The organism is Burkholderia sp. 10_S31 (assembly GCF_056930375.1).
On sequence record NZ_JBXOWK010000003.1, the window covers coordinates 2,938,889 to 2,995,790 of the forward strand.

Here is a 56,902-nt window from a genome sequence, read left to right on the forward strand (position 1 = left end):
TGCAGGCCTGACGCTCGCCGTGCATCGCGCGGCTGCGCATCGCGAAAAAATCGACCGCCGCATTGGCGATTTTTCGTCAACGTTTGTCATGCATGCCGCGCGGCACGTCCGTACATTTGGCAGCCATCCAGAACCAGAACGGACGGGAGACGATGGCTGAAGCGATCCTCATCGGCGCAAACCTCGACGGCGTGCTCGAACACGACGGCCTGCCGCTGCCCACGCCCGCCGAGCGGTTCCGGATGATCGCCGGCGCCGGCGTGTTCGACTATGTCGAGAAGAACCCGGTGCGCGGCGAGGATCTCGCGCCGTATTTCGCGCTCGTCGACCGGCATGCGCTGCCGATTCGCGTGATCGGCGGCATCTGGTGCGCGGGCCGTGACGAAACGCACGTCGCCGAGATCGTCGACGCCGGCGCAAAGTTCGGCAGCACGGTGCTCAACTGCCAGCTGTACGCGCACCACGCGGACGGCCATCCGCTGTCGGACCGCGAAGTCGCCGACTTCTACCTGCGTGCATACGAACGCGGCGAGCCCGTCGGCTGCCTGCCGAGCCTCGAAGTGCACGTCGACATGTGGAGCGAAGATGTCCTGCGAATCGCGCGCGTCGCGCAATGCGTCGAGCAGGCCGGCGTGCCGTTCCGGATCACGCTCGACCATTCGCACCTGCTGTTCAAGATCGGCAATCGCGCCGAACTCGACGCGTCGAACCTGCGCGGGCCGGCCGACGGCGCGCACCGCCTGCTCGACCCGGCGTCACGGTCGGCCGTCTACGCCGACTGGATCGCACGCGGCTGGGTCCGGCACGCGCATGCGCGCAGCGTGATTCCGAACAATCCGGAGAACCGCTGGATGCGCCGCGCTGACGGCCGGCCCGGCCGCGGAATCCAGTACCCGTTCGTCGAACCGGCGCCGGGCGCCTATCACGGCGAATGGCGCGCAGCGCCGCTCGACACGTGGAAGACGGCGCTGCGGCACCTGCTGCAGTGGCAGGTGCACGCGCGGCCGACACGGCTCGAGCAGATCAGCTGCGAGTTCATCCCGTTTCCGGACTACGGCGGCGGCGCCCGCTATTCGATCTTCGAGAACAACGTCGCGTGCGCGCAATGGCTGCGCGACACCTGGCGCGCGCTCGCCGCGGACCCGCCCGACACGCCGGCCGGCAGCAGCGCGCGCAGCTTCACCTGATTCGCCCGCCCCGCTCGAGACCTGAGGACAGAACGATGACGCAACGAGCCTTTCACTTTTCGCTGAACCGGATGAGCGCGCCGCGCCTGCCGCTCGACCGCTATGTCGCGCTGTGCCGCAGGCTCGGCGTCGACGCGATCGAGATCCGCAACGATCTCGACGGCGTCGAGATCACCGACGGCACGCCGGCTTCGGCCGTGCGCGCGACGGCCGAAGCCGGCGGCGTGACGATCCTGACGATCAACGCGCTGCAGCGCTTCGAGCAATGGAATGCCGAGCGCGCGGACGAAGCGACCCTGCTCGCCGACTACGCCGCGCAATGCGGTGCGCGCGCACTGGTGCTGTGCCCGACCAACAGCCGCGGCGACACGCGCGACGCCGACGCGCGCCACGCCGATCTCGTGAAGGCGCTGAAGGCACTCAAGCCGATCCTCGACGCGCGCAGCCTCCTCGGCTTCATCGAGCCGCTCGGCTTCGAGGAATGCGCGCTGCGCCGCAAGTCGGACGCGGTGAAGGGCATCTACGCCGCGGCCGGCGAACAGGTATTCCGGCTCGTGCACGACACGTTCCATCACCACCTGTCGGGCGAAAACATCTTCTTCCCGAACCTGACGGGCCTCGTGCACATCTCGGGTGTCGAGGAAAGCGACCTGCCGGTCGACCGGATGCGCGACGGCCATCGCGTACTGATCGGCGGCGCCGACCGGCTCGGCAACGTCCGGCAGCTGCGCGAGCTGCTCGCGCGCGGCTATCACGGGGCATTCTCGTTCGAGCCGTTCGCGAACGAGATCGCCGAAGCGGATGACATCGAAGACCGGCTGCGCGCCAGCATCGATTACCTGCGCGGCGAGCTCGCGGCTCGCTGAGCGCCGCGGCGGCGCGTACAGCCTGTCGACGCGCATGCTGCTCCATGCGACTGTCGCGCACGTGCGCAACGCGAGCGGCTCGAATTTCCCGGTCGCGAGCAACAGTCCCGGCACGGACAACGACAACCTCGCGAATCCGCTGCCGGGCCGTTCGCGGACCACCGTGAACATTGGCATCAACCCTTCGTTCCGACGGACAACACGGGGCGCGGCCGATGCGTGCCGCGCGCCGTCGACACACAACGGAGTCACCAGGAGAACACCATGATCGAATTCGCGTTGTTCGGTGCGGGAAGAATCGGGAAGATCCACGCGGCGAATCTGGCGCGCCACCCGGGCGCGAAACTCAAGTACGTGATCGACCGTCATGCGCCGTCGGCCGACGCGCTCGCGCACGCGCACGGCGCGCAGGCCACCGAGATCGAACGCGCGGCGGCGGCCGGCGCCGGACCGCCGCCGCCATGCCGCGATCACCGGCCGGATCCGGTACGCCGGCTCGGCCCGGTCGCGCAAGCGGACTCGCCCAAACGTCACGCGGCGCAGCTGCGAAAGCACGTATCATGGCGGGATGATCGGCGTCGCCGACACCCCGCCTCTCCACCACCATGCTCGATCACCTTATCTGCGACTGCGACGGCGTACTCGTCGACAGCGAAGTCATTGCCGACCGCGTGCTGTTCGAAACCCTGTCCGCCACCTTCCCTCATCTCGATTTCGAAGACGCCGCGAAGTCCGCGTTCGGCCAGCAGACGTCGCGCTTTCTCGCCGGGCTCGAAGCGCATTTCGGCATCCGGATGCCCGACAACTTCATCGAGACCATCGAGCACAACATCGAGACCGGTCTCGCGCAATCGCTCGCGCCGATCACCGGCGTGCGCGACGCGCTGTTGAAGGTCGGCCTGCCGGCCGCGGTGGTATCGAACAGCCGGCTCGTGCGCGTGCGCAGCTCGCTGAAGCGCGCATCGCTCACCGAAATCTTCGGCGATCGCGTGTTCAGCTCCGAGCAGGTCGCGCGGCCGAAACCCTACCCCGACGTGTACCTGCATGCAGCGCACACGCTCGGCGTCACGCCGGCGCGCTGCATCGTCGTCGAGGACAGCGTGTCGGGCCTGAACGCCGCGCGCGCGGCGGGCATGAAGACGATCGCGTTCGTCGGCGCGAGCCACATCCCCGACAACTACGCGGACGCGCTGCGCGCGATGGGCATCACGCGGATCATGCGCAGGATGGATGAACTGCCGGCGCTCGTCGCGGCCGGCCTGCGCGGCGAATTCGGCGACGTGCAGTCCTGACCGACGGCCGCGCCGGATCGGCATGACCGGCGTGCGGCTCGCTGCGCACGCCGTATCGCGGGCGCAGCGGCGCGCCCGCCACACCGGCCGTCAGGCCGGTTCGCAGCAGCGCTCGCGCGCGGCCGCCAGCGCCTCGCGGAATTCGACGAGCTCCGCGATCGTCAGCATCGGCAGCCCGTGCTGCTGCGCGAAACGCTCGACATCGTCGCCGCGCGTCATCGTGCCGTCCGGATTCATCAGCTCGCAGAGCACACCCGCCGGCTTCAGGCCCGCGAGAATCGAGAGATCGACCGTCCCTTCGGTATGGCCACGACGCGCCAGCACGCCGCCCGGTTGCGCACGCAGCGGAAACACGTGGCCGGGGCGCACGATGTCGTACGGCTTCGCATCGTCGGCGATCGCCGCGCGGATCGTCGTCACGCGGTCGGCCGCGGACACGCCGGTATGCACGCCTTCGCGTGCCTCGATCGACACGGTGAACGCGGTGCCGTTGCGGCTCTCGTTGGTCTGCACCATCGGTGGCAGCTCGAGCGCGCGAACCTTGTCGTCGGTCAGGCACAGGCACACGATGCCGCTGCACTCGCGGATCAGCAGCGCCATCGTCTCCGGCGTGATGCGCTCGGCGGCAACGATCAGGTCGGCCTCGTTTTCCCGGTCGTGATCGTCCTGCAACACGACCGCGCGGCCCGCACGCAACGCGTCGAGCGCAGCGGCGATGCGCGGCGGCACCGGTTCGGAATCGAGCAACGGGAGATCGGCAAAGGCGTCGGCGGGGGCCGACGAAACGGACATGAAGGACATGTGAAACGCTCCTCGCAATGATGATTTGGGCGAAAAACGTTTCAGGGCATTGCAAACAGACAGAACGACAACCCGCTTCGCACGCACGGCGAAGCGGCCCTGACGGACATGACTATCTGCACATCTTCTCTCATCCGGACTATGACCGTCGGCTCTGGCATTCGACCAGATCTGCTGACCCCGCGCGGATGCGCGGGCGCTCGCGGGCTCGCCGGCTTACGCCAGCCTACCGCCGGTGGGGAATTTCGCCCCGCCCTGAAGACGCACTGATTGCCGGCCGGAATCCGTCCCGGCAGCGGCGGGCCAAGCATACCTCAGCTGCGCGCGCCGCGCAGCAAACCTCACCTAAAACCTTACTGACGACCCCGTCTAACGGCATCGTCCGAACGGCCGACACCCGGCCTGCGCGCCCGTCCCGAACGGAACCGGCGCCGGCCCGGCGAGCCAGCCCGCACGCGGTCAGCCGGCCGCGTGCGCGGCGTCGGGCACGAGCCAGCGCGGCGGCACTTCGGGGCTCACCGTCACACGAAACGCGCGTGCCTCGCTATCGCCCGGGTTGCGCAGGCTGTACGGCTGGTCGGCGTCGAACACGATCGCGTCGCCGGTCGCGAGTAACTGACGGCGATCGTGCACGCTGACTTCGAGCGTGCCCTCGCTGACCACCAGGTTGACCGTCGTGCCGGGTGCGCGGCGCGTGCCGGGCTCCGTGTGCAGCGGCGCGATCCGCAGCTCGTGGAACTCGGCCGCGGCCGGCTCGCCCTCCGGATACAGCGCACGCGCCGAGAAGCGGCCGTTCGAGCTGACGACGCGCGCCGCGCGCTCGGCCGCCAGGTGCTCGAAGCCGTTCACCGCGTGGCGGCGCAGGAACGCGGCGACCGACACCTTCAGCGCCGCGGCGATCTTGCAGAGCACCTTGATCGACGGCACGCTGCGCGCGGACTCGATCTGCGCGAGCATCGCGCGCGATACGCCGGACAGCCGCGCGAGCGCATCGAGCGACAGTTGCCGCTCGGCGCGCAAGCGCGCAAGGTTCACGCCGACGAGCTGCTCGAGGACGTCGAGCGACGCGAACGTCCGCGCGTCGGCGGCATCGCCGGACTCGAAGGAGGAAGACACGTCGCGCACCAGCGCCAGGGGTGAAGACATAGCATGGCCTCCAGGCCGCCGTGCGGCCCTGCGAATGGGGTAAGCCGGAATCGGGTTGCGCCACGGACGGCGCGTATCGAGACGCTATCACCCAGCCCTGAGCCCGCAAACGAAGTTATCTTCACACCGTTATCAGCATCGCGGAGGAATGCGTTCCTCGCGAACCGTGCCCTGTCGCCCCTGCGCCGGCGCACGGCCGCTCGATGCTTCGCTCACTGCGCAGCCGGTGCCGCGCCGCGCGCCGGCGCGCGCGCATCGAGCCGCATCGCGAGCCACGTGACGACGAGCGCCGCGAACGTCACCGCGACGGCGACCCACGGCAGCACGTCGAGCGCGAAGCCGTGTCCCAGCGCGAGGCCGCCGAGCCACGCGCCGCCCGCATTGCCGACGTTGAACGCGCCGATGTTCAGCGTCGACGCGAGATGCGGCGCGCTCGCGGCCTTCTCGACGACGCGCGCCTGCAGCGGCGGCACCGTCGCGAACGCGGCGATTCCCCACACGAATACGGTGACGGCGGCCGCGACCGGCTGGTGGCTCGTCTTCGCGAACACGGCCATCACGGCCATCAGCGCGACCAGGATCGCGATCAGCGACGGCATCAACGCGCGGTCGGCGAGCTTGCCGCCGAGCGTGTTGCCGACCGTCAGCCCGGCACCGAACAGCACGAGGATCAACGCGACCGCACGCGGCGAATAGCCGGTGACGGTTTCGAGGATCGGCGCGATGTACGTGAACACGACGAACACGCCGCCGAAGCCGAGCACCGTCATCAACAGCGCGAGCCAGACCTGCGGCTCCTTCAGCACGCGCACTTCGTGGCCGAGGCCGACGGGCCCGCTGTCGTGGCGGTTCGGCACCAGCAGCGCGACGCCGCCGAGCGACAGCACGCCGAGCGCGGCGACGATCCAGAACGACGCGCGCCAGCCGAGCAGCTGGCCGACGAACGTGCCGAACGGCACGCCGAGCACGTTCGACAGCGTGAGGCCCGTGAACATCAGTGCGATCGCGCTCGCGCGCTTGTCGGCTGGCACGAGCGACGCGGCGACCACCGCGCCGATGCCGAAGAACGAGCCGTGCGCGAACGACGTGACGACGCGCGCGACCATCAGCATCGCGTAGCCGGACGCGCTCGCGCACAGCACGTTGCCGACGATGAAGATCGCCATCAGCAACAGCAGCGCGGCCTTGCGCGGCATGCGGCTCGTCAGCACGGCGAGCAGCGGCGCGCCGGCCGCGACGCCGAGCGCATAGCCCGTGACCAGCAGGCCGGCCGACGGCAGCGACACGGCGAGGTCGTGCGCGACTTCGGGCAAGAGCCCCATGATGATGAATTCGGTGGTGCCGATGGCGAAGGCGCTGATTGCAAGCGCCAGTAGTGGAATGGGCATGACGTTCTCCGGAAGGCGGCGGGAGCGGCGCCGTCTCGGTGCCGCACCGCACAAGAAGCGGGATGTGCGCGCATTGTCCCGAATACGCCTATCTTTGATAATTGGCGTGGCATTTGAACCATTTTCAAAAGATTCTGGAAAATCCGATGGATCGACTGGGCGACATCCGGCTGTTCGTCGAGGCGGCCGAACTGGGCAGCCTGACCGCGGCCGGGCGCAAGCTGAACCTCACGCCGGCCGCCGCAAGCGCGCGCCTCGCGAAGCTCGAGGCCGCGGTCGCCACCCGGCTGTTCGACCGTTCGACCCGGCAGTTGCGGCTCACCGACGAGGGCCGCCTGTACCTGAGCGGCTGCCGCCAGGCGTTGCAGGCGCTCGACGATGCAAACGCGCTGCTGCAGGCAGGCCGCAACGTCGTCGGCGGCCGGGTGCGGCTGTCGGCGACGTCCGATTTCGGCCGCCGCCGGCTGCTCGACTGGCTCGACGAATTCACCGCGCGCTACCCGGACGTGACGTTTTCGCTGACGGCATCCGACTCGACGGTGAACCTGTGGCAGGACGAGATCGACCTCGCGATCCGTTTCGCCGCGCCGCCCGACGGCGCGCTCGTCGCCCGCCGCCTCGCCGCGGACCGGCGCGTGCCGTGCGCGGCACCGGCGTTCGTCGCACGCCACGGCGTGCCGCGCGATCCGCATGACCTGGCCCGCTTTCCGTGCAACGTGATCACGGTGACGTCGGGGCCGATGAACACATGGCACTTCACGCGCGGCGACGACACGCAGACCTGCACGGTGCCGCTCGCCACCGCATTCGAGACCAACGACGGCGGCCTCGCCCGCGAGTGGGCGCTGCGCGGCAACGGCATCGTGCTGAACTCGATCTGGGATGTCGCCGACGACATCCGCGCCGGGCGGCTCAAGGTCCTGCTGCCCGACTGGCGGCACCAGGGTGCGCCTCTGCACGCGATTTATCCCGGCAAGCGCTACATGGCGCCGCGCGTGCGCGTGCTGCTCGACTTCCTCGCCGAACGCTTCGCGCGCGAGGAAGCGGCGCTCGACGATCTGCTGAACGCGTGCCGCTGACGGCCGCCGCGCCGTCATATCGGGGTCGGAGCGCACCGGGCGGACGTCGTGCGACTGCAACCTGCCGCCCGCCCGGGACGGCGCGTAAAGCTATAATGGAAGGCTTTCCCGACGGCTTTTCACGAGTTCACGCGTTCACGACAGGCGCGCCCGGCGCGCGCTGCGCGCCCCGGTCCGCCACGCAGCACCGGCACGAACCGCTGCACCGGCAGCAGCCGTCCCGATTCACTCTTGACGACGCCCCCAGGTCAACCACTGCGAACGGCGAATCTCCATGACGAAAAAAGTTTACGTAAAGACCTTCGGCTGCCAGATGAACGAGTACGACTCGGACAAGATGGTGGACGTGCTCAACGCGGCCGAAGGCCTCGAAAAGACCGATACCCCGGAAGACGCGGACATCATCCTGTTCAACACGTGCTCGGTGCGTGAGAAGGCGCAGGAAAAGGTGTTCTCCGACCTCGGCCGCGTGCGCGAGCTGAAGGAAGCGAAGCCGGGCCTCCTGATCGGCGTCGGCGGCTGCGTCGCCAGCCAGGAAGGCGCGTCGATCGTGTCGCGCGCACCGTACGTCGACCTCGTGTTCGGCCCGCAGACGCTGCACCGCCTGCCGCAGATGATCGACGCGCGCCGCGAGAGCGGCCGTGCGCAGGTCGACATCACGTTCCCCGAGATCGAGAAGTTCGACCACCTGCCGCCCGCGCGCGTCGAGGGGCCGAGCGCGTTCGTGTCGATCATGGAAGGCTGCTCGAAGTACTGCAGCTACTGCGTCGTGCCGTACACGCGCGGCGACGAAGTGTCGCGCCCGCTCGACGACGTGCTGACCGAAGTGGCCGGCCTCGCCGACCAGGGCGTGCGCGAAGTCACGCTGCTCGGCCAGAACGTGAACGCGTATCGTGGCGCGCTGACCGCCGGCTCGACGGAAATCGCCGATTTCGCGACGCTGATCGAATACGTCGCCGATATCCCCGGCATCGAGCGGATCCGCTACACGACGTCGCACCCGAAGGAATTCACGCAGCGCCTGATCGACGCCTACGCAAAGGTGCCGAAGCTCGTGAGCCACCTGCACCTGCCCGTCCAGCACGGCTCCGACCGCATCCTGATGGCGATGAAGCGCGGCTACACGGTGCTCGAATACAAGTCGGTGATCCGCAAGCTGCGCGCGATCCGCCCGGACCTGTCGCTGTCGACCGACATGATCGTCGGCTTCCCCGGCGAGACCGAGGAAGATTTCGACAAGATGATGGCGCTCGTGCACGAGATGAGCTACGACACCAGCTTCTCGTTCATCTACAGCCCGCGTCCCGGCACGCCGGCCGCGAACCTGCACGACGACACGCCGCGCGAAGTGAAGCTCAAACGCCTGCAACATCTGCAGGCGACCATCGAGGAAAACGTCGCACGCATCAGCCGGTCGATGGTCGGGAAGGTCGAACGGATCCTCGTCGAGGGCCCGTCGCGCAAGGATCCGAACGAACTGTCGGGCCGCACCGAGAACAACCGGGTCGTGAATTTCCCGGCGCCGCTCGCGTCGCACCCGCGCCTGATCGGCCAGATGATCGACGTGAAGATCAACCATGCGTACCCGCATTCGCTGCGCGGCGAGCTCCTGCTCGTGAGCGACGACGCGAGCGCGGCCACCCACTGACCGACTGACGTTCCACAGGAGCCCGACGCTACTTTGAAGACCGTCCAAGCACTGGAATTCACCGCGCCGCGCGACGACAACGCGCGCCTCGCCAACCTCTGCGGCCCGCTCGACGAGAACCTGCGGCAGATCGAGCAGGCACTCGACGTCACGCTCGCGCGGCGCGGCCACCGGATCACGATCCGCGGGCGCGGCGCGAAGCTCGCGCTCGCGGCGCTCGAGAACTTCTACAACCGCGCGCGCGATCCGCTGTCGGTCGACGATATCCAGCTCGCGCTGGTCGAAGTGCGCCACACCAACGGCAACGGCCGCCAGGACACGCTCGACGTACGCTTTCGCGGCGACCCGGACCATCCGTTCGACGAACCCGCGGTGCAGCTCGACGACGCAGCGCCCGACGAGGAGCCGGCGCCGAAGCTCTACACGCGGCGCGCCGACCTGCGCGGCCGCACGCCCGCGCAGCGCGAATACCTGAAGCAGATCCTGCAGCACGATGTGACGTTCGGCATCGGGCCGGCCGGCACCGGCAAGACCTACCTCGCGGTCGCGTGCGCGGTCGACGCGCTCGAACGCGACCAGGTCAAGCGGATCGTGCTGACGCGCCCGGCCGTCGAGGCCGGCGAGCGGCTCGGCTTCCTGCCGGGCGATCTCGCGCAGAAGGTCGACCCGTACCTGCGGCCGCTGTACGACGCGCTGTACGACCTGCTCGGCTTCGACAAGACCGCGAAGATGTTCGAGCGCCAGATGATCGAGATCGCGCCGCTCGCGTACATGCGCGGCCGCACGCTGAACCACGCGTTCATCATCCTCGACGAGGCGCAGAACACGACGCCCGAGCAGATGAAGATGTTCCTCACGCGGATCGGCTTCGGCTCGAAGGCCGTCGTCACCGGCGACACGAGCCAGGTCGACCTGCCGCGCGCGCAGAAGAGCGGCCTGATCGAGGCGCAGCAGGTGCTCGGCGGCGTGCGCGGCATCGCGCTCACGCGCTTCACGAGCGCGGACGTCGTGCGGCATCCGCTCGTCGCGCGCATCGTCGAGGCGTACGACGACTTCCACGCGCAGCACAAGGACGCGTGAAGCACGGGCGGCGCCCGCGCGCCGCACCGGCCATCGGCCCGGCCCGCCCGACGGCGCGCCGGGCATTTTTTTGGTCCGCACGCGGCCGGTTCGAATTCGGGAGCGATCGGCCGTTTGGTGTATCCTCAACGCGTTCCAATCGCCGCACCCGTCATGAAATCTTCCCGTTCTCGCAAGTCCGGGCGCGACCAGTCCGCCGCGCCCGATTCCCCCCGTCTTTCGCTGTTCGATGCGAAGGGCAAGGCCCGGACCGTCGACGCGCAAGGGCTTCGAATCGACTTCCCCGATGGCCGCAGCCTGATGTTCGACCTGTCGGGCAGCTCGGGCGAGGCGGCCGTCGCGATCGTCGCGCAGCACAACGATCCGGCCATGCGCGCGAAACTCGCGCTGCAGCCCGAGCATTACGACAGCGTGACGCTGCACGTGGGTGCCGAACCCGCACCGCGCGACGAGGAAATCGCGGAAATGGCGGATGAGCTGCGCGAGCTGGAGCTCGACCTGTCCGTGCAGTATGGCGACGAAATCACCGGCGACGTCCGCAAGGCGCTCCCGAAGCGCAAGCTGATCGCCGAATGGATCGAGCCTGCGCTGTTCGCGAGCGCGCAGCTCACCGTGCGCTTCGTCGGCGAGGATGAAGGCCGCACGCTGAACGCCGGCTATCGCCACAAGGACTACCCGACCAACGTGCTGACTTTCGCGTACGACCCGGCGCCCGACGGCACCGTGATCGGCGATCTCGTGCTGTGCTGTCCGGTCGTCGAGAAGGAAGCGCACGAACAAGGCAAGCCGCTCGCGGCTCACTATGCGCACCTGCTGGTGCACGGCGCGCTGCACGCGCAGGGCTACGATCACGAGACGAGCGACGAAGACGCCGCCGAAATGGAAGCGCTCGAAGTCGACATCCTCGCAAAGCTCGGCTTCCCGAACCCCTACCGGTAAGAGGCGTCCGTACCATGCGCCACGCCGCGACGCTGCCGCCCGCGTATCCGCCGTCGATCGGCGAAGGACGGCTGCTGACGGACGACGAGCTCGCGGCGTCGCTCGCGCACACGATGCGCGACTGGGACGGCCAGCAGGATCTCTGGCTGTTCGGCTATGGCTCGCTGATCTGGAACCCCGGGCTGCCGACCGCCGCCGCCGTGCGCGGCAAGGTACACGGCTACCATCGCGGGCTTTACCTGTGGTCGCGCGTGAACCGCGGCACACCCGAACGTCCGGGCCTCGTGCTCGCGCTCGATCGCGGCGGCTCATGCTCGGGCATCGCATTCCGGCTCGCGGGCCCGACCGCGCAGCCGCATCTCGAGACGCTGTGGAAACGCGAGATGCCGATGGGCTCGTACCGGCCCGCGTGGCTGCCGTGCTCGCTCGAGACCGGCGAACGCGTGAGCGCGCTGGCATTCGTGATGCGCCGCGACGTGCCGACCTACACCGGCAAGCTGACCGACCCCGTCGTGCGGGAAGTGTTCAGCTGCGCGGCCGGCCGCTACGGCACGACGCTCGACTACGTGAGCCGCACCGTGGACGCGCTGCGCGCGAGCGGCATCCCCGATCGCGCGCTCGAAGGGCTGCTCGCGCGGTGCCGGTGACGCCCGACAGGCCGGCGCCCGCCCGGCCCGCCCAGCCCGCGACGAAATGCCGCCTCCGCCGACCGGCCTGCCGGTCGCCATTGCGCTCCGCTTTTTTGCCACTGCTGCCCCGGCGCTCCTTTCTGAGATAGGATGGATACGAAGGACGGCGCGGCCGTTCCCGAGCGGGCTCGCGCGCGCCGCCTGCCCCGGCCGGACGGCCGGTGTGACACAGCCGCGCCATGCCCTTGGTGTATCCTTGCCTTCTCCGTGACCGCGCGCTCCGGCATGACCCGGGCGCACCACCATGAACGATTCGTATCCCAGTCGTAAGTCAACCGACAAACCGCAAGAAAAGCGCTCGCTGCTCGAGCGCCTGACCGACTTCATCTCGCCCGAGCCGGAATCCCGGGCCGAGCTGCTGGAAATCCTCCAGGACGCCCACGAACGCAACCTGATCGACGCCGATTCTCTATCGATGATCGAAGGCGTATTCCAGGTGTCCGACCTGTGCGCCCGCGACATCATGGTGCCGCGCGCGCAGATGGACGCGATCAACATCGCCGACAAGCCTGAAGACTTCATCCCGTTCGTCCTCGAGAAGGCGCACTCGCGCTACCCGGTGTACGAGGAGAATCGCGACAACGTGATCGGCGTGCTGCTCGCGAAAGACCTGCTGCGCTTCTATGCCGAAGAGGAATTCGACGTGCGCGGGATGCTGCGCCCCGCCGTGTTCATTCCCGAATCGAAGCGCCTGAACGTGCTGCTGCACGACTTCCGCGTGAACCGCAATCACCTCGCGATCGTCGTCGACGAATACGGCGGCGTCGCGGGCCTGATCACGATCGAGGACGTGCTCGAACAGATCGTCGGCGACATCGAGGACGAATACGACTTCGACGAGGAAGCCGGCAACATCATCGCGGGGCCGGACGGCCGCTACCGCGTGCGCGCGCTCACCGAGATCGAACAGTTCAACGAGACGTTCGGCACCGACTTCCCCGACGACGAGGTCGACACGATCGGCGGGCTGATCACCCATCATTTCGGCCGCGTGCCGCACCGCGGCGAGAAGCTGCAGCTCGGCAACCTGGTGTTCGAGATCCAGCGCGGCGACGCGCGCCAGGTCCACGTGCTGCTGGTGCGCCGCAACCCGCTCGCGAGCCGCCGCGCCGAAACCTCGCACGAGGACTGACCGTCTCGCGCCGGCCGCGTCTCCTTCAACCGCTCGCCCTCTTTCGCTTCACATGGACGATCCGATCCCGTCCCGCCCGGCTGGCGGTCTTCTCGCGCCGGCGCCCGGCCGCGCGCTGCCGCGCTGGCACTATCCCGCCGCACTGCTCGCCGGCGCGGCCAATACGCTCAGCTTCGCACCGACGCCGCACGGCGGCTGGCTGCAGCTCGTCGTATTCGTCTGGTTTTTCGCCCAGCTGACCCGCACGTCGAGCTGGCGCGGCGCCGCGCTCACCGGCGGCGCGTTCGGTTTCGGCAACTTCATCAGCGGCATCTGGTGGCTCTACATCAGCATGCACGTGTACGGCGAGATGGCCGCGCCGCTCGCGGGCGGCGCGCTGGTGCTGTTCTCGCTGTACCTGTCGCTGTACCCGGCGTTCTCGGCCGGACTGTGGTCGTTCTGTGCGGGCCATGCGTGGCATCGGCGCGAACCCGACCCGCGGCCGTTCTCGCCGACCTGGCACGGCGCGTTCGCGTTCGCAAGCGCATGGGCGCTCGGCGAATGGCTGCGCGGCACCGTGTTTACCGGCTTTCCGTGGCTCGCGAGCGGCTATCCGCAGGTGGACGGCCCGTTCGCGGGCTTCGCGCCGGTGGTCGGCGTATACGGGATCGGCTGGGTGCTCGCGCTGTTCGCCGCGCTGGTCGTGCAGGCGCTCGTCGCCGCGCGCCGGTCGCCCGCACCTGAACACGCCGGCGGCAACGCGCGCGTGCGTATCGCCGCGCCGGCCGCCATCGCCGTCGCGCTGGTCGCGGCCGGCGTCGGGCTGTCGCAGGCCACGTGGACCGTCCCCGCGAACGCGCCGCTCACCGTGCGGCTGCTGCAGGGCAACGTGAAGCAGGACATCAAGTTCGAGCAGGAAGGCATCGACGCGGCGATCAAGATGTACCAGCAGATGATCGTCGAGAAGCCGGCCGACCTGATCGTCACGCCGGAGACCGCGATCGCGGTGATGATCCAGGAGCTGCCCGAGCCGTTCGCCGTCGCGATCCGCAAGTTCAGCGACACGACGGGCTCGGCCGTGCTGTTCGGCGCGGTCGGCGCGTCGGTGACGCCGGAAGGCCGTTACGTCGACTACACGAACAGCCTGTATGGCGTGACACCGCACTCGCGTGACATCTATCACTACGACAAGCACCATCTCGTGCCCTTCGGCGAATTCATCCCGTGGGGCTTCCGGTGGTTCGTCGACCTGATGAAGATGCCGCTCGGCGACTTCGCGCGCGGCGCGCCGGTGCAGAAGCCGTTCCTCGTGCACAACCAGCCGGTGATGGCCGACATCTGCTACGAGGACTTGTTCGGCGAGGAAATCTCCGCAACGATCCGCGACAACCCGCAGCCGCCCGGCGTGCTCGTCAACGTGACGAACCTCGCGTGGTTCGGCGACACGATCGCGCTCGACCAGCACCTGCAGATCGCGCGGATGCGCGCGCTCGAAACGGGCCGGCCGATGCTGCGCTCGACCAATACCGGGATGACGGCCGCGATCGACGCGCACGGCCGCGTGCTCGGCCAGTTGAAGCCGTTCACGATCGGCTCGCTCGACGTGCTGATCGAAGGCACGAGCGGCTTCACGCCGTACGTGACGAGCGGCAACAACATCGTGCTCGCGGTGTCGCTCGTGCTCCTCGCGTTCGGCTTCACGTTCGGGCCGGGCCTGCGCCGCCGCAACAGCGCGAAGGCCGGCGACGACCGGAACGCGTGACGTATCGGCCGGCCGCTCAGGCCGGCCGCTTCGCCTGCGCGGCCGGTCCACGCGGATCGCGCCCGAGCGCTTCCATCACCGGCGCCCATGCTCCGAACGCAGGCTGCGGGTACAGAATCGGTGGAATGAGGAGGTCGTTCGAATCGTCCATGCGGTCCGGCGTGGGCAATCGATCACGCGGCAAGCGGCGCGCGGCACCGCAATACGCGCATCTTGACGCCCGCGCACAGCGGCGCGGCAGCCACGCGGCAAGCGCATCGCGACGTCGTGCGAGCGACCGCCCCGCACGCATCGACACCCCGCGCACGGGGCGCCGGAACACCGCCAACGGCCTCTTCGTCCGCGTTCCGGCCGCATCCGGTCGCCGATCCGGTAAAATTGCACGTTTAAGCACACTAACAAGCCGCGCCGCCGCGCGAGCCGACCCTCCGGGCCCCGCCCGGAGCGCCGCCCGCAACGGAGCGCCAGCGCCACGAAGGCTCTTCATGCTTACGTTTCAGCAAATCATCCTGACGCTGCAGTCCTACTGGGACAAGCAGGGTTGCGCTCTGCTCCAGCCCATCGACATGGAAGTCGGCGCGGGCACGTCGCACGTCCACACGTTCCTGCGCGCGGTCGGCCCCGAGCCGTGGCGCGCCGCCTACGTGCAGCCGTCGCGCCGCCCGAAGGACGGCCGCTACGGCGAGAACCCGAACCGCCTGCAGCATTACTACCAGTACCAGGTCGTGCTCAAGCCGGCGCCGGAAAACATCCTCGACCTGTACCTCGGCTCGCTGGAAGCGCTCGGCTTCGACCTGCAGCAGAACGACGTGCGCTTCGTCGAGGACGACTGGGAGAACCCGACGCTCGGCGCGTGGGGCCTCGGCTGGGAAGTGTGGCTGAACGGGATGGAAGTCACGCAGTTCACGTATTTCCAGCAGGTCGGCGGCCTCGACTGCAAGCCCGTGCTCGGCGAGATCACCTACGGCCTCGAGCGCCTCGCGATGTACCTGCAGAAGGTCGAGAACGTGTACGACCTCGTATGGACCGAGTGGGAAGAGCAAGGCCCGAACGGCCCCGAGCTGCGCCGCCTGTCGTACGGCGACGTCTACCACCAGAACGAGGTCGAGCAGTCGACCTACAACTTCGAGCACGCGAACGTCGACCTGCTGTTCACGTTCTTCAACAGCTACGAAGCGGAAGCGAAGAAGATGATCGACGCGCAGCTCGCGCTGCCCGCGTACGAACTCGTGCTGAAGGCCGGCCACACGTTCAACCTGCTCGACGCGCGCGGCGCGATCTCGGTGACCGAGCGTGCGGCATACATCGGCCGCATCCGCGCGCTGTCGCGTCTCGTCGCGCAGGCTTACTACGACTCGCGCGAGAAGCTCGGCTTCCCGATGCTCGGCAATCCGCCGGGCGTGCCGGGCCTCACCACCGACGCCCAGGACGCCGCCCAGCCGGCATGGGCGCCGCCGCTCAAGGTCGAACGCAAGATCGATCAGGACTGACGAGACGAGATTTATTCCAGACATGACGCACAATCATCCCGCCCCCCTGCTCGTCGAACTGCTGACCGAAGAGCTGCCGCCGAAGGCCCTCGCGCGCCTCGGCGACGCATTCGCCGAAGGCCTCGCGCAACGCCTCGCGGCACGCGACCTCGTCGAAGGCGAACTCGTGTTCGAACGCTACGCCACGCCGCGCCGCCTTGCGGTCGTCGTGCAGAACGTGCGCGCCGTCGCGCCTGAAAAGCAGGTCCGCGAAAAGGTCCTGCCCGTATCGGTCGCGCTCGACGCCGAAGGCAAGCCGACCGCCCCGCTCGCGAAGAAGCTCGCGGCGCTCGGCCACCCGAACCTGTCGATCGCCGATCTCGAGCGCGCACAGGACGGCAAGGCCGAAGCGTTCTTCGTCAACTATTCCGCGGCCGGCGCGACGCTCGCCGACGGGCTGCAGGCCGCGCTCGACGAGACGCTCGAGAAGCTGCCGATCCCGAAGGTCATGACCTACCAGCGCCCGGACGGCTCCGACGTGAAGTTCGTGCGCCCGGTGCATCGCCTGACGGTGCTGCACGACGATCGCATCGTGCCCGTCACCGCATTCGGCGTGGATGCCGGCGACACCACGCTCGGCCACCGCTTCCTGTCCGACGGCCTCGTCGCGATCCAGCATGCGCGCGCGTATGCCGACACGCTGCGCGACAAGGGCCGCGTGATCGCGCACTTCGCCGATCGCCGCGAAACGATCCGCACGCAGCTGAACGAACACGCGAACGGCGACACGGTCGTGATGCCCGAATCGCTGCTCGACGAAGTGACGTCGCTGGTCGAATGGCCGGTCGTCTATCCGTGCCGCTTCGAGGACGAATTCCTGCAGGTGCCGCAGGAATGCCTGATCCTCACGATGCAGACGAACCAAAAGTACTTCGCGCTGACCGACGTCGGCGGCAAGCTGCGCTCGCGCTTCCTGATCGTGTCGAACATCGATACGAAGACGCCGGGCGAGATCGTCGAAGGCAACGAGCGCGTCGTGCGCCCGCGCCTCGCCGACGCGAAGTTCTTCTTCGAGCAGGACAAGAAGAAGAAGCTCGCCGAGCGCGTGCCGCTGCTCGCGAACGTCGTGTATCACAACAAGCTCGGCTCGGCGCTCGCGCGCGTCGAGCGCCTCGAGGCGCTGGCCGGCGAGATCGCGCCCGCGATCGGCGCCGATGCCGCGCATGCGAAGCGCGCCGCGCGCCTCGCGAAGGCCGACCTGCTGACCGACATGGTCGGCGAGTTCCCGGAATTGCAGGGCACGATGGGCACGTACTACGCGCGTCACGACGGCGAACCCGACGACGTCGCGCTCGCGTGCGCCGAGCACTACCAGCCGCGCTTCTCCGGCGATGCGCTGCCGACCACGCCGGTATCGACCGCCGTCGCGCTGGCCGACAAGCTCGAGACGATCGTCGGCATCTGGGGCATCGGCCTCGCGCCGACCGGCGAAAAGGATCCGTTCGCGCTGCGCCGTCACGCGCTCGGCGTGCTGCGCCTGCTGCTCGAGAAGCAGCTGCCGCTCGATCTCGTGTCGCTGCTGCGCACGGCCCATGCACGCTTCGAAGGCGTGCCGGGCGTCGCCGAATCGACCGATGCGATCTTCGCGTTCTTCATGGACCGCCTGCGCGGCCTGCTGCGCGAACGCGGCTACTCGGCCGGCGAAGTCGATGCGGTGCTGAGCCTGAACCCGACGCGCGTCGACGATCTCGTCGCGCGCCTCGACGCGGTGCGCGAATTCACGCGCCTCGCGGAAGCCGAAGCGCTCGCGGCCGCGAACAAGCGGATCTCGAACATCCTGAAGAAGTCCGAAGGCGGCGCGAACGGCGCGGTGCAGCCGACGCTGCTCGTCGAGGCCGCCGAAAAGGCGCTGCACGAACAGCTCGCGGCCGTGACGCCGCACGTGCAGTCGCAGCTCGAGGCGCATGCATACACGGGCGCGCTGTCGGCGCTCGCCGCGCTGCGCGCGCCGGTCGACACGTTCTTCAACGACGTGATGGTCAATGCCGAGGATCCCGCGCTGCGCGCGAACCGTCTCGCGCTGCTGTCCGCGCTGCATCAGCAGATGAACTGCGTCGCCGACATCTCGAAGCTCGCCGCATAAGGGCCGAACGATGCCGACCAGCCTCAACCGCAAGCTCGTCGTCCTCGACCGGGACGGCGTGATCAACGTCGATTCGGACACGTTCGTCAAGACGCCCGACGAGTGGATCGCGCTGCCCGGCAGCCTCGAGGCGATCGCACGGCTCAACCACGCGGGCTATCGCGTGGTCGTCGCAACCAACCAGTCCGGCATCGGCCGCGGGCTGTTCGACATGGCCGCGCTCAACGCGATGCACCTGAAGATGCATCGCGCGGCGGCCGCGGTCGGTGCACGCATCGACGCGGTGTTCTTCTGCCCGCACGTGTCGGAAGATCACTGCGACTGCCGCAAGCCGAAGCCCGGCATGATGCAGATGATCGCCGAGCGCTTCGAGATCGATCCCGATCACACGCCGGTCGTCGGCGATTCGCTGCGCGACCTGCAGGCCGGCGTCGCGGTCGGCTTCCGGCCGCACCTCGTGCTGACCGGCAAGGGCAAGAAGACGCTCGCCGCGGGCAATCTGCCGGACGGCACGAAGGTCCACGACGACCTGCGCGCGTTCGCACTCGACTTCCTTTCACACGAACACGAGTGATGCGGCCGCCGCGCGCATCCTCCTTACAGTCAGACCCACGCCGATGCGCTTCGTCCGCTCCCTGCTGCTGCTGATCTACTTCATCCTGTACACGGTGCCGTACGCCACCGCGTGCTTCATCGCGTTCCCGTTCATGCGCCCCGACGCGCGCTACTGGATGGCGGCCGGCTGGTGCAAGTCGACGCTGTGGGTCGTGCGCTGGCTGAACGGCATCCGCTATCGGATCGAAGGGATGGAGAACCTGCCCGACGGCCCGGCCGTGCTGCTGTCGAAGCACCAGTCCGCGTGGGAGACGCTCGCGTTTCCAGCGCTGATGCCCAAGCCGCTCTGCTACGTGTTCAAGCGTGAGCTGCTGTACGTGCCGTTCTTCGGCTGGGCGCTCGGGATGCTGCACATGGTCAACATCAACCGCAAGGAAGGCAAGAACGCCTTCGTGTCGGTGATCCGCCAGGGCAAGAAGCGCCTGTCGGAAGGCGCATGGATGATCATGTTCCCGGAAGGCACGCGCACGCCGGTCGGTAAGCAGGGCAAGTACAAGACGGGCGGCGCGCGCTTCGCGATCGAAACCGGCGCGCCGGTCGTGCCGATCGCGCACAATGCAGGTCGTGTGTGGCCGCGCAATTCGTTCACGAAGTTTCCGGGCGTCGTCACCGTGTCGATCGGCAAGCCGATTCCCGTCGACGGCAAGACGCCCGACGTATTGAACTCGCAGGTCGAAGCATGGATCGAAGCGGAAATGCGCCGCATCGATCCGGATTCGTATCGCCAGGCGGGCAATGCCGGCACGCGCGATGCCGCGCGAGTCTGACGCCCCCTAGGTTACAGCCGTTGCGTACGACAAAAAGAAGCGAACTGATGAAAAAGCGTCCGCGGCCACGGCCTGCCGTCGTGGCCCTCGATCATCGCCAGATGGACCTGCCGCTCTTCGACGGGCCGGCCGCGGCGTCGCCGGCACCGTCGGCGCCCGCCGCGCCGTCCACGCCGTCCGAAGCGGCTGCAGCTCCCGCGGTGCCCACGGCGCCGCTTGATCCGGGCCCCGCGCCCGATCGCTCTCGCGTCCGTACGTTCGCGCTCGACAGCCGCGTGCTCGAATACCGGCTCAAGCGCTCCGCGCGCCGCACGATCGGCTTCACGATCGACGGCAGCGGGCTGTCGATCACCGCGCCGCGCTGGGTCACGCTCGCCGACATCGAAGCGGCGATCGCCGAAAAGCAGCGCTGGATCTTCGCGAAGCTCGCCGAGTGGAAGACCCGCACCGAGCAGCGTGCGCTGCCGCAGATCGACTGGCGTGACGGCGCGCAACTCCCGTATCTCGGCAAGACGGTCACGATCGCGCTCGGCGCGGGCGCCGTCGCATTCGACGCCGACGCGCTGCGGCTGTCGCTGCCGCTGCCTGCGCAGGCGGACATGCAGCAGATCAAGGATCGCGTGCAGGGCTGGCTGCAGGGCGAAGCGAAGCGGATCTTCGGCGAACGCCTCGTGGTCTATGCGGAAAAGCTCGGCGTCACGTATTCGATGTATGCGCTGTCGTCAGCCGCGACGCGCTGGGGCAGTTGCTCGAGCGACGGCAAGATCCGGCTGAACTGGCGGCTGATCCATTTCCCGATGTCGATCATCGACTACGTCGTCGCGCACGAGCTGTCGCACCTGCGCGAGATGAACCACAGCCCGGCCTTCTGGCAGACCGTCGAATCGATCTTCCCGGAATTCCGTGAAGCGCGGCACACGCTCAAGCATCACCCACCCGAGCTGCTGCCGTCGCTGTAACGCGATCGGTCGCACCGAACATGCAAACGGGCGATGCGGATTCCTCCGCATCGCCCGTTTTCGTTGCCCGCGACACACATCGTGCGCCGCGAGCCGCTCATCCCGCGCTCAGTGCGCCTTCTTCTGGATGAACTCGATCTTGTAGCCGTCCGGATCCTCGACGAACGCGATCACGGTCGTGCCGTGCTTCATCGGGCCCGCTTCGCGGGTCACCTTGCCACCTTGCGCCTTGATCCTGTCGCAGGCCGCGTAGGCGTCGTCGACTTCCAGCGCCAGGTGGCCGAAGCCGTTGCCAAGATCGTAGGCCGGCGTGTCCCAGTTATGGGTCAGTTCGATCACGGTGCCCGTGCTTTCGTCCTCGTAGCCGACGAATGCGAGTGTGAACTTGCCTTCCGGATAGTCGTCGCGGCGCAGCACCTTCATGCCGAGCAATTCGGTGTAGAACTTGATCGAGCGGTCGAGATCGCCGACTCGCAGCATCGTATGCAGCAATCGCATGTGTTGTACTCCTGTGGGGACTTTCCAGAACCGGAAATTCTACCGGAGTCACGTGAATCCCGCCGCCGGCGCCCGGCCTGCCGCCGACCGATAAACCGATACCGAGCATCCGCACGACAAGCCCGACGCCCGTACACCGGTAGAAACCAACCTGCTTGCCTGCCCCCGTCGCCCCCGCCGATCGGGTAACATCGTCCCACCTCGCACCAAAAGCGGGCATGCCGTCCGCCGCCGGAACGCGACCACCCTCCCATCCTGTTCAGCCACACTGCCTGCCGTGCGAAACCGCCGACTCAAGCGTGCCGGACGCGCCGTCCGTCCGCCGCTGCCGCTTCCCATGTCCATCCCCCTCTCCCGCCGCATCGGCGAGGTCCGCCGATGACCGCGCTCGCCGGGTCGTCCGTGCGCCGCGCGCTCGACACGCGTGCCGTCGGCGTAATGCTGCTGCTGTGCGCGATCTGGGGCTTCCAGCAGGTCGCAATCAAGAGCACGAACGCCGCGATCCCGCCGATGTTCCAGGCCGGGCTGCGCTCGGTGATCGCCGCGCTCCTGCTGTGGGGCTGGGCGCGCTCGCGCGGCACGCCGCTGTTCCGCGCGGACGGCACGCTCGGTGCGGGTATCGCGGCCGGCGCGCTGTTCGCCGGCGAGTTCATCTGCGTGTTCTTCGGGCTGACGCTGACGAGCGCGTCGCATATGGCGATCTTCCTGTACACGGCACCGTGCTTCACGGCGCTCGGCCTGCACCTGTTCACGCCGGGCGAGCGACTGCAGCGCGTCCAGTGGACCGGCGTCGGCCTCGCGTTCGCCGGCATCGCGCTCGCGTTCGCGGACGGCTTCCTGAAGCCGCGCGCGCCCGGCGCGTCGGTACTGGCGGGGCTCGCCGGCGACGCGCTCGGCATCCTCGGCGGCGCGATGTGGGCCGCGACGACGGTCGTCGTGCGCTCGACGTCGCTCGCGCGGGCCAGCGCGAGCAAGACGCTGTTCTACCAGCTGGCGGTTTCGGCCGTCGTGCTGGTCGTGCTCGCGGCGCTGCTCGGCCAGATGTCGTTCGCGCGGGTCACGCCGCTCGCGCTCGCGAGCCTCGCGTACCAGTCGGTGATCGTCGCGTTCGTCAGCTATCTGTCGTGGTTCTGGCTGCTCACGCGCTACAGCGCGTCGCGACTGTCCGTGTTCACGTTCCTGTCGCCGCTGTTCGGCGTCGCGTTCGGCGTGCTGCTGCTCGGCGAATCGGTCGGCTGGCGCTTCATGTCGGCGGCCGCGCTGGTGCTGACCGGGATCGCGCTCGTCAACGCGCCGCCTCGCCGGCGCGCGTAGCGCCGCGCGGCCGCCGTCCCGCCTCGATGAAATGGACGAAAACGGACGAAAGCGGCCCGGGAAAATAAAAAGGCTGCCCGTCAGGGCAGCCTCGTGAACCTCGAGCCGGCATGCGACGCGCGCGTTGCCCCTACTCCGCGGTCTTGCGCACCTTCGCGAGCGCCTGCGCGACGCCGACATACTCGGCCACGCTCACGTCTTCCGCGCGTCGCGCGAGATCGAAGCCGAGCCCGTCGAAATCGATCGTCTCGCGGTAGTCGCCGAGCGTATTGCGCAGCATCTTGCGGCGCTGCGAGAACGCGGCCGTGACGATTTCGCCGAGCAGCACGGGATCGACGTCCGGCAGTTCGTGCGGCTCGTACGGAATCATCCGGACGATCGCCGAATCGACCTTCGGCGGCGGCTGGAACGATTCCGGTGGCACGTCGAGCATCTTGTCCATCACGTAGCGGTACTGCAGCATCACCGACAGCCGCGAGAACGCCTTCGTGCCCGGCTCCGCGACCATCCGTTCGACGACTTCGTTCTGCAGCATGAAGTGCTGGTCGATCACCGCGTCGGCGAACGTCATCAGGTGAAACAGCAGCGGGCTGGAAATGTTGTACGGCAAATTGCCGACGATCCGCAGCGACGGCTTGTCGCCGGGTGCCGCGAGCGAGCGGAAGTCGAACGCGAGCGCGTCGCCCGCGTGCAATTCCAGCAGCGCGCCGAAACGCTGCTGCAGGCGGCCGATCAGGTCGCGGTCGAGCTCGACCGCATGCAGCGGCGACTCGGGCGTCGCGAGACGCGCGATCAGCGGCTCGGTGAGCGCGCCGAGCCCCGGGCCGATCTCGACCATTCGCTGGCCGCGCGCGGGGCCGATCGTCGCGACGATCGAGTCGATCACGCCGTGATCGACGAGGAAGTTCTGCCCGAAGCGCTTGCGCGCGAAGTGGCCTTGGTGCTGTCTGCTGTTCGACATCGACTGAGAAAAACGAAAAATGCGACGAATAAAGTCAGGCCTGCGCCCGTGTGCGTCAGGACGCGCGGCGATGGCGCGCCATCGTGACGGCCGTGTCGAGCGCGGCGACCATGCTGCCCGGATCCGCGCGGCCCGTGCCGGCCAGATCCAGCGCGGTGCCGTGATCGACCGACGTGCGGATGATCGGCAGCCCGAGCGTGACGTTGATGCCCTCGCCGAACGTCGCATACTTCAGCACGGGCAAGCCCTGATCGTGGAACATCGCGAGCACGCAATCGGCGTCCTCGAGATGGCGCGGCTGGAATAGCGTGTCGGCCGGATACGGGCCGCGCGCGTCGATGCCCTGCGCTTTCGCGCGCGCGAGCGCCGGCGAGATCACGTCGATTTCCTCGCGGCCGAGGTACCCGTTCTCGCCCGCGTGCGGGTTCAGCCCGGTCACGAGGATGCGCGGCGCCGCGAGACCGAAGTCGCGCCGCAGGTCGCGATCGACGATCGCCAGCGTCTCGACGAGCCCGTCGATCGTCAGCGCGGCCGACACGTCCTTCAGCGGCAGGTGCGTGGTCGCGAGCGCGACGCGCAGCGGCCGCTCGCCCGTACCTGCCAGCATCATGACGACGCGCGGCGTGTGCGTGCGTTCCGCCAGGTATTCGGTATGGCCAGTAAACGGCACGCCGGCATCGTTGATCGTGCTCTTCTGCAGCGGTGCGGTGACGATCGCGTCGAACCGGCCCGCCACCGCGCCATCGATCGCGGCATCGAGCAGCCCGAGCACGTAGCGGCCGTTGGCCGCGTCGAGCTTGCCCGCCTGCGCGGGCACGGCAAGCGGATGATGCTCGACCGACACCGACCCGCCACCGGCGAGCACCGCCCGGTCGGCCCCGACGGCCGCCGCACGCGCATCGAGCAGCGCGGCATCGCCGAGCACGGTGAAATGCGCGCCGGGCCAGCGCCGTGCGGCATCTCGCAGCGCCTGTACGGTCAGTTCCGGGCCGACCCCCGCGGGTTCGCCAGTCGTGATCGCGATCTGCAGCGCGGATGCCGTCATGTGAAGCTCGCTCAGTTCGCCGGGCCGACGCCGCCGATCTTGTACTGCACGTACGACGAATCGCGCAGTTCGCGCAGCCAGTCGGCATACGCCTGCTCGGCCTTGCGCTGGCCGATCGCCTGGCGTGCGATATCCATCTGCTGCTGCACCGAGCCTTCCGCGTCGCGGCGGTCGATCACCTGGATCAGGTGATAGCCGTACTCGGTACGCACCGGCTGGCTGATCTGGCCGTCCTGCAGGTTGTTCATCGCGCGCTCGAATTCCGGCACGGTCTCGCCCGGGCTGATCCAGCCCAGATCGCCGCCCTGCGACGCGGAACCGTCCTGCGAGTAAGTGCGCGCGAACTTCGCGAAATCGCCGCCGGCCTCGACCTGCTTGCGGATGTCCAGCAGTTGCTGACGCGCCTGGCCTTCCGACTTGCCTTCGCCGACGCGCAACAGGATGTGGCGCACGTGCGTCTGGACGATCTTCGGTGCCGCGGCGGTCGCGCCCTGGCTCTGGCGGCGGTCGACGAGGCGCACGATCTCGAAGCCGTCCGGCACGCGGATCAGCGTCGGGTTGACCTGGCCCGGGCGCAGCTTCGATGCGGCTTCGACGACGTCGGCCGGCAGCGCGCTCGGCGCCTTGAAGCCGAGGTCGCCGCCCTTCTTCGCGTCGTTCGCTTCCGAATTGTTCTTCGCGAGCTTCTCGAAATCGGCGCCCGACGTAGCCTGCTGCAACAGCGCGTCGGCCTTCTTCTGCGCCGCTTCGATCTCGGCCTGCGGCGCGTTGGTCGGCGCCTTGATGAAGATGTGCTGGAAGCGCAGGTCCTGCTGCTGCGATGCGTTCGGCCCGCGCTGGCTCGCGATGTAGTTCGCGACCTCGGCGTCCGACACGGTGATCTTGCCGTCGACCTCGCGCTCGCGCAGCTTCGACAGCATCAGCTCGGTGCGCGCGTCGCTCGTGAACACGCTCCAGGGCACGCCCTGCGCCTCGAGACGCGCGCGATACTGTTCGAGCGGCATCCCGTTCGCCTGCGCGAGGCGCTGCAGCGTGGACTGCACGGTCGCGTCGTCGACGCGGATCCCGTCGTCCTTGGCCTTCTGCACCTGGATGCGTTCGAGCACCATCTGGTTCAGCACCTGCGCGCGCAGCTGGTCGGCCGGCGGCACGGGCGCGTTCTGCTGCTGCAGCCGGCGCGAGATCAGGCCGACGCGCTGGTCGAGTTCGCGGCCCGTGATCACGTCGTTGTTGACGACCGCGACGACTTCGTCGGTGAGCTGCGCGCCGTGCGAACCGAGCGCCTGCGCCGCGGCCGGCGCGGCGGCGAGCAGCGCGGCGGACGCGGCGAGGCTGGACACGACTGCCGCGAAACGAAGGGTTTTCTTCATTGCCACTGATACTCCATTGAAATCGTGCTGACCGGTGCAGACAAGCCGGCGTTACTCGTAGTTGCTGAAGCGGGACATCGGCGGCGGCGCGGACGGCAGCGGCGTGTAGCCCGGCACCCCGGCGCGGAATGCGGCCACGAGACCGTTGTCGACGCTCGACAGCCCCTTCAGCGTCAGCTGCATCATGAATCGCGTCGACGAGTTCTGCTGCCCCGACGTGTTCACGCCGTTCGCATAGCGCTGGACACCGACCCCGAGCGCCCAGCAATCCGCGTCGTATTGTAAGCCGAGCAGACCATCGACGATCCGGTCGCCGGCCAGGTCGTAGTTGAAGCGGCCGATCGCATACAGGCGGCGCGTGAGCGGCCATTGCGCGGACACCAGGAACTGGTTGATCGGCTGGTTGTCGAGCGTCGTGTTCGCCCGCGTATAGCGGTAGCCGACGTTGATCACGCGGCGCTCGCCCGGGCTGAAACCGAAACCGATGCTCGACTTCACGAGCTGGTTGTTGTTCTGGTTGTACTGGAACGCCGTCTCCGACATGAAGCCGGAGCCGAGCTTCAGCGCGGCGCCGACGATCAGGTCGGAGTGGCGCGCCTGCACGGCGCTCTGGCCCGAGTTCAGCGTGACGCGCTGGTCGGCGAAGTAGTACTGCTGCGCGACCACGAAACGCGCGCGTTCGTCGCCGGTGCGCGGATCGATGAAGCGCGACGTCAGGCCGGCCGTGATCCGGTTCGCGTCCGCGATCCGGTCGTTGCCGACGAACGTGTTCGGCTGGTAGATCTCCGCGAGGCCGAAGTCCGATTCCGCGGTGTCGAACAGCGGCGCGTTCGACTGGTCGCGATACGGCGTGTACACGTAGTACAGGCGCGGCTCGAGGGTCTGGATGAAGTCCTGGCCGAACAGGCGCACCGAGCGGTCGAAGATCAGGCCCGAGTCGAAGCTCACGGTCGGGATCGACTCGGTGAAGCGCTTCGGGCTGTTCGGCGTGCTCGACGACAGGTAGTTCAGGTCGTACGACGCGAAGTGGTACTGGACCTTCGGCACGACGAAGTAGCCAGGGCCGTACACGCCGTACGCGATGTACGGGTTGAAGACGATCCGGTCGCCTTCGGTCGCATCGGCGGTCGTGATGCGGAACCGCGAATAGTCGGCTTCCGCGCCGAAGTCGAAGCCGCCGACGTTGTACTTCGTGTACTTCACGTTCAACTGCGGTTCGCGGCTGTACGGCGCGATCGACGGCGGCAGCGTCTGCCAGTGCTGGTAGCGCGCGAGCACCGACCACGGGCCGTTGTTGTACGTGAGGCCGGCTTCCTGCTGGTACAGCGTCTGCGTCCCGTTGATGAACTGGTTCATCGCCCCAAGGTCTTCGGGATACGTGTTGTCCGAGACCTTGTTGAAGTAGACGTAGCCGCCGAAACCGCCGCCGAAGTTCTGCTGGTGCTGCCAGTAGATCGCGTAGCGGTCGCGGTGCGCGAGCCGGTCGTCCGGCAGGTAATTGGCCGTAAACGTGCCCGAATACGTCGGCGACAGGTAGCGGAACGTCGCTTCGGTCTGCACGCCGCGCCGCGAGATGATCCGCGGCGTGATCGTCAGGTCGCGGTTCGGTGCGATGTTGAAGTAGTACGGCAGCGTCAGCTCGAACCCGTTGTTCGAGTTCATCGAGAACGTCGGCGGCAGCAGGCCGCTGCGCCGCTCGCCCGACAGCGGGAACGTCATCCACGGGCTCGCGAAGATCGGCACGCCCTGGAAGAACAGCACGCCGTTGCGCGCGGTGCCTTCGTCGGCACCCGTATCGAAGTCGAAGCGGCTGCCCTTGATGTACCACGCGGGGTTCGTCGAGCACTGGCACGCGGTGTAGGTGCCGTTGACGAACACCGAGCGCTCGCTGTCGAGCAGGTCGACGCGCTCCGCGCTGCCGGACCCGCCCGTCACGTTGAAGTGATACTTCGGCGCCGTCATGAAGCCCTGATTCGCCTCGACCTTCAGATGCGCTTCGGGGCCCGCGAACGACGTGCCGCCGTTGATCACCTTGACCTGGCCGTACGCATCGGCCATGTCGGTATCCTGATCGTAGTGGAGCGCGTCGGCCTTCACGACCGCGTCGCCACGGCGCAGCTCGGCCGAGCCCTTCGCGGCCAGATCCTGGTCGGCCGTGCCGCTCGTATGGTCGGCGATCACGAAGGTGGCCGGCTTCGCACCGTCCTTCAGCGGATGATCCTCGAGCTGCGGGGCGAGACGCAGGTCCCACGGCGAGTCGAGCGGCTGCGGCTGCGCGGCCGCGCCCGACAGCTGCGCGTACGACACGGCCGGCACCAGGCCGGGCACGGCCAGGAGTGCGAGCGCGAGCCGCCGTTTGCGCGGCGCCCCGTCACCGGGGAAGACATTCGGGAATAGCGGTTTGGGCGGCATCTATCGTTTGGCGAATCGCCCCTTGTCAACCGCACCTGCACGGCACATTCGCGCGCGGCGGGCCGCGCCGTCGCACCGCGACTGCGGCTGTGCGCAAACCGGGGAGGCGATCGGGCGGACGGCGCGACAGGCGGTGGGCCTGCACGGCGGAAGCTGACGCGGGGCGCGTCAAAAAAGTCGTGGGGTATTATATGGCAAGACGTTCCCCCCTCCGCCGAGTTTCATGACGCCCCCATCCGCCGCATCCCAGCCCGACGCCCGCCTCGAAGCGCTTACCGCGTGGCTGCGCCCGCTCGCCGAGCGCTTCGCCCTCGACCTGTCGACCCTCGCGCCCGCGTCGTCGGACGCCAGTTTCCGCCGCTATTTCCGTGTCGCGTCGGCCACGAGCCCCGGCGGCTCGCTGGTCGCGGTCGACGCGCCGCCGCCCGAGAAGTGCCGCGAATTCGTCCAGGTCGCGCAGCTGCTCGCCGCGGCCGGCGACCACGTGCCCGACGTGCTGGCCCATGACTTCGACGCAGGCTTCATGCTCGTGACCGACCTCGGCCGCACGTCGTACATCTCGGTGCTCGATCCGGCCGACCCGGTCGCGGCACGCCCGCTGATGCGCGACGCGCTCGACGCGCTGATCCGCTTCCAGCTGAGCTCGAAGCCGGACGTGCTGCCGCCGTTCGACGAGGCGTTCCTGCGCCGCGAGATGGAGCTGCTGCCCGAATGGTTCGTCGGCCGGCACCTCGGCAAGCCCGTCACCGACGCGATGCGCGGCACGCTCGACCGCACCTTCGCGCTGCTGGTCGCGAGCGCCCATGCGCAGCCGCAAGGTTTCATGCTGCGCGATTTCATGCCGCGCAACCTGATGGTCTGCGAGCCGAACCCGGGCGTGCTCGACTTCCAGGACGCCGTGTACGGGCCGCTGACGTATGACGTCGTGTCGCTGCTGCGCGACGCGTTCATCAGCTGGGATGAGGAGTTCGAGCTCGATTGCTTCGCGTACTACTGGGAAAAGGCGAAGAAGGCCGGCCTGCCGGTCGACCCGGATTTCGGCGAGTTCTACCGTCAGCTCGAATGGATGGGGCTGCAGCGCCACATCAAGATCCTCGGCCTGTTCGCGCGCATCAACTACCGAGACGGCAAGCCGCACTACCTGAACGACCTGCCGCGGTTCCTGATCTATGCGCGCAAGGTCGCGCTGCGCTACCGCCCGCTCGTGCCGTTCGCGAAGCTGCTCGACGAGCTCGAGGGCAAGGCGGCGGCCGACGTCGGCTATACGTTCTGACCGCCCTCACCGTCCCCACCTTCAGCCGAACATGAGCACTACCCTGACCACGGCGATGATCTTCGCCGCCGGGCGCGGCGAACGGATGCGCCCGCTGACCGACACCCGCCCGAAGCCGCTGCTCGAAGCGGGCGGCAAGCCGCTGATCGTCTGGCAGATCGAAGCGCTCGCACGCGCGGGCGTCGAGACGATCGTGATCAACCACGCATGGCTCGGCGAACAGCTCGAGACGACGCTCGGCGACGGCTCGCGCTGGGGCGTGCGGCTCGCGTATTCGGCCGAAGGCGAAGCGCTGGAAACCGCCGGCGGCATCGCGCAGGCGCTGCCGCTGCTCGAACGCGACGGCCAGCCGATGGTGTTCGCGGCGGTCAGCGGAGACGTGTTCTGCGCATTCGACTACCGGACGCTGGCGTCGCGTGCGGCCCCGATGGCCGCGCTCGACGCGCCGGCGATGCATCTGGTGATGGTGCCGAACCCGCCGTTCCACCCGACCGGCGACTTCGCGCTCGGCAGCGACGGCCACCTGTCGCTCGACGGCGCCGCACGGCTCACGTTCGGCAACATCGGCCTGTACGACACGCGGATGTTCCGCGATCTCACGCCCGGCACGCGCCGCGCGTTGACGCCGTACTATCGCGCGGCGATCGAGGCCGGCCTTGCGACCGGCGAATTGTATGAAGGTATCTGGGAGAACGTCGGCACGCCCACGCAGCTCGGCGAGCTCGACGCGCGGCTGCGCGCCGCCGCGGGCTGATCGTTTCGCGGCTGACCGCGCCGGGTCACCCGGCGCGGCAGCCAATGGCCGGAAAGACCGATAACGGTCCGCTCGATCGGCGGCAGGCCGACCCGGGGATCGAATACCGCGGACGCTCCGCCGGGTCACCCGGCCGTGATGGCGGCGTAACGCCGCCCGATCCCGGACAGCCGGCAAACCATCCGCTCCCGCCGCGCGGCAACCACGCTCACGCGGCCTCGGCCGCCTCCCCGCCCGCTGCCGCGCGCTGCTGCTGCAGCGCCCACATCTGCGCGTACAGCCCGTCGGCGCGCACGAGTTCGTCGTGCGTGCCGCGCTCGACGATGCGCCCGTGGTCCATCACGAGGATCTGCTGCGCATGCACGACCGTCGACAGCCGGTGCGCGATCACGAGCGTCGTACGATGCCGCGCGATCTGGTCGAGCTCGTGCTGGATCGCGCGCTCCGAGCGCGAGTCGAGCGCCGACGTCGCCTCGTCGAACAGCAGCACCGGCGGATCCTTCAGCAGCGTGCGCGCGATCGCGACGCGCTGCTTCTCGCCGCCCGACAGCTTCAGCCCGCGCTCGCCGACCGGCGTGTCATAGCCCTTCGGCAAGCTCTCGATGAAGTCGTGGATGTGCGCGGCGCGCGCGGCCGCGATCACTTCGTCGCGGCTCGCGGTCGGCCGGCCGTACGCGATGTTGTAGTAGATCGAGTCGTTGAACAGCACGGTATCCTGCGGCACGATCCCGATCGACGCGCGCAGCGAGTCCTGCGTGACGTCACGAATGTCCTGGCCGTCGATCCGGATCGCGCCGCCCGCCTGCCGGTCGAGATCGTAGAAACGGAACAGCAGCCGCGACAGCGTCGACTTGCCGGACCCGCTGTGACCGACCACCGCAGTCGTCGTGCCCGCGTCGATCGTAAACGTCACGTCGTGCAGGATTGGGCGCGACGCCTCGTACGAGAAGTTCACGTGCTCGAAGCGCACCTGCGCGCCGGCCACCGCGAGCGGCCGCGCGTCGGGCGCGTCCGCGACTTCCTTGGCGGACGACAGCAGCCCGAACATCCGGTCCATGTCGGTGAGGCTCTGCTTCAGTTCGCGATACACGACGCCGAGAAAATTCAGCGGGATGTACAGCTGCAGCATGAACGTGTTGATCAGCACGAGATCGCCGAGCGTCAGCTTGCCTGCCAGCACGCCCTGCGTCGCGCGCCACAGGATGAACACGAGCCCGGTGCCGATGATCGCCTGCTGGCCGAAGTTCAGCACCGACAGCGAGTTCTGCGAGCGGATCGCGGCCTTGCGATAGCGCTTCAGGTTCTCGTCGTAGCGCTGCGCCTCCCACTCCTCGTTGCCGAAGTACTTCACCGTCTCGTAGTTGATCAGCGAATCGATCGCCCGCGAGTTCGCGCGCGAATCGAGCTCGTTCATCGTGCGGCGAAAGTGCGTGCGCCAGTTGGTGACCTTCACGGTGAACACGATGTACGTGACGAGCGCCGCGAACGTCACGTACGCGTAATAGGCCTCGTACTTGACCACGAAGAAGCCGAGCACGAGCCCGACCTCGACGAGCGTCGGCAGGATGCTGTACAGCGAATAGGAAATCAGTTGCTGGATGCCGCGCGTGCCGCGCTCGATGTCGCGCGACATGCCGCCCGTCTGGCGCTCGAGATGGAAGCGCAGCGACAGCCCGTGCAGATGCCGGAACACCTGCAGCGCGAGCTGGCGCACCGCGCTCTCGGTGACCTTCGAGAACAGGATCTCGCGCAGCTCGGTGAAGAGCGACGTCGACAGCCGGACGAGCGCATACGCGACGACCAGCAGGCCGACGCCGCCCGCGAGCACGATGCCGGCCGACTGCTCGGCGCGGCCGAGCGCGGTGAGCTGCTGCACGGCGGACAGGTGATCGACGATGCGCTTCATCACGACCGGCACGCCTAGGTTCGCGACCTTCGCGCCGATCAGGCAGCCGAGCGCGAGCGCGACGCGCCATTTGTAGGTGGCCAGGTACGGCAGCAGCGACCGGATGGTCTGCCAGTCGTTGCGAGGCCCGGTCGGAGCCGGCGGCGGCTCGCCGGAAGCGGAATATCGGCGCATGGGGGGAAGGATCGGCGGCGGTGCCGGACGCGTGCTGCGGCGGCCGACTCACCCGCTTTCTCGTACAATTTGCGAACGTTGTATTGTCGCAGAAGCCGCTTCGCGCCGCTGCCGGCGGCCACGCCGGCCGGCCTGCGCGCGGCGGCGCATTTATTACAGGATGAAAGCCCCCGCCATGACCGATTTGACCCTCGAACTTCCGCAAAAGCAGCCCGCGCTGCGCGTCGTCCCGCAACCGCACGACGCGAACGTCCATGGCGACGTATTCGGCGGATGGATCATGTCGCAGGTCGACATCGCCGGCTCGATTCCCGCGAGCCAGCGCGCGAACGGCCGCGTCGCGACGGTCGCGGTCAATTCGTTCGTGTTCAAGCAGCCGGTGTTCGTCGGCGACCTGCTGAGCTTCTACGCCACCATCACGCGCACCGGCAACACGTCGGTGACGGTCGACGTCGAGGTGTACGCGCAGCGCATGCGCCTGATGGGCGAAATCGTGAAGGTCACCGAAGCGACGCTCACCTACGTCGCGACCGACCCCGACCGCAAGCCGCGCCAGCTGCCGCCGCTCTGACCCGCACGCGCCGCGCTGTGGCGTTGCCCGCGGGTGTCAGTGCATGGCCGTCAGCCCGAACTCCCGCATCGCAGGCAGGAAGTCGTGGTTGAGCTTCGGCTTGCGCGACAGCTTCATCAGTACGTAGCGCTGGAACGGCGCGAGCCGCTGCCACTGCGCGAGCGCGGGCGCCGGCAGCCCGGCCAGCGCGCTTTGCTGCACGAGCGCGTCCGGCACCGTGTCGGTCGCACGCCAGCTCGGCTGCTCGTCCGGCTGGAACCACGACGGTTCGAGGTCGGCATGCGTGCGCAGCATTTCGAACAGCGCGTGATCGAAGTTGGGCTCGATCGCGGTGTCCTCGTCGGCCGGAAAGCGCGCGAGCAGCTTGCGGTCCTCGAGCGGCAGCAGCTGCCACTGCTCCAGTGAAATCCGCAGACCGAAACGGTCGAGATTGAAACGCACGATCATCGGGATGTACGTCAGGTTTTCCGACGAATCGTGTTCGAAATTGAATAGCAGCGGAGCGTCGCTGAGTCCCATGGTCGTTACCTGAGTGGCGGATGCCGGCGCGGCCGGCCTGCCTGAGGTATTTTAGAACCTCTGCGCGCGAGCGGCGCACACGATCGTCGCCGCCCCCGCTTCGAATCAACGGGAGTGCTCGTGAATCCGACTGAAACAGAAGAACCGCGCGGCGCGATCGAGCTGTCCGTGCGCCGCACGCGCGGCGGCGCGGTCGAAACCGCGCACGACTACGTGGGCCAGGAATGGCCGGTCGCGCTGGTCTTCAACGGCATCTCGCACGCGGTGATGATGTGCACGCCGCGCGACCTGGAGGCGTTCGCGGTCGGCTTCGCGATCTCGGAAGGGATCGTCGAGCGCGGCAGCGACATCAAGGACATCGAGGTGGTCCTGCGCGCCGACGCGCCGCTGCCGCATGCGGAGGTGCACCTGGAGGTCGTCCAGCAGGCGTTCGCCGCACTGAAGGACCGCCGCCGCGCGCTCGCGGGCCGCACCGGCTGCGGCGTATGCGGGATCGAAAGCATCGACCTGCTCGATCTCGCGCCCGAACGGGTGCCCGACACCGGCTTTCTCACGCGCCTCGCGCCCGACGCGCTCGCGCGCGCGGCGCACGCGCTGCCGGCGCATCAGGCACTCACGCGGCTCACCGGCGGCCTGCATGCGGCCGCGTGGTGCGACGCAACAGGCGCGATCCGGATGGCGTTCGAGGATGTCGGCCGCCACAACGCGCTCGACAAGCTGATCGGCTCGCTCGTGCTGGCGCGCGCCGACGCGACCGACGGCTTCGTGTTCCTGTCGAGCCGCGCGAGCTACGAGCTCGTGCGCAAGTCGGCGCGGGTCGGCATTCCGATGGTCGCGACGATCTCCGCGCCGTCGTCGCTCGCGATCCAGATCGCGAAGGCGGCCGGTTTGCGCCTCGTCAGCTTCTGCCGCGAAACCGGTCATGTCGATTACGGCACGGCCTGACGCCGCCCGACCGGGCGCGCCGATGCGTTCCCGCCGGCGCGGCCCGCCACGTCAGTCGAACTGACGGAAATCCGGCTTGCGCTTCTCGAAGAACGCCGTCATCGCCTCGCGTGCTTCCGGCGCGCGCAGCATTGCGGAGAAGTGGCCGGCTTCCTCGGTCATCCGCGCGGCAACCGCCACCCCGCCCGTCTCCTTCAGCAGTGCCTTCGTCACGCGCAGCGACGACGCCGGCAGCGCCGCGAGCTTCGCGGCCTGCTTCGCCGTGAATGCGTCGAGCTCGGCGGCCGGCAGCACACGATTGACGATACCGATCCGGTGCGCCTCCAGTGCGTCGAACGCTTCGCCTAGCAGCAGCTTTTCGGCGGCGACCTGATGGCCGGCCAGGCGCGGCAGCAGCACGCTCGATGCGGCTTCCGGGCACAGCCCGAGCTGGGCGAACGGCAGCGAGAACGTCGCGGTGTCGGCCGCGTAGACGAGATCGCAGTGCAGCAGCATCGTCACGCCGACGCCGATCGCGAGGCCCGGCACTGCGGCGACGATCGGCTTGGTCGCGCTGCTGATGCGCGCGAGAAACTGGAACACCGACGCGTTCTCGTCCTTCGGCGGCGTCTTCAGGAAATCCTCGAGATCGTTCCCCGCACTGAAGTTGCCGTCGCTGCCGCGCAGCAGGATCACGCGGATCGCCTTGTCTTCCTGCGCGTCGGCGAGCGCATCGGCCATCGTCTGGTACATCGCCGCCGTCAGCGCGTTCTTCTTCGCCGGGCGCGCGATCGTGATCGTCATCACGCCGTCGGCGCGTTCCACTTGAATTTCGGCCACAACCGTCTCCTTTGACTTCCTCTACCGGAATGAAAAAACGGTGCGCGAGCTCGTGGCCCGCGCACCGTCGTCGATTTTCGTCGCGTCCCGCTTACAGGCGTTCGATGATGCCCGCCGCACCCATGCCGGTGCCGACGCACATCGTGACCATCCCGTACTTCAGGTTGCGGCGGCGCAGGCCGTGCACGACGGTCGCCGCGCGGATCGCGCCGGTCGCGCCAAGCGGGTGACCGAGCGCGATCGCGCCGCCCATCGGATTGACCTTCGACGGGTCGAGGCCGAGATCGCGCATGACCGCCAGCGACTGCGCGGCGAATGCCTCGTTCAGCTCGATCCAGTCGAGATCGTCCTGCTTCAGGCCCGCGGCCTTCAGCGCGGCCGGAATCGCCTCCTTCGGGCCGATGCCCATGATTTCCGGCGGCACGCCGCGCACCGCGAAGCTCACGAAGCGCGCGAGCGGCGTCAGGTTGAATTCCTTGAGCACCTTCTCCGACACGACGAGCAGTGCGCCCGCGCCGTCCGACGTCTGCGAGCTGTTGCCGGCCGTGACCGAGCCCTTGTTCGCGAACACCGTGCGCAGCTTCGCGAGGCCTTCGATCGACGTATCCGCGCGCGGACCTTCGTCGAGCGCGATCTCGCGCGTCTTCACGTCGACAACGCCTGTCGCGAGGTTCGGGAAACGCTCGGTGATCGTGTACGCGGCGATTTCGTCGGCGAATTCGCCGGCCTGCTGCGCGGCGAGCGCCTTGCGGTGCGATTCGACCGAGAACGCATCCTGGTCTTCGCGGCTCACCTTCCACTGCTCGGCGACGCGCTCGGCGGTCAGGCCCATCCCGTACGCAATGCCGAAGTCTTCATTGCGATCGAAGATGTGCGGCGACATCGACGGCTTGTTGCCCATCATCGGCACCATGCTCATCGATTCGCAGCCGCCCGCGAAGATCGCGTCCGATTCGCCGACGCGGATGCGGTCCGCCGCCATCGCCAGCGCCGTGATGCCCGATGCGCAGAAGCGGTTGACCGTCACGCCGCCGACCGTCTGCGGCAGGCCCGCGAGCAGCGCGCCCATGCGCGCGACGTTCAGGCCCTGCTCGGCTTCCGGAATCGCGCAGCCGATGATCGCGTCCTCGATCAGCTTCGTGTCGAAGCCGGGCACCTGCGCGACCGCCGACTTGATCGCGTGAACCAGCAGCTCGTCGGGGCGCGTGTTCTTGAAGACACCGCGCGGGGCCTTGCCGATCGGGGTGCGGCTGGCGGCGACGATGTATGCGTCTTGCAGTTGTTTGCTCATTTGAGACTCCTTGCCTTATCCGCTCGCTCAGTTACGCACCGGCTTGCCGGTCTGCAACATGCCCATGATCCGTTCCTGCGTCTTCTGCGTGCCGAGCAGCTCGACGAACGCGCGGCGCTCGAGCGCGAGCAGCCACTGCTCGTCGACGAGGCTGCCGGCTTCGACGTCGCCGCCGCACACGGCTTCGGCGATGCGGCTCGCGATCAGGTAGTCGTGGTCGCTGATGAAGCGGCCGTCACGCATGTTGACGAGCGAGGCCTTGATCGTCGCGATCGCCGAGCGGCCTGCGACCGGCACGTCCTTCGCGCGCAGCGGTGCGCGGTAGCCGGTTGCGGCCAGCGCACGCGCTTCCTTCTTCGCGGTGTCGAGCAGTTCGAACACGTTGAAGATGATCGTGTCGGACGGCTTCAGGTAACCCATCGCGCGCGCATCGTGTGCCGACGACGACACCTTCGCCATCGCCGCGTTCTCGAACGACTTCGTGACGAACTTCAGGATGTCGGTGGTCGCGTTCGCGGCCGTGGCGGCATCCGCCGCGCGCAGCGCCGCTTCCTTCAGGCCGCCGCCCGCCGGCACGAGGCCGACGCCTACTTCGACGAGGCCGATATAGCTCTCGACGTGCACGACGCGCTTCGCGCTGTGCAGCATCAGCTCGCACCCGCCGCCGAGCGCGATGCCCGACACGGCCGCCACCACCGGCACGTTCGCGTACTTCACGCGCAGCATGCCTTCCTGGAACTTCTTCACGAACGGCTCGATGCCCTTCGCGCCGCCCATCATGAACGCGGGCATCGCCTCCTCGAGGTTCGCGCCGGCCGAGAACGGGCCGCCCGGCGTGCCGAGCTTCAGCGACGTCGGCTGCCAGATCACGACGCCCTTGTAGTCCTTCTCCGCGAGTTCGATCGCCTGCACGAGGCCGTCGATCACGCTCGGTCCGATCGTGTTCATCTTCGACTTGAACGACACGATCACGACGTCGTCTTCACCCGCACGGTCGTCGACCCATGCACGCACCGCGTCGGTTTCGAACAGCGTCTTGCCGTACGTCTTCGGATCGGCACCCGCTTCGCCCAGCAGCGGCGCGCGGAATACCTGCTTGTCGTAGACGGCGAGGTTCGAACGCGGCACGAAGCGCTGCGATGCCGGCGCCCACGAGCCTTCGGCCGTGTGCACGCCGCCCTTCTCGGCAACCGGGCCTTCGAGCACCCACGACGGCAGCGGCACGTTCGCGAGCGCCTTGCCGGCCGCGATGTCTTCCTGCACCCACTCGGCGACCTGCTTCCAGCCGGCGGCCTGCCAGCCTTCGAACGGGCCTTCGTTCCAGCCGAAGCCCCAGCGGATCGCGAGATCGACGTCGCGCGCGTTGTCGGCGATCGACTCGAGATGCACGCCGATGTAGTGGAACACGTCGCGGAAGATCGACCACAGGAACTGCGCGTGCGGATGGTCCGTTTCACGCAGCAGCTTCAGGCGCTCCGCCGGCGGACGCTTCAGGATGCGGCCGACGGTTTCGTCCGCCTTCGCGCCCGAATCCACATAGCTGCCCGTCTTCGCGTCGAGCACCTTGATCGCCTTGCCTTCCTTCTTGTAGAACCCGCCGCCCGTCTTCTGGCCGAGCGCGCCCTGCTTCACCAGCTCGGCGAGCACGGCAGGCGTCTGGTAGACCGGGAAGAACGGATCGTCGGCGAGGTTGTCCTGCATCGTCTTGATCACGTGCGCCATCGTGTCGAGGCCGACCACGTCCGCGGTGCGGAACGTCGCCGACTTCGCACGGCCGAGGCGGCTGCCCGTCAGGTCGTCGACTTCGTCGAAGCGCAGGCCGAACTTCGCGGCCTCGGTGATCACCGCGAGGATCGAGAAGATCCCGACGCGGTTCGCGATGAAGTTCGGCGTATCCTTCGCGCGCACGACGCCCTTGCCGACGATGCTCGTCAGGAAGGTTTCGAGCTGGTCGAGGATCTCCGGACGCGTATGCGCGGTCGGGATCAGCTCGACGAGGTGCATGTAGCGCGGCGGGTTGAAGAAGTGCACGCCGCAGAAGCGTGACTTCAGCTCGTCCGAGAAACCTTCGGACAGCTTCGTGATCGACAGGCCCGACGTGTTGGTCGCGAAGATCGCGTTCGGCGCGAGGTGCGGCGCGACCTTCTTGTACAGGTCGTGCTTCCAGTCCATCCGCTCGGCGATCGCCTCGATCACGACGTCGCACTCGGCGAGCTTCGCGATGTCGTCTTCGTAGTTCGCGGCTTCGAGGTATTTCGCGTCGTCCTTCACGCCGAACGGCGCGGGCGACAGCTTCTTCAGGTTCTCGATCGCCTTCAGCGCGATCGCGTTTTTCGGGCCTTCCTTGGCCGGCAGGTCGAACAGCAGCACCGGCACGCGCGCGTTGACGAGGTGCGCGGCGATCTGCGCGCCCATCACGCCGGCGCCCAGCACGGCGACCTTGCGAATCAGGAAATTGCTCACGGGATGTCTCCGGATAGTGTCGTGCAGCGCGGGTTGTGAGGGCTGCACGGCGAAGTGAGTACCAGGAACCGTTGCGTTCGGGCGGCGCGCGGCGCGCCCCGCCCGGACTCGCGTCAGAACAGCGATTCGTCGACTTCCATCAGCGTCTTCGAACCGACGCGCGCGGCGCGGATCGTCGCTGCCGTCTCGGGCAGCAGGCGCGCGAAATAGAAACGGGCGGTGGCGAGCTTCGACTTGTAGAACGGATCGCCCGACGCTTCCTTGTCGAGCGCGAGACGCGCCATGCGCGCCCAGAAGTACGAGAACACCAGGTGGCCAACGGTGCGCAGGTACGGCACGGCGGCGGCGCCGACTTCGTCCGGGTTCTGCATCGCCTTCATGCCGATTTCCATCGTCAGCTTCTGCACCTTGTCACCGATGTCGGCGAGCGGGTTGATGAACTCGGCCATCTCCGGCTTCACGCCTTCGGCTTCCGCGAATTCGGTGACGAGCTTGCCGAACTTCTTCAGCTTCGCGCCCATGTCGCCGAGCACCTTGCGGCCCAGCAGGTCGAGCGACTGGATCGAGTTCGTGCCTTCGTAGATCATGTTGATCCGCGCGTCGCGCACGTACTGCTCCATGCCCCACTCGGAGATGAAGCCGTGGCCGCCGTAGATCTGCATTGCGTGGTTGGTCGACTCGAACGCGTTGTCGGTCAGGAACGCCTTGATGATCGGCGTGAGCAGCGCGACGAGGTCGGCCGCTTCCTTGCGCACCGCTTCGTCAGCGTGCGACAGTTCCTTGTCGATCTGCAGCGCGGACCAGTATGTGAACGCGCGCGCGCCTTCGGCGTAGGCCTTCTGCGTGAGCAGCATGCGGCGCACGTCCGGGTGCACGATGATCGGGTCGGCCGGCTTGTCCGGTGCCTTCGGGCCCGTCAGCGAGCGCATCTGCAGGCGCTCCTTCGCGTACGTCAGCGAGTTCTGGTAAGCGACTTCCGTGAGGCCGAGGCCCTGCATGCCGACGCCCAGACGCGCGGCGTTCATCATCACGAACATCGCGTTCAAGCCCTTGTTCGGCTCGCCGACCATCCAGCCCTTCGCGCCGTCGAGGTTCATCACGCACGTCGAGTTGCCGTGGATGCCCATCTTGTGCTCGATCGAGCCGCACTTGATGCCGTTGCGCTCGCCCGGCTCGCCCGCGGCGTCCGGAATGAACTTCGGCACGATGAACAGCGAGATCCCCTTCGTGCCTTGCGGCGCGTCCGGCAGGCGCGCGAGCACGAGGTGGATGATGTTCTTCGACATGTCGTGCTCGCCGCTCGAGATGAAGATCTTCGTGCCGCTGATCGAGTACGAGCCGTCGACGTTCGGTTCGGCCTTGGTGCGCAGGATGCCGAGGTCGGTGCCGCAATGCGGCTCGGTCAGGCACATCGTGCCCGTCCATTCGCCCGACACGAGCTTCGGCAGATATTGCTGCTGCAGTTCCGGCGTGCCGTGCGCGTGCAGGCACTCGTAGGCGCCGTGCGACAGGCCCGGATACATCGTCCATGCCTGGTTCGCCGAGTTCAGCATTTCGAAGAGCGCGTTGTTCACGAACGCGGGCAGGCCCTGGCCGCCGTAGTCCGGATCGCAGCCGAGCGCCGGCCAGCCGGCCTCGACGTACTGCTGATACGCTTCCTTGAAGCCGGTCGGGGTCTTCACGACGCCGTCGCCTTCATACGTGCAGCCTTCGCGGTCGCCGACCTGGTTCAGCGGGAACAGTACCTCGGAGCAGAACTTGCCCGCTTCCTCGAGGACCTGGTTGATCGTGTCGGCGTCGAGGTCCGCATGCTTGGGCATTTGCTTGACTTCGGCTTCGACGTTCAGAAGCTCGTGCAACACGAATTGCATGTCGCGCAGCGGCGCGGCGTACTGTCCCATGACTCTCTCCAAAGGTGGGCAAAACGGCTCGAGCTCCTGGCGGGCGGGTCACGCGCCGCTAACGGCTCTCGCTCTGATACGAAACAATCGTCTTTTCCAGCGCGGCCCACGTGAGGCGCACGGCATCCGGCGAATGCAGGAAGCGTGCGTCGTGATGCAGGCCGAGCGTGAAGCTGTACAACTCGAAGAGCATCAGGTCCGGATCCGTATCCGCACGCAGATGGCCTTCTTCCTTCGCCTGCGAAATGGCACGCAGCATCGCGGCACGCCAGGCCGTCACGCTCGCGATCAACTGCTCGCGCACGGGGCTGTCAGGCCGGTCGTCGTACTCGACGGCACCGCTGATGTAGATGCATCCGGTCGTCACCTCCTGGATGCGCTTCTCCGTCCAGCGGGCCAGCATCGCCCGAAGGCGCGGCAAGCCTCGCGGCTCGCGCAGGCTCGGAAAGAACACCTCGTTTTCGAAACGATGGTGATACTCGCGGACGACCTCGACCTGCAGGTCTTCGCGCGATCCGAAGTGCGCGAACACACCGCTCTTGCTCATCTGCATGCGCTCGGCCAGGAGGCCGATCGTCAGCCCCTCCAGCCCGTCACGGCTGGCGAGGTCCAAAGCAGCTTCAAGTATCGCGGCACGCGTCTGTTCGCCTTTTCGCATAGCTTTTTCTGTAACCGTTCGGGGGTTCGAATAAAATCGAACGGCCGTACTATTATTGAGTGCGGCCGCTCGCGAAACAAGGAAATTATTAGAAACCGGTGTCTAACCGAGCCGCTATTTTGCGCGATTCCGGCGGGACCGGAGCGGCTTTTCCGCACGAACGTGCGGACAGATTTTTGAAGCGGACGCTTAGTCCGTGTCAGTCGTAACCGCCGACCGTCAGCGCCTTCATCACGATGCGGTACGTGTTGTACGCGAGCCAGTTCAGCATACGCTCGATGCGCGGCCGTGCGGCGTACCGGGCGGCGTCGATTTCGCGGCCTTCGGAGAACGCGGCCGCGATCGCGTCGCGCAGCTCGTTGGTGATCGCGTCGTAGCGCACCAGCACGACATTGGCCTCATTGTTCAGCATCAGGCTCAGCGCATCCAGGTTCGACGAACCGACGGTTGCCCAATTGTCGTCGATCACCGCGACCTTGCCGTGCAGGATCGTCTTGTCGTATTCCGCCACGCGCACGCCTGCGCGCAGCAGCGCGTGATACAGGAACGGCACGGCCGTATCGAGCGCCGTGAACTCCTTGCGGCCGATCAGGATCCGCACGTCGACGCCGCGCCGCGCGGCGCCCGTCAACGCACGGCGCAGCTTGCGGCCCGGCATGAAGTACGGGTTCGCGAGCAGGATCCGGTGACGCGCCTGGCCGATCGCGGCGAGATACGCCTTCTCGATCGCGCGGCGGTTCACGACGTTGTCGCGCGCGACGAACGCGACGCTCGGCTCGGTGACGACCCGCAGCGCGCCGGCTTTGATCCACCGGTGGCTGCGCATCCAGCGCCGGAACATGTCGGGAAACGCTTCGCCGCCGTGCAGCCCGGCCGCGTACTGCGCGTACGGCTTGTGGCCGAACTGGATCCGGTGCCACTGCAGCTCCAACGCAGCGCGCACGTCCGACACCGCCGGCCCGGCCATCTCGACCGCGAAATCCCAGCGCGGAAACGGCAGCGTCGCGCTGCCCTGCGTGTAATCGTCGACGATGTTGATGCCGCCGCAGAACGCGACCGCATGATCGATCACCGCGAGCTTGCGGTGCGTACGCGAGAAGCCGAAACGGCCGAACAGGAAGCGGTTGTAGATGCAGTGCTCGACGCCGGCCTCGGCCCACGTGTCGAACAGCGGCAGGCGCGCGGTGCCGATGCCGTCGGTGATCACGCGCACGCGCACGCCGCGCTGTGCCGCGCGGATCAGCGCATCCGACACCGGCCGGCCGGCCGCGTCGTCGCAAAAAATATAGGTTTCGAGCATCACCTGCTCGCGCGCCGCATCGATCCGCTCGATCAGCGCGTGGAAGAATTCGCTGCCGGTCTCGCACAGGCGCACGGTGTTGCCCGCCGTGAATGCGAGCCGCGACGCGGAGCCGCGCTCCTGCAGGAACATCTGCCGCAATTGCGCGAAGCGCTTGCGGGTTTCCGCATTCATGCGGACGAGCCGTGCGGCGCCCGCGCGAGCGACACACGCACGGGCAATTGCAGGATCGCTTCGGCGTTCGACGGCGAGAAGCAGCGCTCGGCCGCTTCGCGGAACGGCAGCCACGCGTAGTCGACGTGCTCGCGCGGCGACAGCGTCACGTCGACGCGGTGCGGCACGCACAGGCCGAACCAGTGCTCGACGTTGCGCGTGACGCCCGGCGCATAGCGATGCAGGTATTGCGGATAGATCGTGTATTCGATCCGGTGGTGCCAGTCGATCAGCGCGGTGGCCGGCACGTCGTGCGACCCGACCGCGATGCCGGTTTCCTCGACGACTTCGCGCGCGGCCGTGAGCGCAAGCGGCTCGTCGAGCGTGTCCTTCGATCCGGTCACCGATTGCCAGAAATCGGGCTGATCGGCACGCTTGATCACCAGCACGTCGAGGTCGGGCGTGTAGATCACGACGAGAACGGATTCGGGGATTTTCGGCGGCTTCGTCATCTTTGTTTCATGCGGCACAGGGCCGTGTCTCGGGCTGCACCCGAACGTGCGGCAAGTGCTGCGACTGTACCGCAAAAAACGAAAAAGGCGCACCACGGCGCCTTTTTCGTTGGGTTGTCGTGCGCGCGTCGCCGCGCACACGACCTGCGACAAGCGTTACGCCTTCGGCTGTTCCGGCTGACGCAGACGGATGTGCAGCTCGCGCAGCTGACGCTCGTCGACCGGGCTCGGCGCCTGCGTGAGCAGATCCTGCGCACGCTGCGTCTTCGGGAACGCGATCACGTCGCGGATCGAATCGGCACCGGCCATCATCGTGACGATGCGGTCGAGACCGAATGCGATACCGCCGTGCGGCGGCGCGCCGTACTGCAGCGCATCCAGCAGGAAGCCGAATTTCAGCTGCGCCTCTTCCGCACCGATCTTCAGCGCGCGGAATACCTTGCTCTGCACTTCCTCGCGGTGGATACGCACCGAGCCGCCGCCGATTTCCCAGCCGTTCAGCACCATGTCGTAGGCCTTCGCGAGGCAGCGGCCCGGATCGGTCTCGAGGTACTCGAGGTGCTCGTCCTTCGGGCTCGTGAACGGGTGGTGCGCAGCGACGTAGCGCGCATCCTCGTCGTCGTATTCGAACATCGGGAAGTCGACGACCCACAGCGGCTTCCAGCCGGCCTGGACGAGGCCGTTCGCCTTGCCGAATTCCGAATGGCCGATCTTCAGGCGCAGCGCGCCGAGGCTGTCGTTGACGACCTTCGCGCGGTCGGCCGCGAAGAAGATGATGTCGCCGTCTTCAGCGCCGGTGCGCTCGAGGATCGCCGCGATCGATGCGTCGTGCAGGTTCTTGACGATCGGGCTTTGCAGGCCGTCGCGGCCCTTCGCCTTCTCGTTGACCTTGATCCATGCGAGGCCCTTCGCGCCGTAGATGCGCACGAATTCGGTGTAGCCGTCGATGTCGCCACGCGACAGCTCGCTGCCCTTCGGCACGCGCAGCGCCGCGACACGGCCGTCCTTCGCGTTGGCCGGCGTGCTGAACACCTTGAAGTCGACGTCCTTCATCGCGTCGGTCAGCTCGGTGAACTCGAGCTGCACGCGCAGGTCCGGCTTGTCCGAACCGAAACGCGCCATCGCTTCCGAGTACGGCATCACCGGGAATTTCGCGTCGAGTTCGACGTCGATCGTCGTCTTGAAGATGTGACGGATCATGTCTTCGAACAGGTCACGAATTTCCTGCTCGCCGAGGAACGACGTCTCGCAATCGATCTGCGTGAATTCCGGCTGGCGGTCGGCGCGCAGGTCTTCGTCGCGGAAGCACTTGGTGATCTGGTAGTAACGGTCGAAGTTCGCGACCATCAGCAGCTGCTTGAACAGCTGCGGCGACTGCGGCAGCGCGAAGAACTGGCCTGCGTTCACGCGCGACGGCACGAGGTAGTCGCGCGCGCCTTCCGGCGTGCTCTTCGTCAGCATCGGCGTTTCGATGTCGATGAAGCCCTGCTCGTCGAGGTACTTGCGCGCTTCGATCGCGACGCGGTAGCGCAGGCGCAGGTTGTGCTGCATCTGCGGACGGCGCAGGTCGAGCACGCGGTGCGTGAGGCGCGTCGTTTCCGACAGGTTGTCGTCGTCGAGCTGGAACGGCGGCGTGATCGACGCGTTCAGCACGATCAGCTCGTGGCACAGCACTTCGATCTTGCCGCTCTTCAGGCCCGCGTTGACCGTGCCTTCCGGACGGTTGCGCACGAGACCCTTGATCTGCACGCAGAACTCGTTGCGCACGCCTTCGGCGGTCGCGAACATTTCCGCGCGGTCCGGGTCGCACACCACCTGCACGAGGCCTTCACGATCGCGCAGGTCGATGAAGATCACACCGCCGTGATCGCGGCGGCGCTGCACCCAGCCGCACAGCGACACGGTTTGGCCCAGCAGGTGTTCGGTCACGAGACCGCAGTATTCAGTACGCATCGACATGATGTTTGCTTTCGTTCGGTTTGATCAACGGGTGCCGCAACGCGCGGCCCGGGCGATGATTCTTTACTTACAGCGGCGGCTCGACGGGACGGCGGGCGGGCGCCGGAGCCGGCGCCGGAGGCGCCACGACGCCCATCGAGACGATGTACTTGAGCGCGGCATCGACCGACATGTCGAGTTCGATGACTTCGCTCTTCGGCAGCATCAGGAAGAAGCCCGACGTCGGGTTCGGCGTCGTGGGCACATACACGCTCACGTACTCTTCCGTCAGATGGTTGACCACGTCGCCGCCGGGCGCGCCGGTCAGAAACGCGATCGTATACGAGCCGCGACGCGGGTATTCGATCAGCAGCGCCTTGCGGAACGCGTTGCCGCTGCTCGACAGCAGCGTGTCCGACACCTGCTTGACGCTCGTGTAGATCGGCCCGACGACCGGGATGTGACGCACGACCGCGTTCCACCACGTGACGAGCTTCTGGCCGATGAAGTTCTGCGTGGCCAGCCCGACGACGAAGATGAACGCGAGCGTCAGCACCGCACCGATCCCCGGCAGGTGGAAGCCGAGCATCCGCTCCGGCTGCCACGATTCGGGCAGCAGCAGCAGCGTCTGGTCCATCGTGCCGATGATGAGGCCGAGCACCCACAGCGTGATCGCGAGCGGGACGAGAACCAGCAGGCCGGTCAGAAACACCGATTTCAGGGTCGTCTTTTTCATCATCTGCCGTCAATGAACCGCGCCGGAAGCGCGGTGTGGACGCAGCCCGGCCGGGCCGCGACTGTCAACTGCCGGCGGCGGGCGCTGCAGCCGGGGCGGGCGCGGCGCTCGTCGTCGTACTTTCGGAACTCGCGGCAGCGGGCGCGGCTGCCGCGGGCGCTGCGGCCGGTGCTGCAGCACCCGTGTCGCCGGACGCCGTCGCCGGCGCGCTGGTGCCGCCCGAGCCACCACGGAAATCGGTGACATACCAACCCGAACCCTTCAGCTGGAAGCCCGCAGCAGTGACCTGCTTGCGAAATGCATCCTTCCCGCATTCCGGGCACTGCGACAGCGGCACGTCGCTCATCTTCTGGAGCACGTCCTTCGCGAAACCACACGCTTCGCATCGATAGGCGTAGATCGGCATGATATTTTTTCCCGCAGAAACTGGAAACGGCTTGCAAAACCTTGAATTATAGCCGAAACCCCGGCGCGCTCCGGTAACGGTCGCGACGCCCGGGCTTCAGCGACGGCGCCATGTGAGCCAGCGCTCGTGCCCTTCGAACACGGCCAGCGAATCGGTCACGGGCAGATCCTCGATCAATTCGAAGTGCGGCGCGAGCAATGCCTCGAGTTCGGCGCGCTCGATGCCGAACGGCGGTCCTTTCGGTTTCTTCGTCACGAAGAAATAGCCGGCGAGCAACGCGCCGGTGGGCAGCAGTTCGGCCATCCGCGCCGCATAGCGGGCGCGCAGGCTCGGCGGCAACGCGCACAGGAACGCGCGCTCATACACCCACTGCACGTCGAACGGCGGCTGGTACGCGAAGAAATCGGCCTGCTCGACGACGTCCGCATGCGCGCCGAGTTGCGCCTTCGCGGCCGCCACCGCCTGCGCGGCGAAATCGATTGCGCGCACCGGCCAGCCGGCCTGCGCGAGCCAGCCGGCCTCCTGCGCACTGCCGCAGCCGGGAATCAGCACCGCACACGGCTCCCGCCGCTGCGCAAACGCGCGAAACCCCTCCGGCACGCCGCCGAATTCCCACGGCGTCACGCCGCGCGCGAAACGCTCGTCCCAGAACGATGCGTTGCCGGGGTCGCGCGTCGCGAAATCGGCGGCGCCGGGTGCGACGGGTTGCTTCGGTTCGGACATCGCCCTGCTCCTTTCGGTCACGCGCCGTATGCGAGCGCGAGCAGCACGCGCGCGACGAGCGCACCGACGCCGACGGCAAGACCGAAGATCAGCAATGCCTGCAGCAGCCGGTTGGTACGTTTCTGCTCGACGAGGATCTGACGCATCAAGTCCTCGCTCGCCGCACGCGGCGCGTCGTGGCGCGCCGCCATCGCGTGGTGGATCAAGCGCGGCAGTTGCGGCAACGTCTTGCTCCATTGCGGCGCCTCGACCTTGAAGCGCTCGTACCAGCCGCGCAGGCCGATCTGCTCGGTCATCCAGCGCTCGAGGTACGGCTTCGCGGTCTTCCACAGGTCGAGTTCGGGGTCGAGCGAGCGGCCGAGCCCCTCGACGTTCAGCATCGTCTTCTGCAGCAGCACGAGCTGCGGCTGGATCTCGACGTTGAAGCGGCGCGACGTCGAGAACAGGCGCATCAGCACCTGGCCGAGCGAGATGTCCTTCAGCGCGCGGTCGAAATACGGCTCGCACACCGCGCGGATCGCGCTTTCGAGTTCCTCGACGCGCGTCTCGGGCGGCACCCAGCCCGATTCAAGGTGCAGCGTCGCGACGCGGTGGTAATCGCGCTTGAAGAACGCGAGGAAGTTCTGCGCAAGGTAGTTCTTGTCGAAATCCGACAACGCGCCGACGATCCCGAAATCGAGCGCGATATAGCGGCCGAAGGTCTTCGGGTCGAGGCTCACCTGGATGTTGCCCGGGTGCATGTCCGCATGGAAGAAACCGTCGCGGAACACCTGCGTGAAGAAGATCTCGACACCTTCGCGCGCGAGCTTCTTGATGTCCACGCCCGCGCTGCGCAGCGTCTCGACCTGGCTGATCGGCACGCCGGTCATGCGCTCCATCACGAGCACCTGCGACGTCGAGAAATCCCAGAACATCTCGGGCACGAGCAGCAGGTCGAGGCCCGCGAAGTTGCGGCGCAGCTGGCTGCCGTTCGCGGCCTCGCGCATCAGGTCGAGCTCGTCGTGCAGGTACTTGTCGAATTCGGCAACGACTTCGCGCGGCTTCAGGCGCCGCCCGTCGGCCCACATGCGCTCGGTCCAGATCGCGATGTCGCGCATCAGCGCGAGGTCGGAGTCGATCACGGACAGCATGTTCGGGCGCAGCACCTTGACGGCGACCGCCTTGCCCGCATGCACGCCCTGCTTGAGTTTCGCGAAATGCACCTGCGCGATCGACGCGCTGGCGACGGGCTCGCGCTCGAATTCGTCGAACAGCTCGTCGACCGGCGCACCGAGCGACTTCTCGATGATCCCGATCGCGACCGCCGAATCGAACGGCGGCACCTGGTCCTGCAGCTTCGCGAGCTCATTCGCGAAATCGACCGACAGCAGGTCTCGGCGCGTCGACAGCACCTGGCCGAACTTCACGAAGATCGGACCGAGACTTTCGAGCGCGTGGCGCAGCCGCACGGCGGGCGGATCGGAGTAGCGACGGCCGATCGTCGTGATCCGCAGCAGCAGCTTCACGCGCCGGTCGTCGATCCGGGACAGCATCACCTCGTCGAGGCCAAAGCGGATGACGGTGTAGACAATCTTGATGAAACGGAAAATGCGCATGCCCTGCGGCCCTCAGTGCGCGCCGCGCGGGCCGGAACCCGTGCGCGCGCCGATTTTTTGTTCGAGTCGCTCGACCCGCTTTTCGACCCGCGCGAGCGCATCGCGCGCACGCGCCAGTTCGGCGTCGAAGCCGCCGAGCGCCGTGCGCCGGACGACTTGCGGGTTCTCGTCGAGCCAGTACTCGGCGACGGAATCGAGCACGTTGCGGCCGGTGCGGCGCGCGCGTGCGCCGGCGTCGCGCACGACCGTCGCGATCCGGTATGCCGCCGCGTCGCCGACCAGCTTCGCGAGATCTTCCTCAGGTTCCCAGCGCAGATGCTCGGCCAGCTTCGCGATCTGCGTCGCGAACTCCGCGTCGCCCTCGATCTTCACGTGCTTCATCACGGCCGCCTGGCCGCCCTGCAGGAATGCCGCAACGGTGTCGCCCGCGAGCGCGATCGACACGTCGACGTGTTGCGCATCGTGCGCTTCCACCGCGGACAGGTAACCGTCGGGCTGCACGAGCAGTGTGAGCGTGACGGGGGGCACGTCGATCCGGGCAGTCTTGCCCACATAGGGAATCAGGCGGTCGCGCGCCCATGATTCGCGCGCGAGCAGGTGATTGACAGCAGCAGCAAAAGGCTTGGCGGCAAAGGTCATCGGGCTGGGAAAGAAAAACCCGCGCAGGCCGGACGCCTACGCGGGTTTCTATTGTAACGTCGGATCGTCGGCAGACCGCGGCCAACCGCACACCCGGGCGGCAAGCGGTCGCAGTGCGGCGGCCGTCGCCCGGGCAGCCGGCAAGCCGGCCGCCGGTCACGCTCAGTGCGTGTTGATCTGCTGGATACCCGCGAGCAGCCAGCCCTGGCTGCCCGACTTCGACAGGTTCCACACCTCGTCGAACGGCGCCGCCGACGCATTCGCCGACTCGCGGATCAGCCCGTGGAAGCGCACGCTCGCCGACTGCTCGATGCCGCGATCCTCGATTGCGACCAGTTCCGCGTCGAGCTGCACAACGTCGGTCTGGTTCGCCTCGTTGCCGCGCGAGTCGAGATCGATCTTGATCTCGGCGAACATTTCCGGCGTCGTGAACTCGCGGATGTCGGCCAGGTTGCCCTGGTCCCATGCCGCCTGCAGGCGCACGAAGTAGACCTTCGCGCTACGCAGGAACGCTTCGGTATCGAAGCCGGCCGGCACCTGAAGCGGTGCGGCCGCCATCGCGCCCGCCGCGCCGGCGGCCGCCGCGCCGCCGCCGAACACGCCCTGCGCTTCGTTCGCATAGCTGCTGCCGCTGCCGGCATAGTTGCTGCCCGTGCCGTTTTGCTGGAACGACGGGCTCTGCGAGTAGCCGCCCGACGACGAGGCCGAGCCGCCCGCCGAGTACGCCGGTTCCTGCGGACGGCGACGGTTCATGAACTTGCGGATCAGCCAGATGCCGACCATCGCCAGCAGCGCGATCACGATGACGTTCGCCATCATGCTCGCGAACGCGCCACCCAGGCCGAAGTGCGACAGCAGCGCCGCGATGCCGAGGCCGGCCGCGAGACCGGCGATCGGCCCGAGCCAGCGCGAGCGATTGGACTGCGCGGCCGGTGCCGGTGCGGCCGGGTTCGCGCGCTGCGCCTGCGCCGGCGCGGCCTGCTGCATCGGCTGCTGCGCGGGCGGCGTGGCCTGGCGCTGCGTGACGGTGGAGCTCTGACGGCCGATGCTGCGCCCACCGCCCATGCGCTTGGCCTCGGCGTCGAGCGATGCGAACGTGCCGGCCGTGAGCAGGCCGACCATCAGCAGCGTGCCGACCCGTCGAGCCCACGGCTTCGACGGCTTGCTACGGTTGAACAACGAACGCGATTCGGACATCAGCTTCTCCAGATGTAAGACAAATGTATGGAAAGAACCCCTTAGTACTTGGTTCCTAGGTGTAAAGCTACCACGCCACCTGACAAATTGTAATATTTGACGGCATCGAGGCCCGCTTGTTCCATCATCGTCTTCAGCGTGTCTTGATCAGGATGCATCCGGATAGATTCGGCAAGATACCGATAACTTTCAGCATCTTTCGCGAACTTGTCGCCAAGCCACGGTAATACTTTGAAAGAATACAGATCGTACGCTTTTTTCAGCGGATCCCAGACTTTCGAGAATTCCAGCACCATCACGCGGCCGCCGGGCTTCGTCACACGGCGCATCTCGGCGAGCGCGGCGTCCTTGTGCGTCATGTTGCGCAGCCCGAACGCGACCGTGACCACATCGAAGTAGTTGTCCGGAAAGGGAATTTTCTCGGCATCGCACAGCAGCGACGGCGTCACGATGCCCTTGTCGAGCAGCCGGTCGCGGCCGACGCGCAGCATCGATTCGTTGATGTCGGTGTGCCAGACTTCGCCCGTCGGGCCGGCCGCCTTCGCGAACGCCTTGGTCAGGTCGCCCGTGCCGGCCGCGATGTCGAGCACCTTGAAGCCGGGGCGCACGTTCGCCTGCGCGATCGTGAACGCCTTCCACGCGCGGTGCATGCCGGCCGACATCAGGTCGTTCATCAGATCGTAGTTGCTCGCGACCGAATGGAACACGCCCGCCACTTTCTTCGCTTTTTCGTTTTCCTCGACGCTTTCGAAGCCGAAGTGGGTTTTGCTCATCGCGTTGATCCTCAGTAAATGGCAAGACGGCGCCGAGCGGGCGCCGTCGATTTCAGTGGCAGTGGCCGTGCGGCGCGGGGGCCGCCTGCATCGGCGCGTCGCGCTCGACGCCCGCCGCCTTCAGTTTGTCGAAATAGTCGCGCCACAGCGCGTCCTGCTGCGTCGCCAGTTCGTACAGCAGGTCCCACGAGTAGATGCCGGTCGAATGGCCGTCGGAGAACGTCGGCTGCAGCGCGTAGTTGCCCACGCCCTCGAGCGCCGTGATCGTCACCTCGCGCTTGCCCGTCTGCAGCGTCTCCTGGCCGGGCCCGTGGCCGCGCACCTCTGCCGACGGCGAATAGACGCGCATCAGCTCGAACGGAATCCGGAAACTGTCTCCGTTCGGGTACTGCAATTCGAGCACGCGCGACACCGCGTGCACGACGACGCCGGACGGAATCGGCGTCGTGGAAGTCAAACCGCTCATGGCTGCCTCGGATCGGTCGTTCGTTGAATTTCCTCGCGCACCGCATTGTGCAGCAGCGAGGCCTGCGCCGCGCGCGTGCGCAGCAGCGCCTCGGACACGCCGCGCTGGCGCGGCGCCCAGACGGGCTGAGGAAAATGGGCGTCGTTCGAGAAGCGCGGGATCACGTGCCAGTGCACGTGCGGCACCATGTTGCCGAGGCTCGCGAGATTCACCTTGTTCGGCTGCATCACGCGGCGCACGGCCCGCTCCACCGCGTACACCACGCGCATCAGATGTGCCCGCTCAGGCTCGCCGAGATCGGAGAACTCGGCCACGTGCGTGCCCCAGATCACCCGGCAGAAGCCCGGGTACTCGTGCTCGCCCGTCGCGAGGACGACGCGCAGCATGTCGTCCTGCCAGAGCACCTCGCCGCCGTCTTCACGGCAAAACACGCATTCCATCGTCGCTCCCATGTGGACGGGCGCCGTCGCGTGTGCGACGGCGCCCGCTCGTCCCTGGCCCGGCCGGGCGGCCGTCATGCCCGCATTAGACCAGCACGCGCTCGATCCCGCCATTGTTCGCGTGTGCGACATAGTCGGCCATCCAGTTCTCGCCGAGCACCTGGCGCGCGATTTCGACCACGATGTAGTCGGCCTCGATGTTCGCGTCCTCGTTGTAGCGCGACAGGCCCTGCAGGCACGATGGGCAGCTCGTCAGGATCTTGACGTCCGGGCCGTTCGCGGCCGCGGCCGCGGCCGGCGCCGGCGCATCGCCGGCCACGACCGGGATGCTGCGCAGCTTCGCGGCACCCTTGCGGATTTCCTCTTCCTTGCGGAAGCGAACCTGCGTCGACACGTCCGGGCGCGTGACCGCGAGCGTGCCCGATTCGCCGCAGCAACGCTCGTTCTTCTCGATCTTGTAGCCGTCCTTCTCCGCACCCATCAGCTCGTTGACGAGCTTCACCGGGTCCATCGTCTTGATCGGCGTGTGGCACGGGTCGTGATACATGTAGCGCGTGCCCGTCACGCCGTCGAGCTTCATCCCCTTCTCGAGCAGGAACTCGTGGATGTCGATGATCCGGCAGCCCGGGAAGATCTTGTCGAATTCGTAGCCGGCGAGCTGGTCGTAGCACGTGCCGCACGACACGACCACCGTCTTGATGTCGAGGTAGTTCAGCGTGTTCGCGACCCGGTGGAACAGCACGCGGTTGTCCGTGACGATCTTCTCGGCCTTGTCGTACTGGCCCGAGCCGCGCTGCGGATAGCCGCAGCACAGGTAGCCCGGCGGCAGCACCGTCTGCACGCCCGCCTCCCACAGCATCGCCTGCGTCGCGAGCCCGACCTGCGAGAACAGGCGCTCGGAGCCGCAGCCCGGGAAGTAGAACACCGCTTCCGAATCGACGGTCGTCGACTTCGGGTTGCGGATGATCGGCACGATCTTGTTGTCCTCGATGTCGAGCAGCGCGCGCGCCGTCTTCTTCGGCAGGTTGCCCGGCATCTTCTTGTTGACGAAGTGGATCACCTGCTCGACCACCGGCGGCTTGCCGACCGTCGCCGGCGGGTGCTGCGTCTGCTTCGTCACGACCTTCTTCAGCATGTCGTTCGCGAAGCGCTGCACCTTGTAGCCGACGCCCATCATCACGCCGCGCGCGATGTTGATCGTCTGCGGGTTGGTCGCGTTCAGGAAGAACATCCCCGCCGCATTGCCGGCGTTGAACTTCTTCTTGCCCATCTTGCGCAACAGGTTGCGCATGTTCATCGTGACGTCGCCGAAGTCGATCTTCACCGGGCACGGCGTCGCGCACTTGTGGCACACCGTGCAGTGGTCGGCCACGTCGTTGAACTCGTCCCAGTGCTTGATCGACACGCCGCGGCGCGTCTGCTCCTCGTACAGGAACGCCTCGACCAGCAGCGACGTCGCGAGGATCTTGTTGCGCGGGCTGTACAGCAGGTTCGCGCGCGGCACGTGGGTCGCGCACACCGGCTTGCACTTGCCGCAGCGCAGGCAGTCCTTCACCGAATCGGCGATCGCGCCGATGTCGGACTGCTTCATGATCAGCGACTCGTACCCCATCAGCCCGAAGCTCGGCGTATACGCGTTGCGCAGATCGGCGCCTTCGAGCAGCTTGCCCTTGTTGAAGCGGCCGTTCGGGTCGACACGCTGCTTGTATGCGCGGAATTCGGCGATCTCGTCGTCGGTCAGGAACTCGAGCTTCGTGATGCCGATGCCATGCTCGCCGGAAATCACGCCGTCGAGCGAACGCGCGAGCGTCATGATGCGTGCGACCGCCGCGTGGGCGTCCTGCAGCATCTCGTAGTTGTCGGAGTTGACCGGCAGGTTGGTGTGGACGTTGCCGTCGCCCGCGTGCATGTGCAGCGCGACGAACACGCGACCGCGCAGCACCTGCTTGTGGATCGCCTGCGCCTCGTCGAGGATCTGCTTGAACGCGCCGCCGTTGAAGATCGCGCGCAGCTCCGCGCGGATCTCCTGCTTCCACGAGATGCGGACCGTGCGGTCCTGCGTGATGTGGAACACGGTCGCGCCCGGCTGCTCGTCCGCGCGGTCGGCGAACTTCTCGGCGAGCGCCTCGTAACCGAGCTGCACGAGATAGTGCTGCGCCTCGCGCAGCGGCTGGTCTAGCCGGTCGCGCACGAATTCCCAGCGCGCGCGCACGCGCTTGAGCAGCTCCAGCGCCTGCTGGACGCGGTCTTCGAGCAGCTCGGCGCTCGGGATCTCGTTCGCGTCGTCGGTCTTGCCGAGCGGCAGGTTGCCGGCGCGGAAAAACGCTTCCAGCGCATCGACCAGCTGCAGCTTGTTCTTCAGCGACAGCTCGATGTTGATCCGCTCGATGCCGTCGGTGTACTCGCCCATCCGGTTCAGCGGGATCACGACGTCTTCGTTGATCTTGAACGCGTTCGTGTGCTTCGCGATCGCGGCCGTGCGGCTGCGGTCGAGCCAGAAGCGCTTGCGCGCCTCGGCGCTCACCGCGACGAAGCCTTCGCCGCTCTTGCCGTTCGCCATCCGGATCACTTCGGACGTCGCGTGCGCGACCGCATCGGCGTCATCGCCGACGATGTCGCCGATCAGCACCATCTTCGGGAATGTGTTGCGCTTGCTCTTGGTCGCGTAGCCGACCGCGCGCAGATAGCGCTCGTCGAGGTGCTCGAGGCCCGCGAGGATCGCGCCGCCCTGCTTCGACGTCTCGAACAGGTAGTCCTTGATCTCGACGATGCTCGGGATCGCCTCGCGCGCCTGGCCGAAGAATTCGAGGCAGACGGTGCGCGTGTGCGCGGGCATCTTGTGCAGCACCCAGCGCGCCGACGTGATCAGCCCGTCGCAGCCTTCCTTCTGCACGCCCGGCAGGCCGGCGAGGAACTTGTCGGTCACGTCCTTGCCGAGCCCTTCCTTGCGGAACCGGCGGCCTTCGATCTCGAGCATCTCGCTCTTCAGCAGCTTCTCGCCCGGCGCGTAGGCGCCGTCGAACCACTTCAGCTCGAAGCGCGCGACCGCGATGTCGTGGATCTTGCCCTGGTTGTGCTCGTGGCGCGTGACTTCGAGCCAGTTGCCGTCCGGGTCGACCATCCGCCACCAGGCCAAGTTGTCGAGCGCAGTGCCCCACAGCACGGCCTTCTTGCCGCCCGCGTTCATCGCGACGTTGCCGCCGATGCACGATGCGTCGAGCGAGGTCGGATCGACCGCGAACACGTAGCCGGCCGCTTCGGCCGCCTCCGTCACGCGGCGCGTGACGACGCCCGCGCCGGAGAAGATCGTCGGCACCTTGTGCGCGACGCCCGGCAGCTCGGTCAGCTCGACCGCGCCGAGCTGTTCGAGCTTCTCGGTGTTGATCACCGCGGAGAACGGCGTGAGCGGCACCGCGCCGCCCGTGTAGCCGGTGCCGCCGCCGCGCGGGATTACGGTCAGGCCGAGCTCGAAGCAGGCCTTGATCAGCGCCGCGATCTCGGCCTCGGTATCGGGGGTCAGCACGACGAACGGGTATTCGACGCGCCAGTCGGTCGCGTCCGTCACGTGCGACACGCGCGACAGTCCGTCGAAGCGGATGTTGTCCTTCTGCGTGCAGCGGCCGAGTGCCTTGGTCGCACGGCGGCGCAGGTCGGCCATCTTGTCGAACTCGTCGGCGAACTCGTTGACCGCGCGCTGCGCGGCGGCCTCGAGCATCTCGACGCGTCCGGCGCGTTCGCGGCCTGCGTCGTCGTGGTGCGCGGTCAGGTCGGCACGGCGGCGCTTGCCGATCTCGGTCAGGCGGTGGTTCAGCGCCTCGATCAGCAGCGCGCGACGCTTCGGGTTGTCGAGCAGGTCGTCCTGCAGGTACGGGTTGCGGCGCACGACCCAGATGTCGCCGAGCACTTCATACAGCATCCGTGCCGAGCGGCCCGTGCGGCGTTCGGCGCGCAGCTCGTCGAGTACCGACCACGCCTCCTCGCCGAGCAGGCGGATCACGATCTCGCGGTCGGAGAAGGACGTGTAGTTGTAGGGAATCTCGCGCAGTCGGGGCGCGGGGTCGGCGGCGACGGCGGCGGCCGCGCCATGCGGATCGAAAACTTGTGGTGCGTTCATGTTCGGACGACTCGGAGGGCCGATACACCGTGCACGGGCGTCGGCAAGCGCGTAGGCGCAATCTTGGGGAAATCTGTTCTGGTGCCAGGCGCGCG

Annotated in this window: 50 protein-coding genes, 1 pseudogene and 1 riboswitch (1 of these 52 only partly in view); of the genes and pseudogenes, 22 read left to right on the forward strand and 29 right to left on the reverse strand. The window is 67.5% G+C overall.

The window, feature by feature from the left end; genetic code table 11:
- The 5 genes and pseudogenes from AC1Z3W_RS33850 to AC1Z3W_RS33870 form a co-directional block, all read left to right on the forward strand.
- On the forward strand, positions 1–11 hold the 3' portion of the coding sequence (locus tag AC1Z3W_RS33850) for a LacI family DNA-binding transcriptional regulator (RefSeq protein WP_483509382.1). Its footprint begins 1,054 nt before the window's first position; the window shows 11 of its 1,065 coding nt (coding positions 1,055–1,065); its start codon lies off the left edge, out of view; the stop codon is at positions 9–11.
- A 141-nt stretch (positions 12–152) separates the two neighbouring features.
- Positions 153–1,187 carry a xylose isomerase gene (locus AC1Z3W_RS33855; protein WP_175825024.1) on the forward strand — a complete coding sequence of 345 codons (1,035 nt, stop codon included), beginning with the start codon at positions 153–155 and terminating at the stop codon, positions 1,185–1,187.
- A 35-nt stretch (positions 1,188–1,222) separates the two neighbouring features.
- The gene (locus AC1Z3W_RS33860; protein ID WP_175825023.1) at positions 1,223–2,053 is read left to right on the forward strand and encodes a TIM barrel protein; all 831 of its coding nucleotides are present in this window, start codon (positions 1,223–1,225) and stop codon (positions 2,051–2,053) included.
- 264 nt (positions 2,054–2,317) lie between these two features.
- A pseudogene (locus AC1Z3W_RS33865) lies at positions 2,318–2,485 on the forward strand (Gfo/Idh/MocA family oxidoreductase); the annotation flags it as partial.
- A gap of 173 nt (positions 2,486–2,658) precedes the next feature.
- Complete coding sequence (locus tag AC1Z3W_RS33870) at positions 2,659–3,345, forward strand: HAD family hydrolase (RefSeq protein WP_124833639.1); 687 nt, start codon at positions 2,659–2,661, stop codon at positions 3,343–3,345.
- A gap of 90 nt (positions 3,346–3,435) precedes the next feature.
- Here AC1Z3W_RS33870 and ribB read toward each other — a convergent pair whose 3' ends face one another.
- The 3 genes from ribB to AC1Z3W_RS33885 form a co-directional block, all read right to left on the reverse strand.
- The gene (gene ribB, locus AC1Z3W_RS33875) at positions 3,436–4,146 is read right to left on the reverse strand and encodes a 3,4-dihydroxy-2-butanone-4-phosphate synthase (RefSeq protein ID WP_124621335.1); all 711 of its coding nucleotides are present in this window, start codon (positions 4,144–4,146) and stop codon (positions 3,436–3,438) included.
- Positions 4,147–4,264: 118 nt separating this feature from the next.
- Positions 4,265–4,413: riboswitch (FMN riboswitch) on the reverse strand.
- Positions 4,414–4,605: 192 nt separating this feature from the next.
- On the reverse strand, positions 4,606–5,292 hold the full coding sequence (locus AC1Z3W_RS33880; protein WP_057926617.1) for a helix-turn-helix domain-containing protein: 687 nt from the start codon (positions 5,290–5,292) through the stop codon (positions 4,606–4,608).
- 212 nt (positions 5,293–5,504) lie between these two features.
- Positions 5,505–6,680, reverse strand: coding sequence for an MFS transporter (locus AC1Z3W_RS33885; RefSeq protein WP_057926616.1), 1,176 nt, complete (start codon positions 6,678–6,680; stop codon positions 5,505–5,507).
- A gap of 146 nt (positions 6,681–6,826) precedes the next feature.
- Between AC1Z3W_RS33885 and AC1Z3W_RS33890 the strand changes: the two genes are divergently transcribed.
- From AC1Z3W_RS33890 to lnt, 7 genes are all read left to right on the forward strand, one after another.
- Positions 6,827–7,759, forward strand: a complete 933-nt coding sequence (locus AC1Z3W_RS33890; RefSeq protein WP_057926615.1) for a LysR family transcriptional regulator — start codon at positions 6,827–6,829, stop codon at positions 7,757–7,759.
- Between the two features lie 274 nt (positions 7,760–8,033).
- A complete protein-coding gene (gene miaB / locus AC1Z3W_RS33895) occupies positions 8,034–9,407 on the forward strand; it encodes a tRNA (N6-isopentenyl adenosine(37)-C2)-methylthiotransferase MiaB (protein ID WP_057926614.1) in 1,374 nt (457 codons plus the stop codon).
- 33 nt (positions 9,408–9,440) lie between these two features.
- The gene (locus AC1Z3W_RS33900) at positions 9,441–10,487 is read left to right on the forward strand and encodes a PhoH family protein (protein ID WP_057926613.1); all 1,047 of its coding nucleotides are present in this window, start codon (positions 9,441–9,443) and stop codon (positions 10,485–10,487) included.
- 153 nt (positions 10,488–10,640) lie between these two features.
- Positions 10,641–11,426: an rRNA maturation RNase YbeY gene (gene ybeY / locus AC1Z3W_RS33905; RefSeq protein WP_057926612.1), complete on the forward strand. Its 786-nt coding sequence runs from the start codon at positions 10,641–10,643 to the stop codon at positions 11,424–11,426.
- A gap of 14 nt (positions 11,427–11,440) precedes the next feature.
- Positions 11,441–12,073, forward strand: a complete 633-nt coding sequence (locus tag AC1Z3W_RS33910; RefSeq protein ID WP_057926611.1) for a gamma-glutamylcyclotransferase — start codon at positions 11,441–11,443, stop codon at positions 12,071–12,073.
- 286 nt (positions 12,074–12,359) lie between these two features.
- Entirely contained in the window at positions 12,360–13,247 is an 888-nt protein-coding gene (locus AC1Z3W_RS33915) for an HlyC/CorC family transporter (RefSeq protein ID WP_057926610.1), read from the forward strand.
- 52 nt (positions 13,248–13,299) lie between these two features.
- Positions 13,300–14,988, forward strand: a complete 1,689-nt coding sequence (gene lnt / locus AC1Z3W_RS33920; RefSeq protein WP_483509383.1) for an apolipoprotein N-acyltransferase — start codon at positions 13,300–13,302, stop codon at positions 14,986–14,988.
- Between the two features lie 16 nt (positions 14,989–15,004).
- On the opposite strand, the gene AC1Z3W_RS33925 is transcribed toward lnt, so the two are convergent.
- Positions 15,005–15,139 carry a hypothetical protein gene (locus tag AC1Z3W_RS33925; protein WP_260428261.1) on the reverse strand — a complete coding sequence of 45 codons (135 nt, stop codon included), beginning with the start codon at positions 15,137–15,139 and terminating at the stop codon, positions 15,005–15,007.
- Between the two features lie 334 nt (positions 15,140–15,473).
- On the opposite strand from AC1Z3W_RS33925, the gene glyQ reads away from it, so the two are divergent.
- Genes glyQ through AC1Z3W_RS33950 form a run of 5 tightly spaced genes read left to right on the forward strand, consistent with a single transcriptional unit; the run spans position 15,474 to position 20,941 of the window.
- Positions 15,474–16,478, forward strand: a complete 1,005-nt coding sequence (glyQ, locus tag AC1Z3W_RS33930; RefSeq protein ID WP_011885965.1) for a glycine--tRNA ligase subunit alpha — start codon at positions 15,474–15,476, stop codon at positions 16,476–16,478.
- Positions 16,479–16,500: 22 nt separating this feature from the next.
- Positions 16,501–18,600, forward strand: a complete 2,100-nt coding sequence (glyS, locus tag AC1Z3W_RS33935; RefSeq protein WP_124833636.1) for a glycine--tRNA ligase subunit beta — start codon at positions 16,501–16,503, stop codon at positions 18,598–18,600.
- A gap of 10 nt (positions 18,601–18,610) precedes the next feature.
- Positions 18,611–19,174 carry a D-glycero-beta-D-manno-heptose 1,7-bisphosphate 7-phosphatase gene (gene gmhB / locus AC1Z3W_RS33940; protein ID WP_057926607.1) on the forward strand — a complete coding sequence of 188 codons (564 nt, stop codon included), beginning with the start codon at positions 18,611–18,613 and terminating at the stop codon, positions 19,172–19,174.
- Between the two features lie 43 nt (positions 19,175–19,217).
- Positions 19,218–19,982: a lysophospholipid acyltransferase family protein gene (locus tag AC1Z3W_RS33945; protein WP_057926606.1), complete on the forward strand. Its 765-nt coding sequence runs from the start codon at positions 19,218–19,220 to the stop codon at positions 19,980–19,982.
- Positions 19,983–20,029: 47 nt separating this feature from the next.
- Positions 20,030–20,941 carry a M48 family metallopeptidase gene (locus AC1Z3W_RS33950; RefSeq protein WP_483509384.1) on the forward strand — a complete coding sequence of 304 codons (912 nt, stop codon included), beginning with the start codon at positions 20,030–20,032 and terminating at the stop codon, positions 20,939–20,941.
- A 108-nt stretch (positions 20,942–21,049) separates the two neighbouring features.
- On the opposite strand, the gene gloA is transcribed toward AC1Z3W_RS33950, so the two are convergent.
- Positions 21,050–21,439: a lactoylglutathione lyase gene (gene gloA / locus AC1Z3W_RS33955; RefSeq protein WP_057926604.1), complete on the reverse strand. Its 390-nt coding sequence runs from the start codon at positions 21,437–21,439 to the stop codon at positions 21,050–21,052.
- 378 nt (positions 21,440–21,817) lie between these two features.
- Between gloA and AC1Z3W_RS33960 the strand changes: the two genes are divergently transcribed.
- Positions 21,818–22,753 carry a DMT family transporter gene (locus tag AC1Z3W_RS33960; protein ID WP_483509385.1) on the forward strand — a complete coding sequence of 312 codons (936 nt, stop codon included), beginning with the start codon at positions 21,818–21,820 and terminating at the stop codon, positions 22,751–22,753.
- 130 nt (positions 22,754–22,883) lie between these two features.
- On the opposite strand, the gene rsmA is transcribed toward AC1Z3W_RS33960, so the two are convergent.
- From rsmA to AC1Z3W_RS33980, 4 genes are read right to left on the reverse strand one after another with little or no spacing between them, the layout of a single operon-like run.
- The gene (gene rsmA, locus AC1Z3W_RS33965; protein ID WP_483509386.1) at positions 22,884–23,714 is read right to left on the reverse strand and encodes a 16S rRNA (adenine(1518)-N(6)/adenine(1519)-N(6))-dimethyltransferase RsmA; all 831 of its coding nucleotides are present in this window, start codon (positions 23,712–23,714) and stop codon (positions 22,884–22,886) included.
- Positions 23,715–23,769: 55 nt separating this feature from the next.
- The gene (gene pdxA, locus AC1Z3W_RS33970) at positions 23,770–24,759 is read right to left on the reverse strand and encodes a 4-hydroxythreonine-4-phosphate dehydrogenase PdxA (RefSeq protein ID WP_057926601.1); all 990 of its coding nucleotides are present in this window, start codon (positions 24,757–24,759) and stop codon (positions 23,770–23,772) included.
- Positions 24,760–24,770: 11 nt separating this feature from the next.
- On the reverse strand, positions 24,771–26,129 hold the full coding sequence (locus tag AC1Z3W_RS33975; protein ID WP_057926600.1) for a peptidylprolyl isomerase: 1,359 nt from the start codon (positions 26,127–26,129) through the stop codon (positions 24,771–24,773).
- A 51-nt stretch (positions 26,130–26,180) separates the two neighbouring features.
- Complete coding sequence (locus AC1Z3W_RS33980) at positions 26,181–28,541, reverse strand: LPS-assembly protein LptD (protein WP_483509387.1); 2,361 nt, start codon at positions 28,539–28,541, stop codon at positions 26,181–26,183.
- A 223-nt stretch (positions 28,542–28,764) separates the two neighbouring features.
- Here AC1Z3W_RS33980 and AC1Z3W_RS33985 point away from each other — a divergent pair, with 223 nt between their 5' ends.
- Together AC1Z3W_RS33985 and murU are read left to right on the forward strand one after the other, a co-directional pair.
- Positions 28,765–29,814: an aminoglycoside phosphotransferase family protein gene (locus AC1Z3W_RS33985; protein ID WP_057926598.1), complete on the forward strand. Its 1,050-nt coding sequence runs from the start codon at positions 28,765–28,767 to the stop codon at positions 29,812–29,814.
- 31 nt (positions 29,815–29,845) lie between these two features.
- A complete protein-coding gene (gene murU / locus AC1Z3W_RS33990) occupies positions 29,846–30,568 on the forward strand; it encodes an N-acetylmuramate alpha-1-phosphate uridylyltransferase MurU (protein ID WP_057926597.1) in 723 nt (240 codons plus the stop codon).
- Positions 30,569–30,776: 208 nt separating this feature from the next.
- On the opposite strand, the gene AC1Z3W_RS33995 is transcribed toward murU, so the two are convergent.
- The gene (locus tag AC1Z3W_RS33995; protein ID WP_057926596.1) at positions 30,777–32,648 is read right to left on the reverse strand and encodes an ABCB family ABC transporter ATP-binding protein/permease; all 1,872 of its coding nucleotides are present in this window, start codon (positions 32,646–32,648) and stop codon (positions 30,777–30,779) included.
- Between the two features lie 175 nt (positions 32,649–32,823).
- On the opposite strand from AC1Z3W_RS33995, the gene AC1Z3W_RS34000 reads away from it, so the two are divergent.
- Positions 32,824–33,219: an acyl-CoA thioesterase gene (locus tag AC1Z3W_RS34000; RefSeq protein ID WP_057926595.1), complete on the forward strand. Its 396-nt coding sequence runs from the start codon at positions 32,824–32,826 to the stop codon at positions 33,217–33,219.
- A 36-nt stretch (positions 33,220–33,255) separates the two neighbouring features.
- Here AC1Z3W_RS34000 and AC1Z3W_RS34005 read toward each other — a convergent pair whose 3' ends face one another.
- Positions 33,256–33,738, reverse strand: a complete 483-nt coding sequence (locus AC1Z3W_RS34005) for a nitrate reductase associated protein (RefSeq protein WP_057926594.1) — start codon at positions 33,736–33,738, stop codon at positions 33,256–33,258.
- A gap of 114 nt (positions 33,739–33,852) precedes the next feature.
- Between AC1Z3W_RS34005 and fdhD the strand changes: the two genes are divergently transcribed.
- Positions 33,853–34,683 (forward strand): formate dehydrogenase accessory sulfurtransferase FdhD, encoded by an 831-nt coding sequence (gene fdhD / locus AC1Z3W_RS34010; RefSeq protein ID WP_483509388.1) that lies wholly within the window; start codon positions 33,853–33,855, stop codon positions 34,681–34,683.
- Between the two features lie 51 nt (positions 34,684–34,734).
- Here fdhD and AC1Z3W_RS34015 read toward each other — a convergent pair whose 3' ends face one another.
- From AC1Z3W_RS34015 to AC1Z3W_RS34100, 18 genes are all read right to left on the reverse strand, one after another.
- Positions 34,735–35,502, reverse strand: coding sequence for an enoyl-CoA hydratase (locus AC1Z3W_RS34015; RefSeq protein ID WP_124833629.1), 768 nt, complete (start codon positions 35,500–35,502; stop codon positions 34,735–34,737).
- A 91-nt stretch (positions 35,503–35,593) separates the two neighbouring features.
- Positions 35,594–36,793 carry an acetyl-CoA C-acyltransferase gene (locus tag AC1Z3W_RS34020; RefSeq protein ID WP_124833628.1) on the reverse strand — a complete coding sequence of 400 codons (1,200 nt, stop codon included), beginning with the start codon at positions 36,791–36,793 and terminating at the stop codon, positions 35,594–35,596.
- A 27-nt stretch (positions 36,794–36,820) separates the two neighbouring features.
- Entirely contained in the window at positions 36,821–39,256 is a 2,436-nt protein-coding gene (locus AC1Z3W_RS34025) for a 3-hydroxyacyl-CoA dehydrogenase/enoyl-CoA hydratase family protein (RefSeq protein WP_483509389.1), read from the reverse strand.
- 113 nt (positions 39,257–39,369) lie between these two features.
- Positions 39,370–41,157 (reverse strand): acyl-CoA dehydrogenase C-terminal domain-containing protein, encoded by a 1,788-nt coding sequence (locus tag AC1Z3W_RS34030; RefSeq protein ID WP_483509390.1) that lies wholly within the window; start codon positions 41,155–41,157, stop codon positions 39,370–39,372.
- Positions 41,158–41,215: 58 nt separating this feature from the next.
- Positions 41,216–41,815 (reverse strand): TetR/AcrR family transcriptional regulator, encoded by a 600-nt coding sequence (locus AC1Z3W_RS34035; RefSeq protein WP_006751498.1) that lies wholly within the window; start codon positions 41,813–41,815, stop codon positions 41,216–41,218.
- Positions 41,816–42,014: 199 nt separating this feature from the next.
- Positions 42,015–43,289, reverse strand: a complete 1,275-nt coding sequence (clsB, locus tag AC1Z3W_RS34040) for a cardiolipin synthase ClsB (RefSeq protein WP_057926589.1) — start codon at positions 43,287–43,289, stop codon at positions 42,015–42,017.
- Positions 43,286–43,780 (reverse strand): dihydroneopterin triphosphate diphosphatase, encoded by a 495-nt coding sequence (gene nudB / locus AC1Z3W_RS34045; protein WP_057926588.1) that lies wholly within the window; start codon positions 43,778–43,780, stop codon positions 43,286–43,288. Before nudB ends, clsB begins: the two co-directional genes overlap by 4 nt.
- 156 nt (positions 43,781–43,936) lie before the next feature.
- Entirely contained in the window at positions 43,937–45,739 is a 1,803-nt protein-coding gene (gene aspS, locus AC1Z3W_RS34050; RefSeq protein ID WP_057926587.1) for an aspartate--tRNA ligase, read from the reverse strand.
- A gap of 67 nt (positions 45,740–45,806) precedes the next feature.
- Positions 45,807–46,457 carry a DUF502 domain-containing protein gene (locus AC1Z3W_RS34055; protein WP_175825015.1) on the reverse strand — a complete coding sequence of 217 codons (651 nt, stop codon included), beginning with the start codon at positions 46,455–46,457 and terminating at the stop codon, positions 45,807–45,809.
- A gap of 61 nt (positions 46,458–46,518) precedes the next feature.
- A complete protein-coding gene (locus AC1Z3W_RS34060; protein WP_175825014.1) occupies positions 46,519–46,860 on the reverse strand; it encodes an FmdB family zinc ribbon protein in 342 nt (113 codons plus the stop codon).
- Between the two features lie 96 nt (positions 46,861–46,956).
- Complete coding sequence (locus tag AC1Z3W_RS34065) at positions 46,957–47,583, reverse strand: class I SAM-dependent methyltransferase (protein ID WP_057926584.1); 627 nt, start codon at positions 47,581–47,583, stop codon at positions 46,957–46,959.
- 17 nt (positions 47,584–47,600) lie between these two features.
- The gene (gene ubiB, locus AC1Z3W_RS34070) at positions 47,601–49,178 is read right to left on the reverse strand and encodes a ubiquinone biosynthesis regulatory protein kinase UbiB (RefSeq protein ID WP_124833625.1); all 1,578 of its coding nucleotides are present in this window, start codon (positions 49,176–49,178) and stop codon (positions 47,601–47,603) included.
- Positions 49,179–49,190: 12 nt separating this feature from the next.
- Positions 49,191–49,817 (reverse strand): ubiquinone biosynthesis accessory factor UbiJ, encoded by a 627-nt coding sequence (locus AC1Z3W_RS34075; RefSeq protein ID WP_057926582.1) that lies wholly within the window; start codon positions 49,815–49,817, stop codon positions 49,191–49,193.
- 162 nt (positions 49,818–49,979) lie between these two features.
- A complete protein-coding gene (locus AC1Z3W_RS34080; RefSeq protein WP_483509391.1) occupies positions 49,980–51,014 on the reverse strand; it encodes a Tim44 domain-containing protein in 1,035 nt (344 codons plus the stop codon).
- 41 nt (positions 51,015–51,055) lie between these two features.
- Entirely contained in the window at positions 51,056–51,787 is a 732-nt protein-coding gene (gene ubiE, locus AC1Z3W_RS34085; RefSeq protein WP_124833622.1) for a bifunctional demethylmenaquinone methyltransferase/2-methoxy-6-polyprenyl-1,4-benzoquinol methylase UbiE, read from the reverse strand.
- A 52-nt stretch (positions 51,788–51,839) separates the two neighbouring features.
- Entirely contained in the window at positions 51,840–52,253 is a 414-nt protein-coding gene (locus AC1Z3W_RS34090) for a gamma-butyrobetaine hydroxylase family protein (protein WP_014896073.1), read from the reverse strand.
- On the reverse strand, positions 52,250–52,693 hold the full coding sequence (locus tag AC1Z3W_RS34095; RefSeq protein WP_057926678.1) for an HIT family protein: 444 nt from the start codon (positions 52,691–52,693) through the stop codon (positions 52,250–52,252). Before AC1Z3W_RS34095 ends, AC1Z3W_RS34090 begins: the two co-directional genes overlap by 4 nt.
- An 85-nt stretch (positions 52,694–52,778) precedes the next feature.
- Positions 52,779–56,807 (reverse strand): DUF3683 domain-containing protein, encoded by a 4,029-nt coding sequence (locus AC1Z3W_RS34100; RefSeq protein WP_057926579.1) that lies wholly within the window; start codon positions 56,805–56,807, stop codon positions 52,779–52,781.
- Between the last annotated feature and the right edge of the window lie 95 nt (positions 56,808–56,902).

Bases quoted from the DNA above. Each gene is read 5' to 3' on its own strand.
- AC1Z3W_RS34065 (WP_057926584.1), bottom strand. From the start codon at position 47,583: ATGTCCGAACCGAAGCAACCCGTCGCACCCGGCGCCGCCGATTTCGCG.
- AC1Z3W_RS34090 (WP_014896073.1), bottom strand. From the start codon at position 52,253: ATGAGCGGTTTGACTTCCACGACGCCGATTCCGTCCGGCGTCGTCGTG.
- AC1Z3W_RS33975 (WP_057926600.1), bottom strand. From the start codon at position 26,129: ATGAAGAAAACCCTTCGTTTCGCGGCAGTCGTGTCCAGCCTCGCCGCG.
- AC1Z3W_RS34035 (WP_006751498.1), bottom strand. From the start codon at position 41,815: ATGCGAAAAGGCGAACAGACGCGTGCCGCGATACTTGAAGCTGCTTTG.
- clsB (WP_057926589.1), bottom strand. From the start codon at position 43,289: ATGAATGCGGAAACCCGCAAGCGCTTCGCGCAATTGCGGCAGATGTTC.
- AC1Z3W_RS33985 (WP_057926598.1), top strand. From the start codon at position 28,765: ATGACGCCCCCATCCGCCGCATCCCAGCCCGACGCCCGCCTCGAAGCG.
- ubiB (WP_124833625.1), bottom strand. From the start codon at position 49,178: ATGCGCATTTTCCGTTTCATCAAGATTGTCTACACCGTCATCCGCTTT.
- AC1Z3W_RS33925 (WP_260428261.1), bottom strand. From the start codon at position 15,139: ATGGACGATTCGAACGACCTCCTCATTCCACCGATTCTGTACCCGCAG.
- AC1Z3W_RS34100 (WP_057926579.1), bottom strand. From the start codon at position 56,807: ATGAACGCACCACAAGTTTTCGATCCGCATGGCGCGGCCGCCGCCGTC.
- AC1Z3W_RS33915 (WP_057926610.1), top strand. From the start codon at position 12,360: ATGAACGATTCGTATCCCAGTCGTAAGTCAACCGACAAACCGCAAGAA.
- nudB (WP_057926588.1), bottom strand. From the start codon at position 43,780: ATGACGAAGCCGCCGAAAATCCCCGAATCCGTTCTCGTCGTGATCTAC.
- AC1Z3W_RS33880 (WP_057926617.1), bottom strand. From the start codon at position 5,292: ATGTCTTCACCCCTGGCGCTGGTGCGCGACGTGTCTTCCTCCTTCGAG.
- aspS (WP_057926587.1), bottom strand. From the start codon at position 45,739: ATGTCGATGCGTACTGAATACTGCGGTCTCGTGACCGAACACCTGCTG.
- AC1Z3W_RS34030 (WP_483509390.1), bottom strand. From the start codon at position 41,157: ATGGGACAGTACGCCGCGCCGCTGCGCGACATGCAATTCGTGTTGCAC.
- AC1Z3W_RS34055 (WP_175825015.1), bottom strand. From the start codon at position 46,457: ATGATGAAAAAGACGACCCTGAAATCGGTGTTTCTGACCGGCCTGCTG.
- miaB (WP_057926614.1), top strand. From the start codon at position 8,034: ATGACGAAAAAAGTTTACGTAAAGACCTTCGGCTGCCAGATGAACGAG.
- ribB (WP_124621335.1), bottom strand. From the start codon at position 4,146: ATGTCCTTCATGTCCGTTTCGTCGGCCCCCGCCGACGCCTTTGCCGAT.
- ybeY (WP_057926612.1), top strand. From the start codon at position 10,641: ATGAAATCTTCCCGTTCTCGCAAGTCCGGGCGCGACCAGTCCGCCGCG.
- ubiE (WP_124833622.1), bottom strand. From the start codon at position 51,787: ATGAGCAAAACCCACTTCGGCTTCGAAAGCGTCGAGGAAAACGAAAAA.
- AC1Z3W_RS33950 (WP_483509384.1), top strand. From the start codon at position 20,030: ATGAAAAAGCGTCCGCGGCCACGGCCTGCCGTCGTGGCCCTCGATCAT.
- AC1Z3W_RS33960 (WP_483509385.1), top strand. From the start codon at position 21,818: ATGACCGCGCTCGCCGGGTCGTCCGTGCGCCGCGCGCTCGACACGCGT.
- glyQ (WP_011885965.1), top strand. From the start codon at position 15,474: ATGCTTACGTTTCAGCAAATCATCCTGACGCTGCAGTCCTACTGGGAC.
- AC1Z3W_RS34080 (WP_483509391.1), bottom strand. From the start codon at position 51,014: ATGTCCGAATCGCGTTCGTTGTTCAACCGTAGCAAGCCGTCGAAGCCG.
- AC1Z3W_RS33885 (WP_057926616.1), bottom strand. From the start codon at position 6,680: ATGCCCATTCCACTACTGGCGCTTGCAATCAGCGCCTTCGCCATCGGC.
- AC1Z3W_RS34095 (WP_057926678.1), bottom strand. From the start codon at position 52,693: ATGGAATGCGTGTTTTGCCGTGAAGACGGCGGCGAGGTGCTCTGGCAG.
- gloA (WP_057926604.1), bottom strand. From the start codon at position 21,439: ATGCGATTGCTGCATACGATGCTGCGAGTCGGCGATCTCGACCGCTCG.
- AC1Z3W_RS33890 (WP_057926615.1), top strand. From the start codon at position 6,827: ATGGATCGACTGGGCGACATCCGGCTGTTCGTCGAGGCGGCCGAACTG.
- gmhB (WP_057926607.1), top strand. From the start codon at position 18,611: ATGCCGACCAGCCTCAACCGCAAGCTCGTCGTCCTCGACCGGGACGGC.
- AC1Z3W_RS34075 (WP_057926582.1), bottom strand. From the start codon at position 49,817: ATGACCTTTGCCGCCAAGCCTTTTGCTGCTGCTGTCAATCACCTGCTC.
- AC1Z3W_RS34000 (WP_057926595.1), top strand. From the start codon at position 32,824: ATGACCGATTTGACCCTCGAACTTCCGCAAAAGCAGCCCGCGCTGCGC.
- AC1Z3W_RS33860 (WP_175825023.1), top strand. From the start codon at position 1,223: ATGACGCAACGAGCCTTTCACTTTTCGCTGAACCGGATGAGCGCGCCG.
- AC1Z3W_RS33995 (WP_057926596.1), bottom strand. From the start codon at position 32,648: ATGCGCCGATATTCCGCTTCCGGCGAGCCGCCGCCGGCTCCGACCGGG.
- AC1Z3W_RS33855 (WP_175825024.1), top strand. From the start codon at position 153: ATGGCTGAAGCGATCCTCATCGGCGCAAACCTCGACGGCGTGCTCGAA.
- pdxA (WP_057926601.1), bottom strand. From the start codon at position 24,759: ATGACGGCATCCGCGCTGCAGATCGCGATCACGACTGGCGAACCCGCG.
- murU (WP_057926597.1), top strand. From the start codon at position 29,846: ATGAGCACTACCCTGACCACGGCGATGATCTTCGCCGCCGGGCGCGGC.
- AC1Z3W_RS34005 (WP_057926594.1), bottom strand. From the start codon at position 33,738: ATGGGACTCAGCGACGCTCCGCTGCTATTCAATTTCGAACACGATTCG.
- AC1Z3W_RS33945 (WP_057926606.1), top strand. From the start codon at position 19,218: ATGCGCTTCGTCCGCTCCCTGCTGCTGCTGATCTACTTCATCCTGTAC.
- lnt (WP_483509383.1), top strand. From the start codon at position 13,300: ATGGACGATCCGATCCCGTCCCGCCCGGCTGGCGGTCTTCTCGCGCCG.
- AC1Z3W_RS34060 (WP_175825014.1), bottom strand. From the start codon at position 46,860: ATGCCGATCTACGCCTATCGATGCGAAGCGTGTGGTTTCGCGAAGGAC.
- AC1Z3W_RS34020 (WP_124833628.1), bottom strand. From the start codon at position 36,793: ATGAGCAAACAACTGCAAGACGCATACATCGTCGCCGCCAGCCGCACC.
- AC1Z3W_RS33870 (WP_124833639.1), top strand. From the start codon at position 2,659: ATGCTCGATCACCTTATCTGCGACTGCGACGGCGTACTCGTCGACAGC.
- rsmA (WP_483509386.1), bottom strand. From the start codon at position 23,714: ATGTCGAACAGCAGACAGCACCAAGGCCACTTCGCGCGCAAGCGCTTC.
- AC1Z3W_RS33910 (WP_057926611.1), top strand. From the start codon at position 11,441: ATGCGCCACGCCGCGACGCTGCCGCCCGCGTATCCGCCGTCGATCGGC.
- glyS (WP_124833636.1), top strand. From the start codon at position 16,501: ATGACGCACAATCATCCCGCCCCCCTGCTCGTCGAACTGCTGACCGAA.
- AC1Z3W_RS33980 (WP_483509387.1), bottom strand. From the start codon at position 28,541: ATGCCGCCCAAACCGCTATTCCCGAATGTCTTCCCCGGTGACGGGGCG.